Annotated in this window: 33 protein-coding genes, 1 tRNA gene and 2 pseudogenes (2 of these 36 only partly in view); 18 read left to right on the top strand and 18 right to left on the bottom strand. The window is 67.8% G+C overall.

Annotated elements, in window-relative coordinates:
- The 4 genes and pseudogenes from ACIHA7_RS23340 to ACIHA7_RS23325 all read right to left on the bottom strand — a co-directional run.
- A protein-coding gene (locus ACIHA7_RS23340) for an SDR family NAD(P)-dependent oxidoreductase (RefSeq protein ID WP_397293024.1) crosses the window boundary here: on the bottom strand, positions 1 to 3,111 show its beginning. 5,937 nt of this gene lie to the left of the window's left edge; only the first 3,111 of its 9,048 coding nucleotides appear in the window; its start codon is at positions 3,109 to 3,111; its stop codon lies beyond the left edge, outside the window.
- Between the two features lie 18 nt (positions 3,112 to 3,129).
- A pseudogene (locus tag ACIHA7_RS23335) lies at positions 3,130 to 8,616 on the bottom strand (type I polyketide synthase); the annotation flags it as partial.
- Between the two features lie 82 nt (positions 8,617 to 8,698).
- Entirely contained in the window at positions 8,699 to 17,023 is an 8,325-nt protein-coding gene (locus ACIHA7_RS23330; RefSeq protein ID WP_397293023.1) for a type I polyketide synthase, read from the bottom strand.
- 418 nt (positions 17,024 to 17,441) lie between these two features.
- Entirely contained in the window at positions 17,442 to 18,158 is a 717-nt protein-coding gene (locus tag ACIHA7_RS23325) for a TetR/AcrR family transcriptional regulator (RefSeq protein ID WP_397293022.1), read from the bottom strand.
- 85 nt (positions 18,159 to 18,243) lie between these two features.
- On the opposite strand from ACIHA7_RS23325, the gene ACIHA7_RS23320 reads away from it, so the two are divergent.
- Positions 18,244 to 19,035, top strand: coding sequence for a siderophore-interacting protein (locus ACIHA7_RS23320; protein WP_397293021.1), 792 nt, complete (start codon positions 18,244 to 18,246; stop codon positions 19,033 to 19,035).
- An 8-nt stretch (positions 19,036 to 19,043) separates the two neighbouring features.
- Here the strand turns inward: ACIHA7_RS23320 and ACIHA7_RS23315 are convergent, their stop codons facing one another.
- Together ACIHA7_RS23315 and ACIHA7_RS23310 are read right to left on the bottom strand one after the other, a co-directional pair.
- A complete protein-coding gene (locus ACIHA7_RS23315; protein ID WP_397293141.1) occupies positions 19,044 to 21,212 on the bottom strand; it encodes a BTAD domain-containing putative transcriptional regulator in 2,169 nt (722 codons plus the stop codon).
- A gap of 1,252 nt (positions 21,213 to 22,464) precedes the next feature.
- On the bottom strand, positions 22,465 to 23,274 hold the full coding sequence (locus tag ACIHA7_RS23310; RefSeq protein WP_397293020.1) for an acyl-CoA thioesterase: 810 nt from the start codon (positions 23,272 to 23,274) through the stop codon (positions 22,465 to 22,467).
- A 279-nt stretch (positions 23,275 to 23,553) separates the two neighbouring features.
- On the opposite strand from ACIHA7_RS23310, the gene ACIHA7_RS23305 reads away from it, so the two are divergent.
- The 7 genes from ACIHA7_RS23305 to ACIHA7_RS23275 all read left to right on the top strand — a co-directional run bounded on the left by ACIHA7_RS23305 (position 23,554) and on the right by ACIHA7_RS23275 (position 38,522).
- Positions 23,554 to 24,318, top strand: coding sequence for an SDR family oxidoreductase (locus ACIHA7_RS23305; protein WP_397293019.1), 765 nt, complete (start codon positions 23,554 to 23,556; stop codon positions 24,316 to 24,318).
- A 45-nt stretch (positions 24,319 to 24,363) separates the two neighbouring features.
- Positions 24,364 to 26,223 (top strand): asparagine synthase (glutamine-hydrolyzing), encoded by a 1,860-nt coding sequence (gene asnB, locus ACIHA7_RS23300; RefSeq protein WP_397293018.1) that lies wholly within the window; start codon positions 24,364 to 24,366, stop codon positions 26,221 to 26,223.
- A gap of 100 nt (positions 26,224 to 26,323) precedes the next feature.
- Positions 26,324 to 27,820 carry an acyltransferase domain-containing protein gene (locus ACIHA7_RS23295; protein WP_397293017.1) on the top strand — a complete coding sequence of 499 codons (1,497 nt, stop codon included), beginning with the start codon at positions 26,324 to 26,326 and terminating at the stop codon, positions 27,818 to 27,820.
- Complete coding sequence (locus tag ACIHA7_RS23290) at positions 27,813 to 33,665, top strand: SDR family oxidoreductase (protein ID WP_397293016.1); 5,853 nt, start codon at positions 27,813 to 27,815, stop codon at positions 33,663 to 33,665. Before ACIHA7_RS23295 ends, ACIHA7_RS23290 begins: the two co-directional genes overlap by 8 nt.
- Positions 33,658 to 35,004, top strand: a complete 1,347-nt coding sequence (locus ACIHA7_RS23285; protein WP_397293015.1) for a cytochrome P450 — start codon at positions 33,658 to 33,660, stop codon at positions 35,002 to 35,004. The genes ACIHA7_RS23290 and ACIHA7_RS23285 overlap by 8 nt, the downstream gene beginning before the upstream one ends.
- Complete coding sequence (locus ACIHA7_RS23280) at positions 35,001 to 37,277, top strand: KR domain-containing protein (protein ID WP_397293014.1); 2,277 nt, start codon at positions 35,001 to 35,003, stop codon at positions 37,275 to 37,277. Before ACIHA7_RS23285 ends, ACIHA7_RS23280 begins: the two co-directional genes overlap by 4 nt.
- Before the next feature lie 15 nt (positions 37,278 to 37,292).
- Entirely contained in the window at positions 37,293 to 38,522 is a 1,230-nt protein-coding gene (locus ACIHA7_RS23275) for a cytochrome P450 (RefSeq protein ID WP_397293013.1), read from the top strand.
- Here the strand turns inward: ACIHA7_RS23275 and ACIHA7_RS23270 are convergent.
- The gene (locus ACIHA7_RS23270) at positions 38,473 to 39,417 is read right to left on the bottom strand and encodes an oxygenase MpaB family protein (RefSeq protein ID WP_397293012.1); all 945 of its coding nucleotides are present in this window, start codon (positions 39,415 to 39,417) and stop codon (positions 38,473 to 38,475) included. The genes ACIHA7_RS23275 and ACIHA7_RS23270 overlap by 50 nt on opposite strands.
- A gap of 256 nt (positions 39,418 to 39,673) precedes the next feature.
- Between ACIHA7_RS23270 and ACIHA7_RS23265 the strand changes: the two genes are divergently transcribed.
- Positions 39,674 to 40,063 (top strand): DUF2834 domain-containing protein, encoded by a 390-nt coding sequence (locus tag ACIHA7_RS23265; RefSeq protein ID WP_397293011.1) that lies wholly within the window; start codon positions 39,674 to 39,676, stop codon positions 40,061 to 40,063.
- On the opposite strand, the gene ACIHA7_RS23260 is transcribed toward ACIHA7_RS23265, so the two are convergent.
- From ACIHA7_RS23260 to ACIHA7_RS23250, 3 genes are all read right to left on the bottom strand, one after another.
- On the bottom strand, positions 40,060 to 41,067 hold the full coding sequence (locus ACIHA7_RS23260; RefSeq protein WP_397293010.1) for an endonuclease/exonuclease/phosphatase family protein: 1,008 nt from the start codon (positions 41,065 to 41,067) through the stop codon (positions 40,060 to 40,062). The genes ACIHA7_RS23265 and ACIHA7_RS23260 overlap by 4 nt on opposite strands.
- Before the next feature lie 293 nt (positions 41,068 to 41,360).
- Positions 41,361 to 42,215 (bottom strand): class I SAM-dependent methyltransferase, encoded by an 855-nt coding sequence (locus tag ACIHA7_RS23255; protein WP_397293009.1) that lies wholly within the window; start codon positions 42,213 to 42,215, stop codon positions 41,361 to 41,363.
- 40 nt (positions 42,216 to 42,255) lie between these two features.
- Positions 42,256 to 43,908 (bottom strand): DHA2 family efflux MFS transporter permease subunit, encoded by a 1,653-nt coding sequence (locus tag ACIHA7_RS23250; protein ID WP_397293008.1) that lies wholly within the window; start codon positions 43,906 to 43,908, stop codon positions 42,256 to 42,258.
- A 145-nt stretch (positions 43,909 to 44,053) separates the two neighbouring features.
- Here ACIHA7_RS23250 and ACIHA7_RS23245 point away from each other — a divergent pair, with 145 nt between their 5' ends.
- The 4 genes and pseudogenes from ACIHA7_RS23245 to ACIHA7_RS23230 all read left to right on the top strand — a co-directional run bounded on the left by ACIHA7_RS23245 (position 44,054) and on the right by ACIHA7_RS23230 (position 45,952).
- A complete protein-coding gene (locus tag ACIHA7_RS23245) occupies positions 44,054 to 44,596 on the top strand; it encodes a MarR family winged helix-turn-helix transcriptional regulator (RefSeq protein ID WP_397293007.1) in 543 nt (180 codons plus the stop codon).
- Between the two features lie 207 nt (positions 44,597 to 44,803).
- Positions 44,804 to 44,914: pseudogene (locus ACIHA7_RS23240) on the top strand (hypothetical protein); the annotation flags it as partial.
- Between the two features lie 122 nt (positions 44,915 to 45,036).
- Complete coding sequence (locus tag ACIHA7_RS23235; protein WP_397293140.1) at positions 45,037 to 45,126, top strand: hypothetical protein; 90 nt, start codon at positions 45,037 to 45,039, stop codon at positions 45,124 to 45,126.
- Positions 45,127 to 45,286: 160 nt separating this feature from the next.
- Positions 45,287 to 45,952, top strand: a complete 666-nt coding sequence (locus tag ACIHA7_RS23230) for a class I SAM-dependent methyltransferase (RefSeq protein ID WP_397293139.1) — start codon at positions 45,287 to 45,289, stop codon at positions 45,950 to 45,952.
- A gap of 29 nt (positions 45,953 to 45,981) precedes the next feature.
- Here ACIHA7_RS23230 and ACIHA7_RS23225 read toward each other — a convergent pair whose 3' ends face one another.
- Positions 45,982 to 46,560 (bottom strand): TetR/AcrR family transcriptional regulator, encoded by a 579-nt coding sequence (locus ACIHA7_RS23225; RefSeq protein ID WP_397293006.1) that lies wholly within the window; start codon positions 46,558 to 46,560, stop codon positions 45,982 to 45,984.
- A gap of 89 nt (positions 46,561 to 46,649) precedes the next feature.
- On the opposite strand from ACIHA7_RS23225, the gene ACIHA7_RS23220 reads away from it, so the two are divergent.
- The gene (locus ACIHA7_RS23220) at positions 46,650 to 47,825 is read left to right on the top strand and encodes a cytochrome P450 (protein ID WP_397293005.1); all 1,176 of its coding nucleotides are present in this window, start codon (positions 46,650 to 46,652) and stop codon (positions 47,823 to 47,825) included.
- Between the two features lie 534 nt (positions 47,826 to 48,359).
- Here the strand turns inward: ACIHA7_RS23220 and ACIHA7_RS23215 are convergent.
- The 4 genes from ACIHA7_RS23215 to ACIHA7_RS23200 all read right to left on the bottom strand — a co-directional run bounded on the left by ACIHA7_RS23215 (position 48,360) and on the right by ACIHA7_RS23200 (position 51,889).
- Positions 48,360 to 50,126, bottom strand: coding sequence for a caspase domain-containing protein (locus tag ACIHA7_RS23215; protein WP_397293004.1), 1,767 nt, complete (start codon positions 50,124 to 50,126; stop codon positions 48,360 to 48,362).
- Between the two features lie 13 nt (positions 50,127 to 50,139).
- Positions 50,140 to 50,463, bottom strand: coding sequence for a hypothetical protein (locus ACIHA7_RS23210; RefSeq protein ID WP_397293137.1), 324 nt, complete (start codon positions 50,461 to 50,463; stop codon positions 50,140 to 50,142).
- A gap of 271 nt (positions 50,464 to 50,734) precedes the next feature.
- On the bottom strand, positions 50,735 to 51,553 hold the full coding sequence (locus ACIHA7_RS23205) for an IS3 family transposase (protein WP_397293003.1): 819 nt from the start codon (positions 51,551 to 51,553) through the stop codon (positions 50,735 to 50,737).
- Between the two features lie 48 nt (positions 51,554 to 51,601).
- Entirely contained in the window at positions 51,602 to 51,889 is a 288-nt protein-coding gene (locus tag ACIHA7_RS23200) for a transposase (RefSeq protein WP_397293002.1), read from the bottom strand.
- A gap of 553 nt (positions 51,890 to 52,442) precedes the next feature.
- Between ACIHA7_RS23200 and ACIHA7_RS23195 the strand changes: the two genes are divergently transcribed.
- Both ACIHA7_RS23195 and ACIHA7_RS23190 read left to right on the top strand, forming a co-directional pair.
- A complete protein-coding gene (locus tag ACIHA7_RS23195) occupies positions 52,443 to 52,916 on the top strand; it encodes a hypothetical protein (protein ID WP_397293000.1) in 474 nt (157 codons plus the stop codon).
- A gap of 535 nt (positions 52,917 to 53,451) precedes the next feature.
- The gene (locus ACIHA7_RS23190; protein WP_397292999.1) at positions 53,452 to 53,718 is read left to right on the top strand and encodes a hypothetical protein; all 267 of its coding nucleotides are present in this window, start codon (positions 53,452 to 53,454) and stop codon (positions 53,716 to 53,718) included.
- On the opposite strand, the gene ACIHA7_RS23185 is transcribed toward ACIHA7_RS23190, so the two are convergent.
- Both ACIHA7_RS23185 and ACIHA7_RS23180 read right to left on the bottom strand, forming a co-directional pair.
- Positions 53,697 to 53,784 (bottom strand) — tRNA-Leu (locus tag ACIHA7_RS23185). The genes ACIHA7_RS23190 and ACIHA7_RS23185 overlap by 22 nt on opposite strands.
- 121 nt (positions 53,785 to 53,905) lie before the next feature.
- On the bottom strand, positions 53,906 to 54,775 hold the full coding sequence (locus tag ACIHA7_RS23180) for an NAD(P)-dependent oxidoreductase (RefSeq protein ID WP_397292998.1): 870 nt from the start codon (positions 54,773 to 54,775) through the stop codon (positions 53,906 to 53,908).
- 145 nt (positions 54,776 to 54,920) lie between these two features.
- On the opposite strand from ACIHA7_RS23180, the gene ACIHA7_RS23175 reads away from it, so the two are divergent.
- The gene (locus ACIHA7_RS23175; protein WP_397292997.1) at positions 54,921 to 55,280 is read left to right on the top strand and encodes a winged helix-turn-helix transcriptional regulator; all 360 of its coding nucleotides are present in this window, start codon (positions 54,921 to 54,923) and stop codon (positions 55,278 to 55,280) included.
- Positions 55,281 to 55,538: 258 nt separating this feature from the next.
- Here the strand turns inward: ACIHA7_RS23175 and ACIHA7_RS23170 are convergent, their stop codons facing one another.
- Complete coding sequence (locus ACIHA7_RS23170; protein WP_397292996.1) at positions 55,539 to 56,423, bottom strand: arginase family protein; 885 nt, start codon at positions 56,421 to 56,423, stop codon at positions 55,539 to 55,541.
- A 252-nt stretch (positions 56,424 to 56,675) separates the two neighbouring features.
- On the opposite strand from ACIHA7_RS23170, the gene ACIHA7_RS23165 reads away from it, so the two are divergent.
- Positions 56,676 to 57,671 carry the 5' portion of an extracellular solute-binding protein gene (locus tag ACIHA7_RS23165; RefSeq protein ID WP_397292995.1) on the top strand. The gene runs 282 nt beyond the window's last position, so the window shows 996 of its 1,278 coding nt (coding positions 1–996); it begins with the start codon at positions 56,676 to 56,678; its stop codon lies beyond the right edge, outside the window.

Here is a 57,671-nt window from a genome sequence, read left to right as displayed (position 1 = left end):
CCAGTCGGTCATGTCGACAGGAGCGGCGGAGGTCGACGCGGTGAGGACGCCCTCGGCGTGCCGGGTCCAGGCCTCGTCGTCGCGGCGGGAGCGGATCACGACGCGGCGGCGGCCCGCGTCGTCCGCCTCGCCGAGCCGGATCTGCAGATCGACGACGGCGTCGTCGGGAATCGCCAGTGGCGTCGGGGTTTCCAGCCGGTCGATGGTGCCGCAGCCGACCTCCTCGCCCGCGCGCAGCGCGAGTTCGACCAGGACGGCGGTGCCGTCGGCGAGCCAGGAACGGCCCGCGGCGCGGACGCGACCGGTGAACAGCAGTTCGCCGGTGCCTGCGACCGGGACAACGGCGCCGAGCAGCGGGTGGTCGGTGGTGCGCAGCCCGAGGCCGCGGGCGTCGGTGGTCCGCGCGGTGCCGCCCAGCCAGTAGCGCTGGCGCTGGAAGGCGTAGGTGGGCAGGTCGACTCGGGTGGCGCCGGACAGGATCGCGGACCAGTCCACGGCCCTGCCCCTGGCATGCAGAGAGCCGAGAACCTGTGCCATGGTGTCGGCTTCGGACCTGCCCGCACGCAGGGCGGGCAGTGCCAACCCGGGCTCGCGGGTCACGCAGCCTGCGACGAGCGCGGTCAGGACCCCGTCCGGGCCGAGTTCGAGATAGTCGGTGACGCCCTCGTTTTCGAGGGTTCGCACGCCGTCGAGGAACCGCACGGCCTCGCGGATGTGCCGAGCCCAGTACTCGGGCGACCTCAGCTGCGCCGCGGTCGCCAAGGCGCCGGTCACGTTCGACACGATCGGAATCCGTGGTGCGGCGAACGTCATCGTCGCGGCTACCGCCGTGAACTCGGCGAGTATGTCGTCCATGTGCGGCGAGTGGAACGCGTGACTGACCGTGAGGCGCTTGGTCTTGCGGCCCTTGGCTTTCCAGTCGGCGGCGATCCGCTCTACCGCCAGGTCATCACCCGAGATCACTACCGAGTCGGGGCCGTTCACTCCGGCGATGGCGACTTGGTCGGCGAAACTCGCGAGCGCGACTTCGATTTCGGCCTCGCCGGCCTGGATCGCGACCATCGCGCCACCCTCGCGAGCCGACTGCATCAACCGGCCACGAGCCGCCACCAAACGGCAGGCGTCGGCCAGGTCCAGTACCCCGGACAGGTGTGCTGCGGTCACCTCTCCGATCGAATGACCCAACAGGTAATCCGGTGTGATACCCCACGATTCGAGCAACCGGAACAACGCCGTCTCAACCGCGAACAACGCCGCCTGCGCGTACGCCGTCTGATCCAGCAACGCTGAATCCGCCGAACCCTGCGGTGCGAACAACACCTCCTTCAAAGAACGCTCGAGCTCCCTCTCGAAATGCGCACACACCGCATCCAGAGCAGCAGCAAACACCGGTGAGCAGCCATAAAGCTCACGCCCCATATCAAGACGCTGCGCACCCTGCCCCGTCAACAACACCGCCAACCGGCCTGCCCGGGACCGATCGACCCGGCTCGCGTTGGTCAACCCCGCCAACAGCGCGTCCCGGTCCGCACCGATAACGACCGCGCTGTGCTCCAACACGCTCCGGCCGGTCGCGAGCGTCCACGCCACATCCGCGGGCGCGAGCTCGGGCCGCTCCGCCAGATGACGGCCGAGCCGCTCGAGCTGCTCGGCCAGCGCGGCCTCATCCCGTGCCGAGACCACCAACGGCACCACCGCGGGCTCGACCGATGCGGCCGACTCCGCCTGCGCGGGAGCCTCTTCCAGAATGACGTGTGCGTTGGTACCGCTGATACCGAAGGCGGAGATACCCGCCCGCCGGGGCCGAACTCCGGCGGGCCACGCCCGCGCCTCGGTGAGCAGTTCGACCGCGCCCGGCGCCCAATCCACGTGGGAGGTCGGCTTATCCACGTGCAACGTCCGCGGCATCCGGCCATTACGCATGGCCTGGACCATCTTGATGACGCTGCCAACGCCCGCCGCGGCCTGGGTGTGCCCGATATTGGATTTCAGCGAACCCAACCACAGCGGTTCCGTGCGGTCCTTGCCGTAGGCCCCGAGCAGCGCCCGCGCCTCGATCGGATCGCCGAGCCGGGTGCCGGTGCCGTGTGCCTCGACGATGTCCACCTCGGACGGCGGCAGGCCGGCCGAGGCGAGCGCGTCCCGGATCACCCGCTCCTGCGCGGGGCCGTTCGGCGCGGTCAGCCCGTTGGACGCGCCGTCGGCGTTCACCGCCGAGCCGCGCAGCACGGCGAGGATCCGATGCCCGTTGCGCTCGGCATCCGAAAGCCGTTCCAGCAGCAGCATGCCCGCGCCCTCGGACCACGAGGTGCCGTCGGCCGCGTCGGCGAAGGCCTTGACCCGGCCGTCCGCGGCGAGTCCGCGCTGACGGGAGAACTCGACGAAGGTCAGCGGGGTGGCCATCACGCTCGCGCCACCGGCGAACGCGAGATCGCATTCCCCGCGCCGCAGTGCCGCGGCGGCGAGGTGCATGGTCACCAGCGACGACGAGCACGCGGTGTCGAGCGCGACCGTCGGCCCCTCGAAGCCGAAGGTATAGGCGATCCGGCCCGCCGCGACGCTGCTGGACAGGCCGCTGGTGAGATAGCCCTCGACCTCGTCGGGGATGTCGTGCAGCACCCCGGTGCCGTAGCCGAGGTACATCAGCCCGGCGAACACGCCGGTCCGGCTGCCGCGCAGTGTCGCGGGCAGCACGCCCGCGTCTTCCATTGCCTCCCAGGTGGTTTCCAGCAGCAGCCGCTGCTGCGGGTCCGCGGTCAACGCCTCGCGCGGTGACATGCCGAAGAACGCAGGATCGAAATCCGCTGCGCGATCGAGGAAACCGCCGTGCCGGACGTAGGACTTGCCGGTGTGGTCCGGGTCGGCGTCGAAGAGATCGTCCAGGTCCCACTCCCGGTCGGTGGGGAACTCGGAGATCGCGTCGACGCCGTCGTCGACCACTCGCCACAGGTCCGCGGCGGAGGCGACACCGCCGGGGAACCGGCACGCCATGCCGACGATCGCGATCGGCTCACGCTCCTTCGCCGTCACTTCGTGCAGCCGCTTACGCGCCTCCCGTGCGTCCGCGATCGCCCGCCTCAGGTACTCCCGAAGTTCCTTCTCGTCAGCCACGCGTTCCTCTATCCATGATCAGTCGGTGCCGTCGACGAAGGCGAAGAGCTCCTCGTCGCTCGCGGACGCCAGGTCCTCGTTCTCCTCGGCGTCGCGTCCGCTGCCCTTTCCGGACAGTTCCAAAAGTTCCTGTAGCCGCGCGGTGATCTGCTCCAGCGCGTTCTCGTCCCCGTCGATCGTGGTCAGCATCGACTTCAGCGAGTCGAGGCCGGCCAGGATCGGCTCGGCGGCCGAAACCTCCTCGACCACAATCTGTTCCCCGAGGTAGCCGGCCAGCGCGCCGGCCGACGGATAGTCGAAGACCACCGTGCTCGGCAGCCGCACCCCGCTGACGGCGCCGAGCTGATTGCGCAGCTCGACCGCGGTCAGCGAGTCGAAACCGAGCTCCTGGAAGGGGCGGTCGGGTTCGACGCTCTTCGCGTCGCTGTGCCCGAGCACGGACGCGATCTGGGCGCAGACGAGTTCGACGAGCGTCCGGCTCCGGTCGTCCTCGGACAGCCCGGCCAGCCGGGTCGCGAGGTCGGGTCCGCTTGCCTCGCTGGTGGTTTCAGCGGTGCTGTGCTTCGTCCGGATCAGTCCGCGCAGCAGGACCGGAGGCTCCTCGCCCCTGTTGCGCAGTGTGGCCGTGTCGAGTCTGGTCAGCGCCAGCACCGCGGCACCCGAGGCGGGCGCGGCGTCGAAGAGCGTCATCGCGTCGCGGGCGTTCAGCGCGAGAACACCGCTGCGCGCCAACCGTTTACGGTCGACCTCGCTGAGCGTCCCGCTGATCGCGCTCGTCTCCTCCCACAGGCCCCAGGCCAGCGATACCGCGGGCAGCCCATGCGCGCGACGGTGTTGCGCGAGGGCGTCGAGGAAGGTGTTGCCCGCCGCGTAGTTGGCCTGGCCCGCCGTGCCGAGCAGCCCGGCGAGCGAAGAGTACAGCACGAAGGCCGACAGGTCCAGCTCGCGGGTGAGTTCGTGCAGGTGCCAGGCCGCGTCGACCTTCGGCCGCAGCACTCGGTCGAGCTGATCCTCGGTGAGTGCGGTGAGCACGCCGTCATCGAGCACACCGGCGGTGTGCACGACGGCGGTCAGCGGCCGCTCGGCCGGGATCGCCGCGAGCACGCCGGCGAGGGCGTCCCGGTCGGTGACATCGCAGGCGGCGATCGTCACGGTCGCGCCGAGTTCGGTGAGCTCGGCGCGCATTTCGGCGGCACCGGGCGCGTCCGAGCCGCGGCGGGACAGCAGCAGCAGGTCCCGCGCGCCGTGCTCGGTGACGAGGTGGCGGGCCAGTACCGCGCCGAGTGCGCCGGTGGCGCCGGTGATCAACACCGTGCCGCGATCCCAGCCCGTGGTGTGTTCCTCGGTCGCCGTGACGCGGGCGAACCTGGGCACCAGGAGGGCGTCGCCGCGCAGCGCGAGCTGCGGTTCGGCGCCGCTGGCCAGACCGGCGGGCAGGACGGTGTCGGCGGTATCGGCGTCTACCAGAATGATCCGGTCGGGGTGTTCGGCCTGCGCCGAGCGCAGCATGCCCCAGACGCCCGCGTGGCCGAGATCGGTGACGTCCTCCTCGCCGGCGGCGATCGCGCCGGTGGTCAGCACGACCAGCCTGGTGTCGGCGAAACGGTCCTCGGCGAGGAAGGCCGCGGTCAGGCGCAGCGTCTCGCGCAATGCCTCGTGTACCGCGGCGGGCACTTCCTCGATGTCGCTCGGATCGAACGGAAGCAGCAGCGCGGCAGGCGCTTTCACGCCCCGATCGAGCGCGGCGGCCAGCGCGCCGAGGTCGGCATAGGGGTACACGACGGCGCCGTTGCTGAGCAGGCGCTGGTCCGCGCCGAGCACGGCCCAGTCGCCGGTCTCGGCCGCGTCGAGGCCGTCCAGCGGCGTCCAGTCCACCCGGAACCGACCGTCGCGCAGGATGCCGTTCGCCTGGGACAGCGCGTCCCTGGCGAGTGGCCGCAGCGCGAGCGAATCCACCTCGGCGACAATGGTTCCCGCCTCATCGGCGGCGACCAGCGCGAGCGCGGAGTCGGTGACGGTGAGCCGGAACCGGAGCACGGTGGCGTTGCCTGCGCGCAGTCGCGCGCCGCTCCAGGCGAAGGGCAGTTTGGCGTCGCCGTCGTCGCCCAGTACGCCGGGCAGCAGCGGGTGCAGCGCGGCGTCCAGCAGCGCCGGGTGCACCAGGAACCGGTCGGTGTCGGTGTGGATCGTCTCGGGCAGTGCGACTTCGGCGAAGATGTCGTCGCCGCGGCGCCAGGCTCGACGCAATCCTTGGAACGCGGGGCCGTAGGCGTAGCCGCGCTCGGTCAGGCCAGGGTAGATGTCGTCGAGTTCGGCCTCGACGGCGTCGGCGGGCGGCCAGGTCAGGAACTCGGCCGGGTCCGCCGTGCTCGGCTCCGCTGCGGTGAGCAGGCCGCTCGCGTGCCTGCTCCACTCGGCGTCGGCGTCGTCCGAGCGCGAATGCACGGTGACCGGTCGAGCGCCGGTCTCGTCCGCGGCGCCGACCCGCACCTGCAGCTGGACGCCGCCGGTTTCGGGCAGGACAAGCGGTGCGGCCAGCGTGAGTTCATCGATCCGGGTGTAGCCGACCTCGGCGCCCGCCCGGAGCGCGAGCTCGAGCAATGCGGTGCCGGGGACCAACACCGAACCCCAGATGGCGTGATCGGCGAGCCACGGGTGGGTGTGCAGGGAGACGCGGCCGGTGCACAGCACACCGTCCTCGCCCGCGAGCCGCACGGCCGCGCCGAGCAGCGGATGACCGGCCTGGGTGAGGCCGAGGCCGACGGCGTCGGCGGGCCGATTCTGCTGTTCCAGCCAGTAGCGCTGACGCTGGAAGGCGTAGGTCGGCAGTTCGATCCGGGTGGCGCCGGGCAGCACCGCGGACCAGTCCACGACCTTGCCCCTGGCGTGCAGGGCACCGATGACCGTCGCCACGGTGTCGTCCTCGGCCCTGTTCGCCCGCAACATCGGCAGCGCCGACCCCGGCGCACCGGTCAGGCAACCCGGGACGAGCGCGCTCAGCACGCCGTCCGGGCCGAGTTCCAGATAGTCGGTGACGCCCTCGTTTTCGAGGGTCCGCACGCCGTCGAGGAAACGGACGCCCTCGCGGATGTGCCGAGCCCAGTACCCGGGCGAACGCAACTGCTCCTCGGTCGCCAGCACGCCGGTCACGTTGGACACGATCGGAATTCGCGGCGCACCGAGCCGCACCGACTTGGCGACCGCCTCGAATTCGGCGAGCACCTCGTCCATGTGCGGCGAGTGGAACGCGTGACTCACCGTGAGGCGTTTGGCCTTGCTCCCCCGGCTGCGCCACTCGTCCGCGATCCGCTCGACGACGGCCTCGTCACCGGAGATCACCACCGAACGCGGGCCGTTGATGCCCGCGATCGACACCCGGTCCACCACACCGGCCAGCGAGGCCTTGATCTCGTCCTCGCTCGCCTGGATCGCGACCATGGCGCCACCCTCGCGGGCCGCCTGCATCAACCGGCCGCGCGCCGCCACCAGACGGCAGGCGTCCGGCAGATCGAGCACACCGGCCAGATGCGCCGCGGTGACCTCACCGATGGAGTGACCCAGTAGGAAATCCGGTCGCACACCCCAGGATTCGACGAGCCGGAACAGTGCCGTCTCCACCGCGAACAACCCGGCCTGGGCGTACGCGGTCTGATCCAGCAGCGCCGAGTCCGCGGAACCCTCCGGCGCGAAAAGCACTGCCTGCAACGGACGTTCGAGCGAGCGGTCCAGCTGTGCGCACACCGCGTCCAACGCGGCCGCGAACACCGGCGACGAACCGTAGAGTTCCCGGCCCATGCCGAGTCGCTGGGCGCCCTGACCGGTCAGCAGGAACGCCAGCCTGCCCGTGCGCGACCGCTCGACCCAGGCCACGCCGCGACCGGGTTGCCCCGCCTCGACAGTGCCGAGTGCACGCCGGAAGTCAGCGCGATCCTGCCCGGTCACCACGACCCGGTGCGGCAGCACCGCGCGTCCGGTCGCGAGGGTCAACGCCACATCGGCGGTGTCCGGCTCGTGCTCGTCGACGAAGGCCCGCAACTTGCGCGCCTGATCGCGCAGCCCGTCGGCGGTCCGCGCGGACAGCACCCACGGCACGGTGGCCGGGGCGGCGCGCTCGACCGGGACAGGCGCGGGCTCCGGCGCCTGCTCCAAGATCACGTGCGCGTTCGTGCCGCCGAGCCCGAACGAGGACACCGCGGCCCGGCGCGGCGCACCGGTCTGCGGCCAGTCCCTCGGCTCGGTCAGCAGCTCGACCGCGCCGGACTCCCAATCCACGTGCGGCGACGGCGCGTCGACGTGCAGGGTGCGCGGCAGCTTGGCCCGGCGGATCGCCTGGACCATCTTGATCACGCCGCCGACGCCTGCGGCGGCTTGGGCGTGGCCGATATTGGATTTCATCGAACCGAGCCACAGCGGCAGGCCCTCGGCCCGGCCCTGGCCATAGGTCGACAGGATGGCCTGCGCCTCGATCGGGTCGCCGAGCTTGGTGCCGGTGCCGTGCGCCTCGACCGCGTCCACCTCGTTCGGTTGCAGGCCTGCGCTCGCCAGCGCCTGCCGGATCACGTTCTCCTGCGCGGGACCGTTCGGCGCGGTCAGGCCGTTCGAGGCGCCGTCCTGGTTGACCGCCGAACCGCGCAGCACGGCGTAGATCCGATGCCCGTTGCGCTCGGCCTCGGACAGCCGCTCCAGCAGCAGGATGCCGACGCCCTCGGCCCAGGCCGTGCCGTCCGCGGCGGCCGCGAACGACTTGCAGCGACCGTCCGGGGACAGCGCCCGCTGCCTGCTGAACTCCTTGAACGGCAACGAAGTCGAGATCACCGTCATGCCGCCTGCGAAGGCCAACTCGCATTCGCCGCGGCGCAGCGCGTTGGCGGCGAGGTGCATGGCGACCAGCGAGGACGAGCACGCGGTGTCCACCGCGACCGTCGGCCCCTCCAGGCCGAAGGTGTACGCCACCCGGCCCGCGGCCATGCTGCCCATGCTGCCGCTGGTCATGTAGGCCTCGAAGCCCTCCTTGGGCAGGTCGGGCCGTGCGCCGTAGTCGTGGTACATCTGACCGACGAACACGCCGGTCCGCGTGCCGCGCAGGCTCGCTGGCACGATCCCCGCGCTCTCCATCGCCTCCCAGGTGTTCTCCAGCAGCAGGCGCTGCTGCGGGTCGGCGGCGAGTGCCTCACGCGGCGACATGCCGAAGAACTCGGGGTCGAAGCCGGTCACGTCGTCGATGAACCCGCCGTGCCGGACATAGGACTTGCCCGGCTTGTCCGGGTCGGTGTCGAACAGGTCGGCCAGCTCTTCCCAGCCGCGGTCGGTGGGGAACTCGGAGATGGCGTCGACGCCGTCGTCCACCAATCGCCAGAGGTCGTCGGGCGTGCGCACCCCGCCGGGGAAGCGGCACGCCATGCCGACGATGGCGATCGGCTCTCGATCCCGATCCTCCAGCTCGCGCACGCGCTTGCGCGCGTCCCGCGCGTCGGCGATCGCCTTGCGTAGGTACTCCCGCAGTTCTTTCTCGTCAGCCACGTGCTTCCAACCTCCGGTGCTCAGTCAAGTTGCGATGCGAGCGCATAATCCGTTGCGGCACAGCGGTTCACCCGCGGCCGTCGTCGATGAAGGCGAACAGTTCCTCGTCGCTCGCCGACGCCAGATCTTCGTGTGATTCGGCGTCGCGGTCCGCGCCGCCGCCCGCGAGTTCCAGCAGTTCCTGGAGCCGGGCGACGATCTGTTCGTCCGGACCGGCGGCCTGGATCATCGCCTTCACCGAGTCGAGGCCGGTCAGGATCGGATCGGCCGCGGGGGCCTGCTCGGCCGCGACGCGCTCACTCAGGAAAGCGGTGAGCGCTTGGGCCGAGGGGTAATCCAGCACCACCGTGCTCGGCAAGCGCAGCCCGGTCAGTGCGCCGAGCTGGTTACGGAGTTCGACCGCGGCCAGCGAGTCGACGCCGAGTTCGGTGAACGCGCGATCGGGCTCGATGGCCGCGGGGTCGGTGTAGCCGAGCGCGGTCGCGACGGTCGCGCAGACCAGGTTCGAGATGGCCGCCGAACGGCTCTCCTCGGGCAGCTCCGCGATCTCACGGAGCCAGGTCCCGGTCGAATCGTCGGTCTTCGCGCCCGACCGGACGGTCCGCTGGCGGCGCTTGGGCACCAGATCGCGGAAGACGACCGGCGGTTCGTCGCCGTCGCGCAGCGCGGCCAGATTCAGCGCGGCGGGCACGACCAGCGGGCCGGTGCTGCCCAACGCCGAGTCGAACAACGCAAGGCCCTGTTCCGGGGTCAGCGGGGTGACGCCCAAGCGCGCCCAGCGGGCGATGTCGCCGTCGCGCAGCGTGCCGCCGAGACCGACCGTCCCGTCCCACAGACCCCACGCCTGCGCCGTCGCGGGCAGTCCCGCGGCGACGCGGTGCGCGGCGAGCGCGTCGAGATAGGTGTTGGCGGCGGCGTAGTTGGCCTGGCCCGCCATGCCGACGAGCCCGGAGACCGAGGAGAAGAGGATGAACGCGGCCAGGTCGCTGTCCTTGGTCAGCTCGTGCAGATGCCAGGCGGCGTCGACCTTGGGCCGGAACACGGTGTCGATGCCGTCGTCGGTCAGCGCCGACATCGTGGCGTCGGCAAGCACGGCCGCGGTGTGCACGACCGCGGTCAGCGGATGCTCGGCCGGGATGCCTGCCAGCAGTTCGGCGAGGGCGGCGCGGTCCACGACGTCGACGGCCGCGACCGTCACCTCGGCGCCGAGTCCGGTCAGCTCCGTGACCAGGTCGTCCACCCCGGGGGTCCGCGCGCCGCGGCGGCTGCACAGCAGCAGCCTGCGCACGCCGTGTCTGCCGACCAGATGGCGGGCGAAAAGCCCACCGAGCCCGCCGGTTCCGCCGACGATGAGGACCGTGCCCGTCGGGTCGAGCTCTGGCGCCGCGGCGAGTTCCGCCTCGGGTACCCGAGTCGCCCTCGGCACCCGTAGCTCACCGTTGCGCACGGCGATCTGCGGCTCGCCGCTGGTAAGCGCCGCGGACAACGCGTTGTCCGCGCTCGGGTCGTCGAGATCCACCAGCACGAAGCGGCCGGGGTGCTCGGTCTGCGCGGACCGGACGAGTCCCCAGATCGGGGCGGCGGCCAGCGCGGGCACGTCCTCGCCAGGAACGGCGGCGACCGCGCCGGAGGTCACGAAGACCAGCCGGGAGTCGGCGAAACGGTCGTCGGCGAGCCACGCGCGGGCCAGGCCGAGCGCGTGCCTGGTCGCGGCGTGCGCGGCCTCGATGCCGTGCGGTCCGCCGGGGATGTCGACCACGGCGTATTCGGCGCCCGCCGCGGCCGCGAGATCGCCGCCGACCACCCTGGTCCACCGGGGACTCGGCGCGGTCGGCGTGGCGAGCGTCGGCCAGTGCATGGCCAGCAGCGGTTGGCTGCTCCGCTGCGCGGTCTCGGCGAGCTGCTCCTTGGTCACCGCGCGCAGCGACAGCGATTCGATCGTCGCGACCGGTGCGCCGGTCCGATCGGTGATGGTGAGCGCGATCTGGTCCGTGCCGAGGGCGGCGATCCTGGCCCGCACCTCGGTCGCCCCGACCGCGTGCGCCACGGCGCCCGCCCAGCCGAACGGCAGCCTGATGTGGCCCTCCTCGGCCGGGGCGGTCAGCACGTGGGCGTGCAGGACCGCGTCCAACAGCGCGGGGTGGATGCCGAATCGCGTTGCGTCACTGTGTTGTTCCTCGGGCAGCCGGACCTCGACGAACAGGTCGGCACCCTGCCGCCACACCGCGCGCAGCCCCTGGAACGCGGGCCCGTACTCGTAGCCGAGCTCGGCGAGCCGGGCATAGGCGTTGTCCAGATCGACCGCGGCCGCCCCGGCGGGTGGCCAGTCGGCCGACCCCGCCGGAGTCCCCTCCGCCTGCGTGGTCAGCACGCCGGTGGCGTGCCGGGTCCAGGACCCGAACTCGTCTTCGTCGAGTCGGGAGTGCACGGTGAAAGCCCTACTGCCACCGGCGTCTACGTCGGTGAGCGCGACCTGAATCCAGACCGCGTCGGTGCCCGCGAGGAACAGCGGGGCGGTGAGGGTGAGGTCGTCCACCCGGTGCGCGCCGACCCGCTCCCCCGCGCTCAACGCCAAATCGAGGAACGCGGTGGCGGGCACCAGGACGTTGCCGTCGATCGCGTGGTCGGCGAGCCACGGCATCGCCTCGAGGGAGAGCCTGCCGGTGTACACCGCGCCGCCCGCCTCGGCGAGTTCGACGGTGGTGGCGAGCAGCGGATGCTCGGCGGCCGCGAGCCCGAGGCCGCGCGCGTCGGTCTTCGGCCGCGGTGCGAGCCAGAAACGCTCGCGGTGGAAGGCGTAGGTGGGCAGATCCACCTGCCCGGCGCCGGGCAGCACCGGTGCGAGATCGACCGGAAGGCCGCTGGCGTACGCGGTGGCGAGCCCGCCCACGAACGACTCGGTCTCCGAACGACCCGCCCGCAGTGGGGCGATGATCGCGGCGGCGGATTCGACCCCGCCGCGCACCATCGGCGCGAGTGTGGCGTCCGGGCCGACCTCGAGATAGTGGGTGACGCCCTGACTCTCGAGGGTGCGCATCGCGTCGAGGAAGCGCACGGTCCCGCTGACCTGACGGGCCCAGTAGTCCACCGAGCGCAGCTCGTCGACCGAGGCGAGCTTGCCGGTCAGCGTGGACACGATCGGCAGCGCCGGGGTGCGGAAGTCGACCTCCTCGGCGACCTCGCGGAACCGGGCGACGATCTCGTCCATGTGCGGCGAGTGGAACGCGTGGCTCACCCGCAGCCTGCGGGTCACCCGGCCCTGCGCGGCCCAGCCTGCCGCGATGAACTCGGCGATGCTCTCGTCGCCGGAGATGACCACCGACTCCGGGGCGTTGACCGCGGCGATCCGGATATCGAGCTCGTGCCCCAGCAACGAGCGACTCATCTCCAGTTCTGCCGCGGCGACCGCGATCATCGCCCCGCCGGAGCGGACCGCCTGCATCAGCCTGCCGCGCGCGGCGATCAGCTTGGCGGCGTCGGCGAGCGAGAACAACCCGCTCACATAGCCCGCGGTGAGCTCGCCGACCGAGTGGCCGACCAGCAGGTCCGGGGTGAGGCCGAACTGTTCGAGCAGCCGGAACAGCGCGACCTCGAACGCGAACAGCGCGGGCTGGGTGTACTCGGTGCGGTGCAGCGGCGCGGCGTCCTCGGTGCCGTCCTCGGCGAAGAGGATCTCGCGCAGCGGCCGCGCCAGCCAGCGATCCAGTTCCAGGCAGGTCTCGTCCAATGCGTCTGCGAACGCACCGAACTCGGCGTAGAGCTCGCGGCCCATGCCCGGGTGCTGAGCGCCCTGGCCCGCGAACAGGAATGCGGTCGAACCGACGCCTCGCGCGTTGCCCAACACCAGGTTCGGCGACTCTGCGCCTTGGATCAGCGCGTCCAAGCCGGCGAGCAGGTCGGCGTTGTCGCGGCCGGTGATCACCGCGCGCCGCTCGAAAGCGTGCCGGGAGTGCAGGGTTCGGGCGACATCGGCGGGGGCCGCGGTGGGGTGGTCGGCGAGGAACGCGCGCAACCGAGTGGCCTGGGCGTGCAGCGAGTCCTCGTCACGGGCCGAGAGCGACCACGGGATCGACGTGCTCGGCGGCTCGGCGGCCGCCGCCGCCGGTTCCTCGTCGAAGCGTTCCAGGATGACGTGCGCGTTGGTGCCGCTGATCCCGAACGAGGACACCGCGGCCCGTGCGGGCGCGCCGGTGGCGGGCCACGGCCGCGCCTCGGTGAGCAGTTCGACCGCGCCCGTGCTCCAGTCCACATGCGGCGTCGGCTCGTCGACGTGCAGCGTCTTCGGCAGCACGCCGTGCCGGATGGCCTCGACCATCTTGATGATCCCGCCGACACCGGCCGCCGCCTGCGCGTGGCCGATGTTCGACTTGAGCGAACCGAGGTACAGCGGGCGCTCGGCGGTGCGCGCGCGGCCATAGGTGGCCATGATCGCCTCGGCCTCGATCGGGTCGCCGAGGGTGGTGCCGGTGCCGTGTGCCTCGACCGCGTCCACGTCCGCGGCGGTCAGGCCGGCGTCGGCCAGCGCGGCGCGGATCACCCGCTGCTGGCTCGGCCCGTTCGGCGCGGTGAGCCCGTTGGACGCGCCGTCGGAGTTCACCGCGGAGCCGCGGACGACGGCGAGTACCCGATGCCCGTTGCGCCGGGCGTCGGAGAGCCGCTCGACCAGGAGCAGGCCGACCCCTTCGGCCCAGGAGGTACCGTCGGCCGCCGCCGCGAACGGCTTGCACCGACCGTCGGTGGCCAGACCGCGCTGCCGGGAGAACTCGACGAAGATGCCCGGCGTCGACATCACTGTCACGCCGCCGGCGAAGGCCATGGTCGACTCGCCCGCACGCAGCGACTGGATCGCCAGGTGCAAGGCGACCACCGAGGACGAGCACGCGGTGTCCACCGTGGTCGCCGGCCCGAGCAGGCCGAGCTGATAGGCGATACGACCGGACATGACGCTGGCCGTGCCGCCGGTGAGCAGATGCCCCTCGACGTGCTCGGGCGCGTCGTGCATCCGTGGGCCGTAGTCCGAAGCCATCGCGCCGATGAAGACGCCGGTTCGGCTGCCGCGCAACGTCTCCGGATCGAGGCCGGCGTCCTCCAGGGTCTGCCAGGCCGTCTCCAGCAGCAACCGCTGCTGCGGGTCCATGGCCAGCGCTTCGCGCGGGGAGATGCCGAAGAACGCCGCGTCGAAGGTGTCCGCCTCGTGCAGGAAACCGCCATGGGACACGTAGCTCTTGCCCGGACGCTCCGGATCGGGGTGGTAGATGTCGTCCCAGCCCCGGTTCACCGGGAAGCCGGAGATGGCGTCGCCGCCCTCGGCGACCAGACGCCACAGGTCCGCGGGCGATTCGACGCCGCCGGGGTAGCGGCAGGCCATCCCGACGATCGCGATCGGCTCGTCGCTGGTGTCCGCGATCGGGGCCGGGGTCTGCTCGATATCGGGCAGCTCGATGAGTTCGGCGTCCAGGTATCGGACCAGTGCCTCGGGCGTCGGCTGATCGAAGAGCAGGGAGGTCGGTAGTCGCAGACCGGTGGCGTCGTGCAGCCGGTTGCGCAGCTCGACCGAGCTGCGCGAGTCGAAACCGATGTCCTTGAAGGTCTTTCGGTCCATCACCTGGGCGGTGTCCGCGTACTCCAGTACCGCGGCGGCGTGGGTGCGCACCAGCTCGGTCAGGGCCTGGCGGCGCTCGGCGGGATCGGCGCCCGCGAGCCGCTGCGCGAAGTCGGAACCGTTCGCGGTGACCGCGCGGGTCCGCTCGCCGACCCAGAAACGCCTGCGCTGGAACGCGTAGGACGGCAGGTCGACGTGCGGCACCCCGGTGTCCGGGAACGCGCGCGTCCAGTCGACGGCCGCACCGTGCACATAGGCGGTGGCCACCGAGGACAGGAAACGCGCGGGATCGTCCTCGCCGCGGCGCAGCGAGCCGACCACAACGGCCTCGGCGCCGCGCGCCTCGGCGGTCTGCGCGACACCGATCGCCAGCATCGGGTGACCCGACACCTCGATGAACACCGCGCCGCGCGCGTCGTTCAGTAGGTTGTCGACGGTCTCCTCGAAATGCACTGTCCGGCGCAGGTTTCGGTACCAGTACTCGGCGTCGAGATCGGTACCGGCCATCACCTCTCCGGTCACCGTCGAATGGAACGGTATCGAGGTCGGCTGTGGCTCGATACCGTCCAGCACGGCGAGCAACTCCGCGCGGATCTGCTCGACCTGAGCCGAATGCGAGGCGTAGTCGACCGCGATCCGGCGGGTCTGCACCTCGTCTTCCGCAGCCGCGGCCAGGAATTCCTCCAGTGCGGCAACCTCACCCGCGATCACCACGGAGCCGGGACCGTTGAGCGCGGCCACCGACAACCGACCGGCCCACGGCGAGATCCGCTCGGCCACTTCGTCTTTGCGCAGCCACACCGACGCCATGCCACCCTGCCCGGCGAGCTCGGTGAGCAGCTTCGCGCGGAGCGCGACCACGCGTGCGGCGTCGCGCAGCGACAGCGCGCCCGCCACGCAGGCGGCGGCGATCTCCCCTTGCGAGTGGCCGACGACCGCGTCCGGCACCACCCCGTAGGAGCGCCACAGCCGAGCCAGCGAGACCATCACCGCGAACAACACCGGCTGCACCACATCAACGCGCTCCAGTGGAGCGGCGCCGTCCGTCGCGCGCAGCACCTCCTCGAGCTCCCAGTCCACGAATTCGCTGAGCGCCCTTGCACATTCGGTCATGGACTCGGCGAAGACCGGCGTGCTCGCCCACAGCCGCAGCGCCATTCCGGCCCACTGATGGCCCTGGCCCGGGAACAGCAGCACCACCCTGGGGCGGGCCAGCGCGCCGGCCGAGGGGCTGCGCACCACGCCGGGCACTACATCGCCGCCCGCCAGCGCGCTCAGCCCGGACAGCAACTCGGCCCGGTCGGTCCCGATGACGGCGGCGCGATGCTCGAAGGTGGCCCGGTCACCGATCAGGGACAGGCTCACCCTGGTCGGATCCGCTTCGGAACCCTCGAGCGCGGTCAGCAGCCGTTGGGCCTGCCCGCGCAACGCGGCCGGGGACCGGCCGGACAGGATCCACGGCAGCGCGGCGGGTTGTTCGACCGCGGACGGCGCCGCCGGTGCGGTGACGTTCGGCGCGTCCTGCACGACCAGATGGCAGTTGGTGCCGCCCATTCCGAACGAGCTGACCCCGGCGACCAGCGGGCGGTCCGGCCGGGGCCACGGCGTCAGCTCGGTCTGCACGACCAGGTTCAGCTCGGCCAGCGGGATGCGCGGGTTCGGCACGGCGAAGTTGCGGTTGGCGGGCAGCCTGCGGTGCCGCATGCTCAGCAACACCTTGAGCAGCCCGACGATGCCCGCGGCGCCTTCGAGGTGGCCGACGTTGGTCTTCGCCGAGCCGACCGGCAGCGGCGTGCCCGTGGCTCGGCGGGTGCCGAGCGCGGCGCCGAGGGCCGCCGCCTCGATCGGGTCGCCGACCGGGGTGCCGGTGCCGTGCAGTTCGACGTACTGCACGGCGTCGGGCTCGATGCCCGCGTTCTCGTGCGCCCTGCGCACCACCAGTTCCTGGGCCTGCGCGCTCGGCACGGTGAGGCCGTCGGTGGCGCCGTCGTTGTTCACCGCGCTGCCGAGCAGCACACCGTGGATCCGGTCGCCATCGGCGCGCGCGGCCTCGAGCGGTTTGAGGACGAGCACCACGGCGCCTTCGCCGCGGACGAACCCGTTGGCCCGTTCGTCGAAGGTGTAGCACTCGCCGTCGGGCGAGAGGCCGCCGAAGCGTTCCTCGGTCAGCGCGCTCTCCGCGAGGATGTTCAGGTTGACGCCGGCCGCGATGGCCAGGGTGGATTCGCCGGAGCGCAGGCTCTCGCACGCGAGGTGCACGGCGACCAGGGAGGAGGACTGTCCGGTGTCGACGGTGAGGCTCGGTCCGCGCAGCCCGAGCTGGTAGGAGACCCGGTTGGCGATGACGCCCCGGTTCACCCCCGTCATGGTGTGTTCGGTGATCGCCGCCGCACCGTGCTGGTTGACCAGGCCGGCATAGTCGTCGCGCAGCGAACCGACGAAGACGCCGGTGGCTTCCGCGCGCAGTCGGTCCGCGACGATCCGCGCGTCTTCGAGTGCGGCCCAGGCCAGTTCGAGGACGATGCGCTGCTGCGGGTCCATCGAGACGGCTTCGCGCGGGGAGATGCCGAAGAACTCGGCGTCGAAGTGACCGATCTCGTCGAGGAAACCGCCGCGCCGCACGCCCGGCTCGGTCGACGTTCCCGCCCACCGGCCCTTCGGCGCCTCGTCCAACGCACTGGCGCCATCGCGCAGCAACGCCCAGAAGGCGTCGGGGCTCGCGGCCTTCGGCAGCCTGCAGGACATCCCGACCACCGCGATCCGATCGCAATCCATCGACTGTCGATTCATGAATGAACTCCCACTGAGGATAATGAGTTCTACCGTTATGCCTCGCATATTCCGAGCAAGAAAAAGCCTAGGCAAGGCCAGTCATGGCGCAGTAATCGCGATTTGCTGGCAACGGTTAGAACCTATTACCCGACAGTGGTCGGCCGATGGGGCGAAAGACGGTCTACCCATGTTTCAGGGGCGAAAACGGGGCCTGGGCTCGGACTATCCGGCTAGCCCGAGCCCAGGTACCCGAGTGCTCGTGAGCTACTCGAGCACGATGTGAGCGGTTTCGTCGACCGCGTAGCCCCGAGCGTACACAGCACTCGAAACGTCGTCAATAGAGCATTTAACAGTAGTTATAGGCACTAACAGAACGTCTTAGTTCCGCCAGCCACACCAATCGACCTGGCCACAGGGCCGCCAAGCAGCGGTCGGCCTACTGCGGTTCGTACTCGAGACCGAGCTGCCCGAACACCTCACGCAGGCAGTCCTCGAAGACCGGCTCGACGTCGGCGAAGGCGAACACCAGCTGGTTCAGCACCTCCATGCACAACAGCCCGTACAGCCTGATCCAGATGGACAGGAAGACGTAGATCGCCTCGGCGGGCAGCCGCCTGCCCACCTTGGGCGCGTAGTCGAACAGCTGCTCGCGCAGCGACGGCGCCAGCTCGTCGATATCGGGTACCGGAAACCGCCGCTCCTCCCACAGCTCGACGAACTGCTCGAGGAAGCTCTGCTCGAGTTCGTGCTCGGCCCGCTGCCGCGGCGAGTCGGGGGCGCTGCCCGAGGGCGGGGCCGGACTCGCGAACATCCAGCCGAATTCGGCGCGATGCGCGATGGCCCAGCCGCGCATGGCCCGGCTCATCGCGAGCAGCCTGCGCGAGAGCGACTCGTCCATGTTGTCGTCGCGCGCCCCCTCGATGGTAGCGACCAGTTCCTGGTAGAAGTCCGCGGTGACCGCTTCGACCAGCGCCTCATGACTGGGGTAATACCGGTACAGCGCAGGCCCGCTCATGCCCATCTCCCTGGCCACCGCGTTGACCGTGACCGCGGCGGAACCCTCCTCGATCAGGAGTTTCCTGGCGGTCGTGCGGATCTCCTCGAGGGTGGCCTGGCGGAACCGCTCCCTGCGGCTCATGGTCTGTGGGGGCATTGCTTGTTCCTGACCTCGAAGCGGTTGACACGATGGTATTCGTCTGGTTAGTTAGATACTATAATTCAAGTTAGGGTCCCTTGATGTGCGGGAGAACGACATGCGGGAAAACCTGGCAAACCCCCGGCGCGGCTCCGCACGGAAACCCCTGGAATATCTCTTCGCCAAGTACAAGGCCCAAGGGACCATCACCCACGTCGAGTCCGTCACCCCGACGATGAAGTCCATCCGGATCCACAGCGAAGAACTCGGCAAACTGCCCTACACCCCGGGCCAGCACGTCCGGATCGAGATCAACGATCCGCTGTCCATCTACGGCATCTTCCGTCCCGTCGAGACGCTGCGCAGCTACACCATCTGGGACTACGCGCCGACGGCGAAGACATTCGAGCTGCGTGCGCACCTGTACGACGGCGAAGGCATCGGCCTGACCTGGGCCCGCGATGCGAAGCCCGGCGATGAGGTGACGTACTGGGGCCCGCAGGGCGACTTCGTCACCGGGGACGCCCCCTACCATCTGTTCATCGGCGAAGAAACCGCGACGGTCGCGTTCGGCGCCATGATCCGCGGGCTCGACGCACGGGAGCGGGTGTACGGGCTGTTGGAAAGCGAGTCGGCGGCGGACGAACTGCCCGTCCCCGGCGAACATCGGTTGCATCGGGTGTACCGCGAGGGCGCCCCCGCGCTCTCCTCCCCCACCCTGCTGAGCGCACTGACCACGCTGAACCTACCCGACACGCCCGGTGCGGCATACATCGCCGGCGAGGCCCGAACCTGCCAGGCGGTCCGGGACCACCTGGTCCGGGAACGCGACTGGCCACGCGACGCGATCACGGTGAAGCCGTTCTGGACTCCGGGAAAGCGGGGCTTGCATTGAGATACCTCCTATCTCGCACCGGCTCGCACGCCGGCCACGAGCGAATCGCCTCGTCGGCCCGGCACCCGCTCATCGAGGTAGCGGATCTTGGCGGCGGGCTCCTGGCCCGCCGCCAACGGCCGATCCAAGGCGATCGTGCTGAACTGGCGCATTCCGCCACCCCAGCCCGGCCGCCTGCCGAGCAGATCGTCACGCGCGGTGAGGATTACCAGCACCGGCACCTCACCGAGGTCGGCCCCGAGGCCCTCCACGAAATCCAGCAGATCGTCGTCGGCCCGATGCAGGTCCTCGATGACCAGTACCAGTGGACAATCCCGGGCGAGAGTGCGCAAGAAAACGCGCAGACCATCGAACATCTCCACGGTACTGAGCGGGCGCGGCGAATCGACGAGCGGTCGTAACGCATGCGTCAGCCTGCGCGTGGCCTCACCCGAACCAAGCAGCCTGCGCAGGAATCCGGCGAGCTTGTCACCCGCCATCGTGGCCGAATCGGCAGGCGTGATGCCGCAGCAGGTCGACACGATCGCCAAGGGCACCGCGCCACCGTTCACCGCGGGCAGGCGCGGCGCATCGCAGACCACGAACCGGGTGTCGACATCCTGTTCGCGCACCCGTCGCTCGAACTCGCGCAACAACCTCGTTTTGCCGACCCCCGCCTCGCCGAGCACCGTGATCAGATGCGGCACAGCCCGATGCCGCACCCGCTCGAGCGTGCCGTGCAAGACGTCCAATTCCAGTTCCCGATCCGGCGCGCCGATCGAGCTGGTCGCCCGCGACCGCTCCCGGACACAGGTGACCTGCCAGATCCACGACCCGTCACCGACCTGGTCGTAGCCGACCTGCGCCGCCGTCGCGTCCCTGGTGACACCGCACACCCGGATCGCACCGGAAGGCGCACCGGCCAACAGCCATTGACATCGTTCCAGCACCGCCCCGTTGGGCGACTGCGGAACATCTATCTCCCCGGATCGGTACCGGATGGAGGCCTCGCCGGTGGACACGGCGACCCGCACGACGGGCACGTCACCCAGCCGATCGAGGATCGCGTCCGCCACCCGGACCGCGCGCTCCGCGTGATCCTGATTCTGGGCGACGGGCCCGAAGACGGCCAGCGAGACGGAGCCCATCGAGGTGACGACGGCGCCGCCGAAATCCTGCACGAGTCCCCGAATGTCGAGCGCCACTTCGTCGCGCATCCGATCGATGTCCTCGGGTTCACCCGCGTCCCGGTCGAATCCGAGCTCGGTCTGCACGAGCAGCAGGCTGACCTGCTCCCGGCACACCGCCGAAAGTTCCCGAACGACAGGCGGTTTCGGCACCGGCCGAACCGGCCGCTGCTCGGCGTGCGGCACCTCGACCGGCGGGACCGGCTCGTCCGACTGCGCCCGGTCGTCCGGTCGCGGCCACTGCACGACGATCGGCTCGTCGGATGCGGGCATACCGGCCAGATGCAGCGAGGCGTCCTGGTTCAGGATCGCGTGCTGCAGCAGTTGCAGTTCCCGGCCGGGCTCCACGCCGAGATCCGAGACCAGGGTGGCCCGCACCCGGCTGTAAGTGTTCAACGCGGCGGCCTGCCGACCACAGCGGTACAGCGCGAGCATCAGCTGGCCACACAGTCGCTCGCGCAACGGTTCCGCCTCGACCATGCTCTCCAGCGCACCGAGCATCGTCTGATGTCGACCGCAGGCCAGTTCCGCGGCGAAGTAGTCCTCCATCGCGTCGATCCTGGCGTTCTCCAGCGCGGTCAACTCCGGCCAATCCGTGCCGATCTCCACCAGATCGGCCAACGCCGATCCGCGCCACAGCGAGAGTGCCTCACTGAGAATCACCGAGGCCGCCTTCGGCGAGCCCGCTGCCAGCTCGGTCCGGCCCTCCTGTACCCGTTTACGGAAACGAGATAGGTCTATCTGATCGTCGTCGACCCGCACCATGTATCCCGGTGGCTTGGTGACAAGGGTGCCCGCACCGACGTGCACGGCATTCACCGACAGCGCGCCGCGCAGTCCCGATACCGCGTTCTGCAGAATCTTGCGGGCGGTGGCGGGCGGCTCGGATCCGGCCCACAGTGCGTCCAGCAGCTTGCTGGTCGGTACGACCCGGTTGGCGTGCAGCAGCAGGAAAGCAAGCGTCGCACGTTGTTTGGCGCCACCGATGGCAACTTGCTGGTCGCGGTGCACGACCTCCAACGGACCGAGTATTCGAAATAGCATGGCGAACCCCCACACGTGGAATCAACTCTCCCGTAACAGGATTCACCGGTAACGGCGCCCTGCCGGATGTCCCGACCGGCGGCCTCCGTTCCGCAAGGCCAGGACCGGGTGAGCCAGTCAGCGTTTGCTGATCAATCAGCCTTTCCGTTAATACCGCTCAGTCTCATTAGTACCGGTCAGTATCGTTTAGTGCTCTCTAGAACGATGTTACACAGTTCCAAATCGTCGTCAACCCGAACGACGAACACTTCGCGGAGATCGGCGGTAGAATCCGAAAGTTGTTCTGGCGCACCGGTTTATACAGATTTCCAGCACTGATGGACTCCCCTCGTTGGCGTACTCGCAGCGGCAAGCGACGACGTCGCGGATCGCCGTCCGGGCAGGACCGCATGGCGATCTCGGCACCCGGCGGGTGGTGCGATCACCGCCACACCCACCGGGGTTTTGGTGTCGGCACCCAGAGCAAGGACTGTTGCTCAGCAATAGCTTTCGGGCACGGACCGCAAGCCCGGCAGAGGCCGGGTTCGTTGTAGTGGGCATCGGGCGTCACCGGGCGCGACGAGCTCGCATTCGGCCACGATCCAGCTGGTGGCCTCGGCCTCACAACATTCGATCACCCAGATAACTTCATGGCAGAAATTATCAGCCAAATCAATCACCCGTCAACAGATTTCACAGCTCGCGGATGCCCCCGGTATTGGTGTGTTCCATTTGGCTCGACATTGCGGTAGCGACAATTCGGACGAACTCCTCCGCATCATGGAGCGCCGTGCCGTGTCGAGCCGAAACCATTGCTGAACTGCGGAATCAGATCTCCAGCAGCAGCGTCGCGGGGCCGATACCACCCGCCGCGTACACCATTTTACGGGTCATCCTGCGCCCCCGGATAATTCATCGTACACGATACAATGTCACAAAAGTGCTGTCGGGCCAAAGATTAGGGCCCTACCGAACACTTGCTTGACCCCCCATATGGGGGGAACTTTATGACGTTCAAACGAATTCAACAAGAAATCCGCGTAAGGAGCAAGGTTCTCCCTCGCCCAGCGGGAAATTCGCCGCCGTGTCGGGCCGAGGTCGCGGTGTGTCGCGCGGTTTCGCGGTGTGTCGCGCGGGTTCGACGCGGGACGCACCGCGGGCGACAGCGGCCGATCGTCACCGGACGGAGGCAGGCCGGCACCCCACAGCAGCAGGGGCCCGGCCGCGTGCTGTGAACGAACTACTTTCCGCCGTCGAGGATCCGGCGCAGCTGACGAGACGAGGCCACCAGTCCGCCCGCGCGATCCCACAGGCTTGCCTCGTCCACACACCACCCATCACCGCTGGTGATGTTGCGCTGCACCGCCAGCACGAAGTCGTCGATGGGATTGCGCACCAGATCGCCGTGCAGGTGGATGGACAGCTCGGTTGACACGATCGCGAGCGGTTCGGACAGCGTGGGATAGAGCCCAGGCGGCATGGCGTCCATGGCCACGATGGCCACCAGCGAATCCGCCGCGACCTCGGGCCGCATGCGCAGCCACGCACCCATTTCCGCGGTCGACGACCCGGTCATCGGGAAGGCGCCACAGGCCTGCCGCAGCTCGAACTGCTGCCCGAACGGAACCAGCTCCGGCGGAAAATGGATCTCCGGGCAATCCTCGGGCGCGGGTACCGAGGGCGCGGTGATCCGCTGCTGCCCGGCCCCACCCGTGCGGTGCGCGAACACGATGGTCGAGATGAAGATGGTGTCCTCGCCCTGCGTCCCGCGCACCGTGACGAACTCGGCGGTCCGGCCGGCTCGCTCCACCGTGGCGACCAGCAAAATCGGTGCGTCCCAAGGGTTTCGCAGGAATTGGGTATGCGTGGCCTGTGGCACCGCCGCCGTGTCGACGAGGTCCGCACCGGCCTGGGCGGCGAGCGCGTTGAGCAGTCCGCCGAGCGGGCCGGACCACGACCACCACGTGCGCGGCACGTGCACAATCCATTCGCCCGGGCTCTTCCTGGTGGCACCGCTGGACTCCAGCAACGCATGCTTTTCTAATGTCACAGTAATTTCCGTCCCCTAGCGCCTCGATATCGACGCGCTCAGTAGATCCTATTATCCGGATAAAATCCAGACCGCCTGCAAACGCAATTCAGCCCCCGCTGACCCCGCCTACCGGTCGGCCGATAGCCGCAGCAAACTACCTGGTAATGGGCTCGATGAGCGTCTCATTAACCGACAGTTCGCGACGAATGTGTGCGGCCGTCTAGGTTCGGGACAGGCCCCCGGTAATGGCTATTCGAATCCGGTTTGTTCGGGTCAACTACCAATTAGGAGAAGAGCATGGATCTGCAGCTCGCAGGCAAGACCGCAGTGGTCACGGCCGCCGGCGGTGGCATCGGCGGCGCCATCACTCAGACACTGATCGCCGAGGGGGCAACCGTGCTCGGTGCCGACCTCGCCGTCACCTCGAAGCTCAAGGAAACCGGCGCGATCACCGTCCAGGCCGATCTGACCACCGAGGAGGGCGTCGAGCAGCTGCGCCAGGCGGTCGTCGCCGAATTCGACGGCGTCGATCTGCTGGTCAACGTCGTCGGCGGGCTGGCGGGCCTGCAGCTGGGCAACTTCGCCGATATCGACGACGCGACCTGGCAGAAAGCCTTCCAGCTCAACCTTTTCGCGAATCTGAACGTCACCCGCGCGCTGCGGCCCACCCTGCGCGCGGCGATCGTCAACGTCTCGACCGCGGTCGCCCGCTTCCCCTCGACCGGCCCGTACTGGTACGCCGCCTCGAAGGCCGCACTGGCCGCGTGGAGCAAGAGCCTGGCCAATGAGCTCGGCCCGCAAGGCATTCGGGTCAACGCGGTCTCCCCCGGCCTGATCCGCACGCCGCTGTGGGACGAGTACGGCCCGCGGCTCAGCGCGACCTTCCACATGGAGGCCAAGGACTTCATGCCCAACCTGCCGATGCTCGCGCAGGTTCCGCTCAACCGCTGGGCCGAGCCGGAAGAGGTGGCCGCTCTGGTCGCGTTCCTCGGTTCTCCCGTCGCGGGCTTCATCACCGGCGCGGACTACATCATCGACGGCGGCGCCGAAAAGGTCATGTGATCGCAGCGGCAGCCGCCGCTGACGCCACATCAGAAAGGGATGGCCATGTGTGGAATCGTCGGATGGGTCGACTTCGACCGGGATCTGCGGACGCAAACCCATATCGCACAACGGATGACGGACACCATGGCCCTCCGGGGACCCGATGACGAGGGCCTCTGGGTGCGCGAACACGTCGCGCTCGGCCATCGGCGGCTGGCGGTGATCGATATCGCCGGCGGCAGGCAGCCGATGCGCACCCCGGAGACGACGAACGACGGCGAGCCCTTCCTCGTCATCAGCTACAGCGGCGAGGTCTACAACTTCGCCGAACTGCGCGAGGAGCTGCGCGGACTCGGCCACTGGTTCGCCACCCGCAGCGACACCGAGGTGGTGCAGCGCGCCTATCTGCAGTGGGGCACGGACTTCACGCATCGGCTCAATGGCATGTTCGCCTTTGCCATCTGGGACAGCCGAGTGGACGAATTGATCCTGGTGCGCGACCGGCTCGGCATCAAACCGCTCTACTACTACCCGCTGCCGGACGGGGTGCTGTTCGGCTCGGAGCCGAAGGCCATCCTGGCCAACCCGGCCGCCCGCGCCGAGATGGACGCCGACGGCCTCCGGGACGCGCTCGCGGTGGCCAGGGTGCCGGGACGCACGCCGCTGCGCAACCTCTTCGAGCTGCGACCCGGTCATATCCTGCGGGTCCGGCGCGGGCAGCTGCGCGAGGAACGGTACTGGCAGCTGGAGACCCGGCCGCACACCGACGATCTGGCGACCACCGTCGGTCACGTCCGCGAACTGCTCGAGGACATTGTGACCAAGCAGATGGTCTCGGATGTGCCGCTGTGCACCCTGCTCTCCGGTGGGCTGGACTCGAGTGTGCTCACCGCACTGGCCCAGCGCACGGCGAGCGCACACGGCGAAGGCCGGGTGCGCAGTTACTCGGTCGATTTCGTCGGCCATACCGAGAACTTCAAGCCGGAGCTGTTGCGCGAGGCGCCGGACACCCCGTTCGCATTGGAGCTGGCGCGTCACGTCGGCACCGACCACCGGGAGATCCTGCTCGACACCGCGACGCTGGTCGAGCCCGCGATCCGGGACGCGGTGCTGCGGGCCTGGGATCTGCCCTACGGCATCGGCGATCAGGATCCCTCGATCTACCAGTTGTTCCGCGGGGTCCGCGAGGCCTCGACGGTGGCGCTGTCCGGTGAGGGCGCCGACGAGATCTTCGGCGGCTACCTGTGGTTCCCGGCGGAGCAGCCGACGTTCCCCTGGCACACACCGAGTCCGGTGCCCGCGGCCAAACTCGGCGCGGCCTTCCTCGACCGTGACCTCGCGGCGGCGATCGACCTGGACACCTACGTCAACGATCAGTACGCCGACGCCGTCCGTCAGGTGGTGCACCTGCCCGACGCCGACGCACTGGAGCGGCGCACCCGGATATCCAGCCACCTGCACCTGACCCGATTCCTGGCGATGATGCTGGACCGCAAGGACCGGATGAGCATGGCGACCGGGCTGGAGGTCCGGGTGCCGTTCTGCGATCACCGCCTGGTCGAGTATGTGTACAACGCGCCGTGGTCGCTCAAGACGTTCGACGGCCGGGAGAAGAGTCTGCTCCGCGCCGCCACGAAAGACCTTCTTCCCCAGTCTATTTCGCAGCGGAAGAAGGCGCCCTACCCGACCACCCAGGACATCGGCTACGACGTCGCGATCAACCAGGAACTCGGCAAGATCATGGCCGAGCCCGCCTCACCGATCCTGCCGCTGCTGGATGTCGAAGTGGTACGGGCACATCTGGACAAACCGATCACCGAGCCGTACTCGATGATCGCCCGCTCGGCCTACACCGAGCCACCGGTGCGGTTGAACGCATGGCTGGCCATGCACCAGGTGAACCTGGTCGGGATCAGCGCCTGAGCGCTGCCCGCCTCTCTACCCGTCAGCCGATGGGTAGCAACAGATTTCGTTTCGCAGTACGTATCCGGACCGGTGTTCGGAGAATAGGGAGAACGTAGCGGTGGACAACCGTATTTCGACAAACGTTGCACTCTTTCCCGGACAGGGTGGATTCGACGGGGTGGCGCTGGCCAATGCCGCCGAGCGCCACCCCGAGGTGAGTGCCGTGCTGGCCGAGGTCGACACAGTGCCCATGGCCGAGGTGGGCCGCTCGCTCTCCTCGGCCGTCCTGCGCGCGGAGCCGCCGACGCTCGGCCAACTGCTGGCCGACGAGCCGTGGGTTTCCCAGCTCGCGATCTACGCGACCTCGGTCGCCGTGTATCGCGTGCTGCACGCGGCAGGCCTGCGGCCGAGCATCCACATGGGGCACAGCCTCGGCGAGATCGCCGCGCTGGTCAGCGCGGGCGTGTACTCCGTCGCCGACGGGGCGCGGATCATCTGGCACCGGGTGCGGGCGGTCGGCGAACTGGATCTGCCCGACAGCTACATGGCCGCCGTCGGCGCGGACCCGCGCAAGACCCGGGCGCTGGTCGAGCTGGTGGAGAACGCGGATCTCGCGGTCGCCGTGGAGAATCACGCGCGGCAGACCGTGGTGTCCGGCCCGCAGGACGCGATGGACGCCCTGCGCGGCCTCACCACCGCGATCGGGATCTCCTTCGTCCGGCTCGATTCACCCGCCCCGTTCCACAGCCCGCTGCTGCGGCAGGCGGGCCCCGGCTTGGCCGCGCGAATCCGCGACATCCCGGCGAATCCGCCACAGACAGAGGTGTATTCGCCGATCCTGAATCGGTCCTACACCGCCGACGACGACATCGCCGAGCTGTTGGCGAGCCATCTCGTCGCACCGGTGCGTTTCGGGGAGGGTATCCGCACGCTTTACGCGCGGGGGGTGCGCGGCTTCGTCGAGTGCGGTGCGCTCGGCACGCTGTGTAAGTTCACCGCGAAGACCCTCGAGACCGATCCGCACACCGCCGTGCCCGCGCTGCCCGCAGGCGCGACCGAAGTGGCGCTGCTGCGGCTGCGCGCGGCGGGCCTGCTCGGCGTGGGCGCCGCCAACTCGGACTTCGACACCTTCTGGGATCTGCACGGCACCGAGATCATCGCGCACGTCCGACGCACGTTCGAGAACGGGCATATCGCCGCTCTGCCGGACCGCGATCCGGTCGATGTGCCGGAACCTGTTGCACCACAACCAGTTGCGGCTACCAATGGCGCGCACACCACCAATGGCGCGCACGCTGGGAACGGCGCGCACGCCGGCAACGGCGCGCGCGCCGACAACAGCGAACCCGCACGGGAGGAAGTGGCGGGCACGCTGCGCACCATGTACGCCGAGGCGCTGGAATACCCGATCGAGGTGTTCACCGACGAAGTCGAGCTGGAGGCCGAGCTCGGCATCGACTCGGTCAAGCAGATCGAGCTGCTGAACCGGGTGTCCGAGGAGTACGGCCTGCAACCGAGGACCGACGGTTTCCGGCTGGCCGACTACGACACGATGGGCAAGGTCATCGGGTACACGATGACCAGACTGTCGGACCGGGAATCCGTCGATGTCTGAGCTACGCGGCAAGCTGGCATTGGTCACCGGTGGGGCGCACGGCGTCGGCAAGGCCATCACCACCGCGCTGCTGGAGCGCGGCGCGGACGTGATCGTGAACTACTTCCACTCGCATGAGGCGGCCAAGGAGACCGCGCGCGAACTCGGTCCGCTCGGCCGGGTCGAGTTGCTCCGCGGCTCGGTGGCGCGCTCCGATCAGGTCACCCGAATGTTCGCCGAGATCGAGCAGCGATTCGGCAGGCTGGACATCCTGGTGAACAACGCGGCCTCCGGCGCCCTGGTACCGGACGACGAGGTCACCGACGAACAGCTCGATCTGGGATGGGACACGAATGTCAAAGGCGCACTGCGCTGTTCGCAGCACGCCGCGGAGTTGATGCGGCGGCAGGGCCGGGGCGCGATCGTCAACATCTCCGCGCTGGGTGGTTCGCAGTTCGTGATGGCGAACTACCTCGCGTGCGCCCCGGCCAAGGCGGCGATGGAGACGATGACCCGATACCTGGCCGCGCGTTATGCCGCGGCGGGCATCCGGGTCAACACCGCCTCGGCCGCGATGTTGGTCAGCGACGTCGCCGACGCCTTCCCGCAGGCCGCGGCGATGCAGCGGGCGATCGGCGCGGCGACCCCACTCGGCAGGCTCGGCACCCCAGCGGAATTCGCGGATCTGGTGGCATTCCTGGCCAGCGAGCAAGCGCGGTGGATCACCGGACAGACCGTGCTCGCCGACGGCGGCCTTTCACTCGGCGTGCCGCTGTTGTCAGCGCCGGGCGAACTCGCTTCGGCGACAACGGTTCCGGGGCAAGCCGCCGCGACCATGGATACCGAACCGGTACCGAGCGCTTCGGGCGCCGGCGCACGGCCCGTGGCCGAGGCTTCGGTCTGCGAACCACACGATTGCGCCGCGGGCGTCGATACCCGGTTCGAGGCCGAAACCCCGGTCACCGAACCGGAAGACGACGAGATCGCGATCGTCGGCATCGGCATGGCCGTGGCCGGCGCGAACAGTCCAGAAGAGTTCTGGCAGTTGCGTAATACCGGCGCCGACCTGTTCGTCCCCGTGCCGGTGGACCGCTGGGAACGGGATTCGTTCCACTCCACCGACGACAGCGCGGAGGACAAGGCGTATCAGGACCGGTGCGTGTTCATCACCGAATTCGCGCCCACCGAGGGCGGATTCGATCCCGCCGATCCCGCGGGCAACCACGAGTTCACCACCTCCTGGTTGCGGCACAGCGTGATTCAGGCCATGCGCGGCGTCGGCACTCGGCCGACCGATCGATTCCGCGCCGTCATCGGCTACACCCCCGACGGCAATCAGCACCTGGAAGAGGCGGGGGTGCTCGCGGCCGCCGTGGACCGGGCGGACAGCATTCTCGCCGAACTGGCGCCCGCGGCACGGGATTTCCTGCGTGCGGAGGTCGCAGGCACCCTCGGCGCACGGTATCGGCGCGGCGCAGGCGACAACGTGGCCCGCTTCCTGCCGCATCGGGTGGGCAGGCTGGCCATCGATGGCGTGCTGCCCGCGGCGACCACGGTGCAGATGGTGGACACCGCGTGCTCGTCCTCGCTCTATGCCGTGGACATCGGGGCCAAGGCCCTGCTCGACGGCGCGGTAGACCTCGCGGTCTGCGGCGGTGCCTTCGCGCTCGGCCCGCGCGGCACGGTGTTGTTCTCCAAACTGCGTGGCCTGTCCAAGAAGGGCGAGGTGCGCTCGCTGGACCGTGACGCGGACGGGGTCATCTTCGCCGACGGCGCGGCCGTGGTCGTGCTCAAGCGACTGAGCCGGGCCCGCGCCGACGGCGACGACGTGCTCGGCGTGCTGCGCAGCACCGGCACCTCCTCCGACGGCAAGGGCAAGGCGATCTACGCGCCGAACCCGAAGGGCCAAGCCAGGGCGATCTCCCGGGCCCGCGAGACCGATCCGCCGATCCCGGTGGACTGGATCATCGCGCACGCCACCGGCACTCCGGCCGGCGACACGGCCGAGCTGAAGACCCTGCACGAAAGCTATGGCGCCGAGGCGATTCCGGTCACCTCGAACAAGTCGCTGATCGGGCACACCGGCTGGGCGGCGGGCGTGGTGTCGCTGATCGAGGCCACCCTCGGCCTGCGCCACGGCGTCGTGCCGCCCCAATTCCGTTTCACCGCACCGCCGGTCGACTTCCCCGCCGACCGATCCCGGCTGACCATCCCGACCGAGGCGCTGGCGCTGCCCGCGCGGCAGGATCGCCCGCGCACGGTCGCGGTGACCGGCTTCGGTTTCGGTGGCACCAACGCCCATCTGCTGCTGTCCGAGCAGCATCCGGCCGCGGTCCCGACGAAGACCGCGTCGCAGCGGCGCGACGGCCGGATCGCGATCGTCGGCTGGGCGGCTCACCTGCCCGGCTTGGCCGATCGGACCGCGATCGAGGCCTGGCTGCGCGGCACCGGCCCCGGCCCGGCCGACAGCTTCGGCGAGAAGTACCCGACGCCGACCTTCGACAAGGTGCGGCTGCCACCGCCGACCGTGCGGACCGTGGACCGCTGCCAGCTGATGATCCTGGAGTGCGGGCACCAACTGCGCGAGCAGCTCGGCGACTCCTGGCAGGACCACGCGGACCGGACCGGTGTGTTCGTCGGCAATCTCGGCCCCACCAGGGCGGGCATGCTGTACGCCAACCGCTGCTACCTGGACGACATCTCGGGCGCGCTCTACCGCAACCCCCGGTTGGCCGAGTCCGAGCTGCTGCCCAAATTGCTCGACGGCCTGTCCGAACACGCGCAGCGACTGGTCCCACCGTCCAACGAGGATTCGTTCTCCGGGATCATGCCGAACATCATCTCGGCCAGGCTGGCGAACTATTTCGACCTGCACGGGCCGAACCTGACCCTGGACGCGGGCCTGGCCTCCACGCTGTCCGCTTTCGATGTGGCCTGCCAGTATCTGCGCGCCGGCGATATCGATGTCGCGCTCGCGGGCGGTATCAACGGCAACGATCTGGCCGAATTGCGGCCGCTGCTCGCCGAGCTGCTGCCGGACACGGCCCCCGCCGACGGCGCGTTCTTGTTCGCGCTGGCCACCGAGGAGGTGGCGGTGGCATCGGGGATGCCGATCCTCGCGATCGTGGACGAGATCGGTGTCGTGGACGAGTCGGCGAAATCCGCTGCGGCAGAGGTCGAATGCGGCGTGCCCGCGCCGGCGACCGCGCGCTACCTCGGCGCCGCGGGCGGGCTGGAGGTCCTTCGCCTGCTGCTCACCGGGGGCGGCTCGGCGGATGTGGTGTGCCACGGCGAGCCGGATACCCCGGCGACCCGGATCGGCCTCACCATCCCCGCTACCGAGGCCCCGCCGCTGCCCGAGCGATTCAGCTCGCCGGATGCCTATGGCCCCGGTGCCGCATGCAAGGTGCGACGTCATGTCCCCGAGTTGGTTCCGGTGCCGGCCGACGCGATCCGCCCGGCCCTGCCGTTCCTGCCCGCCGGAGTCGTCCTGCTCACCGACGATCCGGAGCTCGTCGCCGCGCTCGGCCCACTCCCCGACGACGCGATCGTGCTGTGCGCCACGCCGGACACGACCTCGGACACGGTGGACGCCGCACTCGCCGGTCGGGCGCCGAAAGATGTTCGGGTACTTGTCGATCTGGCCGCGTCGGCACCCGTGGCGAACTGCCTGACCGAGGGCGCGCCCGCGGTGGAGGCGTTGCACGATCTGTTGTTCCTGGTGCTGCGCCGGGCCGAACACGCCTCGGTGTTCGCACTGCTGCTCGGCGGTCTGCACCGCGAGGTGCCGCACCCCTTCAGCGGACTGTTCACCGGGCTGATGAAGGCCGCCCAGCTGGAAGCACCGGACACGGAGCGGTTCGCGCTGGTCACCACGACGCAGGACGTGACAGCAGGGGCACTGCTCGTCGAGGCGGAGACCCGCCGAAACCGGGTGTTGCCGGTGGTCTTCGACCGTTCGGGCACCCGCTGCGCCTACACCCTCGTCGAACGCAATCTCGACCTCGCCGAAACCGGCCCGCGGTTGTCCGCGTCCTCCGTGGTCGTCGCGGTCGGCGGCGCCAGGGGCATCACCGCGGAGTTGGTCAAGGCGCTGGCCGCCGACTTCGGCCCGAAACTGTATCTGCTTGGCAGCAACCCGCTCGACGACTATCCGGCGGAGACGTTCATCGCGACCGACGCCGAGTTCGCCGCGGGCCGCAAGCACTGGCTGCGCGACCAGTTGACGACCCGGCCGGGCACGCCGGTCGCGACGCTGAACCGCGAGTTCAACCGCATGCTCGACGCGCGAGCGGCCCGCGGCAACATAGACGCGATGGCGAGCCTCTGCGGCGCCGCTCGGGTCCGATACTTGACCTGCGATGTCACCGACGAGGTTTCGGTGCGCCGGGCCATCGGCGAGATCCTGGCCACCGAGTCGAGCATCGATCTGCTGATCAACGCGGCGGGCAAGAACAGCTCGGCGTTGTTGCCCCGCAAGGACTTCGCGGCGTTCCGCAGCGTGCGTGACCTGAAGCTGCGCTCGCACCGCAACCTGAAGAAGGCCCTCGCCGACACTCCCGTCGGCCTGTGGTGCAGCTTCGGTTCGCTGCTCGGCTTCTTCGGCCAGCGTGGCGAGAGCGACTACGCGGCGGGCAACGATTTCCTCGCCACGGCAAGTGAATTCGCGGCACGGGTGCAGGGCCGAGACGAGGTGACCATCGGGTGGACGCTGTGGAGCGGCACCGGGATGGGCGCGGGCGATCTCATCAGCAAGTACTACGAACGCGCCGACTCCTACTCGAATATGGCGGTCGCCGAGGGCATTCACCATTTCGTCCGCGAACTGCACGCGGCCGAACGGGTGCCGCACATCGTGCATCTCGGTGCCGCTGAGCGGCGCACGGTGACGTCCTTCTACCCCGAGTTCTTTACCGGCACCACCCGAACCGGCGATCACCACCTGCGCCACACCGTGTCGCGCACCGAGGGCACCGCGGTCTACGAGTGTCCGATGACCGAGCAGGCCGACGGCTACCTGTACGGCCACACGGTGCGCGGGCACGCCACGCTGCCAGGCCTTTTCGTCACCGAGATCGCGGCGGAGGCCGCCTTGTCGCTGCGGCCCGAACTCGTCGTGATCGGCTTCGAGGACCTGGTGTTCGAGCGCTTCGTCCAGGTACGCCCGGATCTCGATGTCCCGCCGAAACGCATTCACGCCAGCGTCGGCACCGCGACCGCGGACCTGGTCACCATCGACGTGCGCATCACCTCGGACATCGTCGCGCCGACCGGGTTGGTCATCGCGAAGGACAAGCCGCACTTCACCTGTCGAGTGCTGCTCGCCCCCGCGGCGAACGCCGCGCTGCGCTGGCAGGACTGGACCACCGATCCGGCCGAACGCGCCGTACCGGACCCCTATCATCTGCCCGGCTCGCCGGTGCGCCTGTCCGGACCGTTCGTCTGCACCACCGACACCCGCACCCATCCGCGCGGCGCGCGGGCCCGGTTCCGGCCGGATCTGACCGACGCGGACCCGGTGTGGTCGAAGTTCCTCATGCCGAGCCTGCTGCTCGACGGCATGGCCAGGATGGGCGCGCTACACCCGACCAAAGCCGGGCTGCTGCCGGTGGCGGTGCCCACCTCGGTGCGCCGCATCGATCTGTACCAGCAGGCGAACGATGTCGAACTGGCCCAAGCGGGCCCGCTCGAGCTATACGCGACCCCCGCCGAGTTCACGTTGGACGGTCCGGCCGCGAACCGGTTCGTGGCCGCCCGACCGGACGGCGGCGTGGTCGCGCAGATCAAGGACATCGGGGCGAAGGTACTCGGTTATGTCGACCCCGCCGACGGAACGTTCCACACTTCGGGAGAAACGCATGGTTGACCGGCAAGCCCCAGGGCCAGAGGGTGACCACCTGATGGGCGCGCTGAGCAAATTCAAGAGCAATTCGCTCGGCCTGATCACCGATCTGCAAGGCAAGTACGGCGGCATCGTCCGGGTGAAGCTGGGGCCGTATCTCGTGCACCAGCTCACCGAGCCGAGCGCGATCAAGCATGTGCTGCAAGACAATCCGGACAACTACCGGCGCGGCCGCTTCTACCAGGGCTTCAACCTGTTCATGGGCCGCGGGATGCTGACCACCGACGGCGCGGAGTGGCGCAAGCGCAAGCAGCTCAGCCAGCCGTTCTTTCAGCGCGCCAGGATCGAGGCGGCCGCGCCGATCATCACCGACTGCGTCGAGGATCTGTTGGCGCGCTGGTCCGGCCCCGCCGAGCGGGGTGAGGTCATCGATATCACCGACGACCTGATGTGGCTGTCCATGGGTGTGCTCAGCCGCGCGCTGTTCGGTATCGACCTGCGCGAACGCGCCGAGGAACTGGTGCCCGCGGTGCGCTTCTCGCTCAAGGCGATGATCATCACCGGCAAGGTGGAGCAGATGCTGCCGCAGTGGGTGCCCACCCGCTATCAACGCGACCTCAAGCGCTATCAGGCCGTTCTGAACAATGTCATCGACGACGTCATCACCGCGCAGCAGGGCACCGACGACGACAACTTGGTCAACGCGTTGCTCGCGGCGCGCGACCCCGACACCGGCGAACCGTGGGACCGCAGGGCGATCCGGGCCGAGCTGAAGACCCACTTCATGGCCGGGCACGAGACCACCGGCTGCGGCCTGGCGTGGACGCTGTACTCGATCGCCCAGCACGTCGATGTCCGGCGCAAGCTGACCGACGAACTGGACACCGTGCTCGACGGCCGCACGCCGACCGTCGAAGACCTGGCGAACCTGCCGTATCTGCGGCAGGTCGTGGACGAGTCGCTGCGGCTCAACCCGCCGATCTGGCTGTTCCCCAGGGAGGCCATCGCGGACGACGAGATCGGCGGCTACCACGTGCCCGCGGGCACGAGCGTGCTGATCCCGCCGTACGCGGCCCACCACAATCCGGAGGTCTGGGACTCGCCGGAGGCGTTCGACCCCGAGCGGTTCTGCCCGGCCGCCGCCGGTCCGACGCGGTACTCCTACCTCCCCTTCGGGGGCGGTGGACGCCGGTGCATCGGCAGTCATCTGGCCACCCTGGAGTTGCAGCTGACCGTCGCGATGGTCGCGCAGCGCTACCGGCTGAGCCTGGCCTCGGGTGAGCACGTGCTGCCCACCGGGCTGGTGTCGCTGCGTCCGCAGGCCGGCGTGCGGATGCGTCTGGAACCGGTCGTCCGGACGTGACGCACGATCTCGGTGACGCGGCGACGGTCCGGCGCTTCCGCTGGGTGAATGTGCCTGCCCCGGTGCTTGATTCGCCGCCCCGTCTCGCCGGGCGCAGGGTCGCCGTCTGCAACGGCACCGACGCGGCGGCCGCGGCGGTCGCGGTCGCCCTCGCCCGGCACGGCGCCGTGTCCTGGCGGCCGGGCGAGCCCGGCGCGCCGGACGCGATCGTCGACCTGACGCTGCCCGACCGATTCGACCCCGGCGATCCGAACGCGGCGGACAAGGCCGTGACGCGCACGCTCGCGCTGTTGCGGCACTGCTACCCGGACTGGGCCGAGGAGGTCGACGCCCGCAGGCTCGCCTACCTCGCGGTGACCTACCTGGACGGCGAGTCCGGCTACCGCGGCGACCCGATCCACCAGCCGCTCGGCGGGCTCTGGGCCGGCCTGGCCAAGACCCTCCCCCGGGAGATCCCGAACGTCAACGCGCGCGTGATCGACGTGGCGCGACCGGAGCTCGCGGAACTTCCCGATCTCGTCGCCGCCGAACTGTATGCGCGCGGCCCCGCCGAGATCGGCTATCGCGACGGTGTCCGGCGGATGCTGGTGCCGCGGCCCGAGCCGGTCGCGGCACCGACGGTCACCCTCACCGCCGACGATGTCGTGCTCGTCTGTGGTGGTGGCATCGGGATCGGCTTCGAACTGGCGCGTGCGCTCGCCCGCGAGCACGGCTGCCGGATCGTGGTGACCGGACGGGCGCAACCCCCGGTCGGCACCGAGGACTGGCTGGGCTTGGACGACGCCGGATTCGAGGCGTATCGGCGGGAACACATCCGCGCCGCGGCGGGCACCGGGCGGATTCGCGAGGTCCGCGGGCGGCTCGGCAAACTGGCGAACCTGCGTGCGTTGCAAACGAATCTGCGTTCGGTCGCCGAATCCGGCCTGCCACTGCGCTATTCGCGTTGCGACCATGCCGATCCAGCCGATCTCGACCGGCTGCTGGACGAGATCGGGCCGCAGCTGGCGGGCGTGGTCTACCTGGCCGGGGTCGACCGGCCCGCACGGCTGCCGAAGAAGTCCGACAGCGACTTCCTGGCGGGCATCTCGGTCAAGATCACCGGTTTCCTGCGGCTGGTCACCGCTTTACGCGATCGCAAGCCGAGATTCCTCTGCGCCTCCGGCTCGCTGACCGGTCGGCTCGGCGGCATGGTCGGCGAGCTGGACTACGCGGCGGCCAACGAGGCGCTGGCACGAATCGGCTTGTGGGCCAAGGCAACCAGCGGGCTGGATGTCCTCACGGTCTGCTGGCCACTCTGGCGCGGCCTGAGCGTATCGGCCAATATGGACGCCGCGCTGAAGTACATGCCCGCCATGGACCCGGCCGAGGGCTTGGCGCGCTGGAACGCGGAGCTGCTCGCCCCGCACGCGGGCGAGGCCGCCTTCCTCGGACCCATCGGCCCGGGGGTAAGCCTCGCCCAGGCCGGTCAATTCACGGTCGAGCCCGGGCTGCCCGGCTTCGCCGAGGTGTATCCGAAGATCTTCCACCGCGGCGAACCGTTGCGGTGGCGGCCAGGGTCCGAGCTGAGCGCCGAGATCGGCTTCACCGCCGACACCACGCCGATCGCCGCGGACTTCCTCGTCCACGGCGATCCCGCGCTGCCGGTGACGATCCTGTTGGAGAACGTGCTGCGAAGCTGTGCCTGGCTGGTGCCGGAGCAGCCACGCGAACTCACCGGGGTAACGGTGGACCCGGCGGGACTGCGTCTCGTCGCAGGCACGCTCGCGCTCGAGCGCCGCGCAGCGGTCGACGCGGACGGCCGATCGATCGCGGTCTCGGTGCACGCGGGTGATACCACGGTCGCCCGGCTGACCGTGCGCTACGGCGATCCGCGCGAACCACCGCCGCCCGCGATCCCGGCCTCGGCGGGCGAACCGATCCCCGCGCCGCCTGGCCCGCTGCGCTGGCGCGGCTCGATAGTCCGCCTGGCACAGTGGCGACGGCATCCCGGCGGCACGCTCACCGCCTCGGTCCACCACACCGAGCCCGCCGATCTGTGGACGGCCGAACCCGCTCCCGAACCGCCGCTGCCGATTTCGGCACTGGAGAACATCCTGCGGATGACACCGCCGGACCCCGATGGTGTCCTCCGCATCGACCGGCTCGTGCTCGGTCAACGGCCGGGGCGGGCGGATCTCGTCCTCGGCGACCCATCCGCAGGCGCCTGGTGCGCGATCGACCGCCGCAGCGGGCGCGTCGCGCTGACTCTGCGCCGCTCGAATCACCGACCGTAAACCGAGGAGACAGCCATGGCCGAGCTGACCATGCACGAGATCTACAACGAGGAGTACCTGGACGACCCGTACCCGCTGTTCCAGCGGATACGCGAGGTCGACCCGGTGTACTGGGACGAGCGGATGGGCGAGGCCGGCGGTTGGATGATCACCGGTTACGAGCCCGCGATGACCGCGTTGATGGACCCGAGACTGACGGCGAAGCGGCCGAATTGGGATCCGAGCAGGCTGCCCGAGGACAGCGAGCCGGCGAACGTCGACGCCATGACCTCGCTCAACAAGCAGGTCGTGGTGTCCGAGCTGCCCGGCCACACCCGGATTCGCAAGCTGTTCAACCGGCCGTTCCTGCCGAAGCCGGTCGAGCGGATGCGCGAAGAGATCATGAAGACCGCGGATCGGTTGCTCGACCGCGCGCTCGTCGGTGGCAGCGGTCAGATGGACGCGATGGGGGACTTCGGATTCGCCATGCCCGCAACGAGTCTCGGCGGAGTGCTCGGGATTCCGAAGAAGCTGAACTACCTGCCGTGGATGTTCAGCCTCGGCATGCTCATCGACGACGGACCGGTCGCCCAGGAGATCCAGCCGAAACTGCTGCGCGGGGTGCACGACTACCTGGAGTTCTTCCGCGGCCAGATCGAGGAGCGCCGCGACGGCGCGGGCTACGACGACATGATGCAGATCCTCGCCGACGCCTACACCACCGGCGAGTTCAGCGACGAACGGGAACTGCACGCGAATCTGGCGTTTCTGCTCACCGCGGGCCAGATCAGCACCGCGCATCAGATCGGCAACACGATCATGCATCTGCTGCGGGCACCCGAGCTGTACGAGCGGCTGCGCGCCGAACCCGAACTGGTGCCCGCGTTCTCGCCGGAACTGATGCGTTTCGATGCCTCGATCCAGCTGACCAAGCGCCGCGTCATCGAGCCGATGGAACTCGGCGGGCACGAATTGGCCGCCGGCGCTGAGATCTTCATCTGGATCGGTGCCGCACACCGGGATCCGGACCGGTTCATCGATCCCGACCGGCTCGACCTGGACCGCGAGGACGTCACCCATCTCACCTTCGGCCGCGGTATCCACTACTGCCTCGGCGCTCAACTCGGCAAACTCGCGCACGACATCTCGGTGCAGGCCTTCCTCGAGCGGGTCCCTTGCCCTCGACTCGCGGTCGAGGGCAAGGTCAAACGCTCGATCATGCCGACATTTCGCGGTCCTTATCAGCTGCCGGTGGCGTTCGGTTAGCACGGCTGATGGACAGCCCGCCGGTGGTCTTGAGTTTGCGCAAGGTCGGGCTGTCCTTTCGGCCGATTCGCCGCCGCTGAATCGGCGTGCGCGGATCCGGCAGCAGCCGCTGGACGAAGAAATAGGATCGCAGGCCTATTTTGACCGCGAGTTCGCCGAGCGGATGCGGTTCGTCCAATTGCATCACGCGCCGGACATTGACCGGAACAACGCTCAGCATGATGGTCCGGCCGATCGGCTGCCAGCGGCCGGGAAACCAGCGGTCGCAGAATTGCTGAATGAACGCCTCGCTCACCCGGTGACCGTTATCCGTGCGTTCCCAGTCGCGGGCATCGTAGTCATCCGCGAAATCGGCGAGCGATTCGAAATCCGCCGGAAAGTCCACCACCGGAACGTCGCCCTCGGATGTGAGCTGCGCACAGATATCGCGGGCCCAGAGGTGAAAGGCGATTTGCAGCCGCTCGTCGAAGCCGGGCAGGCCGACATACCGCTGCAACCGGTGCGGCACGACCGCAAGCAGGCACATCCCCTGCACGTAGTCGTCATTGTGCGCGAAAGCGCCTGGTAGACGCCTCGCGACGCCGGCATGGATCCGGTTCAACCGGCGCACGGACTCGCGCACCTCCTCGCTGCCCGGCGGATAGAGGTACCAGGTCCAGAAGAAATACATGCTGTCCTCGAACCGCCGCTGTGGCCGATCGATCGACTTCCGCCCGAATGCCAGCGCGTCCCCGCCGTGCGGCGGCATCGTCACGTCCATGAAGTTCAACGCATAACCGATGTTCAAAAACATTTCACCGAGTCGATACTCTCCGAAAAGCCGGACAATTTCATGGTACTCGGTGTGCGGATCCAGCTTCGCCATCTCCTTGTCCAGCCATTTATACCCACGCATCACAACACCCTCAGATCGACAACCAATACAGAAACAGACTAATGGCAATGTCGATGGAAATGCGATCGACTCTTACGCAAAAACTATGGTCTGGACAAATATCGGAATCTGCGATTCCGCGTCGTACCGTCACCGACTCCCGACTAGAAATCGCCCGCTGATTCCGCGCATCGTCAGAACTCAGGGTTGCCCGAGACCGACCGGTCTACTACGGTCCGTATGGACCGATCGGTTCACCGGCGAAGGAGATTGCTCCATGTCCGACCGCACCACGGGCCAGTCCTGGCGACGCCCCACCCTCATCGCGACGCTCATCGCCGCGTTCATCACGCAGAATTCGATAGCGGTGCCCTATGTGCAGCGCAATGGGCCGAAGTCCGTCCTCGACTTCTTCGTCGGCGACATCTACAAGACGGTGCCAGGCCGGTTCGCGATGGTGGACCTCGGCTTCGTGGTGCTCGGCTTCCACGCGTGGGCGTTCGCGGAGGCGCGGCGGCTCGGCATCCTGCGCTGGTGGGCCGCCTCGTTCGTGCTGACGTTCTCGGTGGGCATCGCCACCGCGATCCCATTCTTCCTGCTGGTCCGCGACTTCACAGTCGACAAAGCCGCAGAGCGCGAAGGCGCGGTCCTACCGGCCACGGCCTAGTCGGCGAGCTCGTAAACCGCGAGTATGCCTTTGTGGTCGCTGCACCACCGCGGTGGCGACGCGGCGAAGTTGTCCTGAGTCTTTTCCGGCTGCCGGGTACCACGCACGATGGACCCGCGCGGACCGACCAGGCCGACGGAGGTCAGCGTCAGCGCGGCCCCGTTGGCGAAGACGAAGTCTACGCGGTCGCGTTCGTCGGCCTCCGGCGCCCAGGCGAGTTCGGCGACGTCCACCTCGGCGTTGTCCGACGGCCAGGTGAGTCCGGGGTGGGTGGCCGGGTCGGGGTACATCGATCGGTAGGCATCGATGAAACCCGCTTGGTGCAGACGCCGAGTGGACTCCCACGGCAGTACGACACCGTTGTGGTCGAACATGGGCGCGGTGGCAGTCGTCCAATCCAGCACGGACGGCTCGTTCAGGTCGCCACCCATGATGACCGAAGCCCCTTGCCCGAGTTCGGTTTTCGCGTCCGCGAGAAACGCGCTGATGACGTCGGGCCGGCCGGAGGCTGCGTTCACGCGCTGGATCACGGCCGGGTCCGTTACCGGGCCGCCCGGCATCTTGTCGAAGTTGTACTCGGCGAACTCATCCGGCGCCGGAACCCCGGGACCGTAGCCGCGAGGCAGATTGGCGGCGTACCAGCGAAACTCCAGATGCGACGAGTAGGCGGTGAGCCGTCTGCCGTCAATGTTCAACCGCGCCTTGACCATCCACTGCAGGTCGGCGCTGTCCTCGATCGGAAACACCGTCAAAATGCCCGTGTCATGCGAGCTGACCGCATTGAAGTCGTACCCACGCCGCGCCAATTCGGCCGCGACATCCGTGGTGGCGCTGGTCGCCTCCGACAGCAGCGCGATCGAAGCCCGGGTCTCGATGATGAGATCGGCGATCAGCTGGGTGCCACGCGCGACCTTGCTACCGCTGTGCCAGGTATTGAAAGCGAGCACCCGAATCTCGCGTGCCCCGCCATCCCCCGCCGCAGACTCGTCATCGTTTCGCGTCATCACCCCATCATGGCCGCCACCGGCGCACCGGCAACCACCGGCATCGCCACAGGAACTTCCCTGGTTCGCCGCCATCGCACGGCGCAGGGTGGGTGCCTGGTCTGGTGATTCGTGGCGGCCGCCGCGAAACGTGGTCACGATAGAATGTCATTTGCAGCATTTGCCTTGCAGAGGCTTTCGGCTCGAACCCGCATCGCCGAGCACGTCGCCGAGACCGTGCTCGCCCGGACCATCTCAGGGGCGCCACCAGGCAGCGCAGGAAGTCCCGCCGATGAAGTCCGGTTGCGGTCGCCTCACTCCACGGCGTCGAACGTGCGCCCCCGATGCGCGGCGCGCAACACGTGACCACCGACCTGGTCTACAGCCGTGTTTCCCGGAGCGAATCGATCGATCATCTGCTGCCAATCGAGGTCTTCGATCTCGCCGAAGCCGAAATCGGTTAACTTGTCGTCGATTTCATCGCCGGTGAACAGAGAGAGCCACGGCTCCCCGATACCAGTCATGATTTCGGACAGCATCTCCACCAGCGCGCGCCGCTGTGGCGGCAGCGCCGACGGCGGTTCGCTGTAGTCGAGCACGAGCTGGGCGGGAGCGCGGAGATCTGCGATGAACCGCAGGGTGGTGTCGATAGCATTCGCTGTGAGGTATTGCACGACGCCCAGCCAGATGAAGAAGGTCGGCACGGTGTCGTCGAACCCGCTGTCTCGCAGCTGGTTTGCCAGTGCGTCGGTCTCGAAGTCGACCGCGACGAAGCGTAGCGAGGGTCCCGCGACGATACCGGCGTCGACAACGCGTTGCCGTTTCCATGTTTGGGTGTCGGGGTGGTCGACTTCGTAGACCACGATGTGCGGGTATGGATTCCGTAATCCGAAGGTGTCCAGTCCTGCGCCGAGGACGACCACTTGTTCGATCTCACTCGCCCGGCTCGCCAGCGCGTCTTCGGCGAAGCGGTGCCGCATGGCGAGGAACAACCTCGCCTCGTCGGGGATGTCGTTGCCGTCGTACCCGTTGCCCAGAGCGTTTTCCGCCGCTTCGGCGAGGGGGACCGCGAGGGCGTCGGTGAACACCCTCGGCTCATCCGAACTCTGGTGCAGGGCACGACCACGTGCTGCGCTCAGCGCGGTCCGGCTCGGCTGACCCAATTGCATAGAAAACCTTTCGAGGAACGAACAGATGGTTGATCGAGAGTTAATCAGGTTGTCCCGCAGTAGTTTTCACGGCGCGCCTGGCTCGTTCTGTCTCCGTGTCCGCGGTCTCGGCCGCACGGCCGGACGGAATCAGCAGCGTCGCCACGACGCCGAGCAGCACGAAACCGGCGGCCAGGTAGCCGCTGATCGTGACCGCGTCGGTCATCGCAGCCCTGGCAGCGTCGGCGACAACGGCGGTCTGCGGGTTCGCGCCCAGCGGGCCGATCGTGGCTCCGGCACTGTCGGTCACCGCGCGAGCGAATCGGCCGACGGCATCGGCAGGCAGCTCCGATTCGGAGAGTCGTTCGCGCAGGCCGGAATCGAGTGTCGTGAAGAAGACAGAGGTCAGGACGGCGATACCCAGCGCCGACCCCAGTTGCCGGAATGCGCTCTGCACCCCAGCCCCCTGCCCGGCGCGCTCGGCGGGCACCTGCGCCAGCACGACATTGGTCACCTGAGCCGTCGCGAAACCGACGCCGACGCCGTACCCGATGAGTGGCACGATGATCTGCCACCACGGCGTCTCGGTGGCGGCGGCCACCGCCAGTGCAGCCAGGCCGAGGCCCTCCAGAACCAGGCCGATGCGTAGCATCGCCAACGGCGAAAGGCGCGCAGTGAGCGGATAACTGGCACCGCTGGCGAGGAATCCGCCGCCCGCGATGGCCAATACGGTCAGACCGGTCTGGACCGGGCTGTACCCGAGAGCGAACTGCAGCCACAGCGGCAACACGGCGACCAGCCCGAACTCCCCCAGCGCGATGACGGCACTGGCGAGGTTGCCATTGCGGAACGACGCCACCGAGAACAACCGCACGTCGACCAGGGCCTGCTCCGGGTGATCACTCGACGCCTGTCGCATCTGCCGTAAGACGAACGCGCCCAAGACAATACCGGCCGCGATCAACGCCGACAACGCCGGTGACGGACCACTCCCCCAGCTCCACCCCGCCACCCGCAACGGCGCGATGCTGGCACCCCAGCCGTACGTGCGCCCCTCCACCAGGCCGAAGGCCGCCAGTCCCAAGCCGACCACCGACAGTGCCACGCCGACGCCGTCCACCCGGGCAACCTGCCGTTTCGACGGCGCCAGGAACAACAGCACTCCCACGCACACCAGCACGGTCAGCGGGATATTGATCCCGAACGCCCATCGCCACGACGCGTGCTCGGCCAGCCAACTCCCCAGCAGCGGCCCGACCGCGGTACCGATACCGATGGTGGAGCCCCATACCGTGAACGCCTGATTGCGGCTCTTACCGGTGAAGGTCTGATTCAACAATGACAGCGAGGTCGGCAGGATCAACGCCGCCGACGCCCCCTGTAGGAACCGAGCCAGGACCAGCACCGCGCCGCTACCGGCCAACCCGGCCAGCAGACTGGTCAAACCGAAACACACCACGCCGATCAGGAAGACCCTGCGCGCCCCGACCGAGTCGGCAACCCGGCCGGCCACCAACAACAGTGCTGCGAACAAGACCGCGTAGGACTCCTGCACCCACTGCCCCTGCAGCGAGGTCACGCCGAGATCTTCGATGATCGACGGAAGTACGACGTTCACGATCGTGGTATCCACCACGATCAGCGCCACGCCCAGCGCGATGGCCACCAACCCCAGCCAGCGCCGAGCGGCCGCGCGATTCTCGAGGACGGTCATGGCTCACACACCTCTTCTATCGGTCGACACCACCGCACGCGCATCAGAATGTTTCACCGTGAAACAACCTTGGCCGATGCTAAGGTCGTTTCACGATGAAAGCAAATGGTCGCCTCATGCTGTGCGCGAAGCGAAGGAGACGGCGGTGACCGAAGACCGCGAGCAGTTGCAGCAGCAGTTGATCGACAGCCTGCGCCGGCATGCGGTGGACTACGAGGACCTGCGCCGCGCCTTCGCCACCTGGCTGTCGCTGCACTCCACCGACGCGAACGCGCTCGCCGAGATCGCCAATCAAGAACTGCTCGGGCAACCGCTGACCCCCGCCGCCCTCGGCCGGCGAATCCACCTATCCCCTGGCGCGACCTCCAACCTGCTCAACCGACTGGAGAGCGGCGGCTATGTCCGTCGCAGCCGGGAAGGGCGCGACGGCCGAAAGGTTCTGCTGCACACCGGCGGACAGGCGTTGGCCGTCGCACACGAGTTCTTCGACCCACTGTCGGCCCGTCTTGTCGACGTGATGAACCGCTATTCGGTCGAGCAACTGCAGCAGGTCAGCAACTTCCTGCACGAGGTACACCTGACCTTGCGCGACCTGCTGTCCGCCCCACCGCAGGCTCGTACCACCGCGGAAGTTCCGCGCAGTGACCCGAAATTCGCTGGCAGTCAGCAAGACTCAGCACACCCGTAGCTCGGGCATGTTCGCGCCGCGTTTCCGATCGCGAAGCAGCCCACGCCCGGAGCCATCCGCACCGACCGACCCTCGGGTGATGGCACAGCTGCCTTGAGAACCGGTCGGCGCCATGGTCGACAACACCTACGCCGCCGACCAGAACCCGCTCCATCACGCCGACCCGGCCATCCACTCGGCCACTCCATCCGCTCGCTAACCGTACGAGTGCAGGCCCAAAACGACTCCGCCGCCGCGATCGCCGCCCATCTGGCGCCCCATCCGCGCATCACCCGTGTGAACTATCCCGGTCTGGCCACCGGGGAGGCCAAACGCATCGTCGACACCCAGATGCGTGGCGGTGGCGGCATCCTCAGCATCGTCCTGGACGCCACCGCCGACCAACGGCCGCCGCAGTCGACCGGCTACGCATCTTCTCCCTCGCCCCCAACCTCGGAGGCGTGGAAAGCCTTGTCACCCAAGCCATCACCACCACTCACCACGGCCTCGACCCCGACGAGCGCACCCGCCGCGTATCACCGACGGCATGATCCCCATCGAAGACACCGACGACCCCCTCGCGGACCTCACCTGAGCCCTCGGCACCGAATACCCAACCCCGGTCGGCCGACACCCCCGCGCTCGGCCGGACCGGCATCGGATGTGGTTATCGTTTTATCGCTGGTCACAGACGACAATCGGAGCGCACACATGGTGAACAAACTGCGGGGACTAGCCCAGGCTCAAGGCCAACACTGGGAATCTACCTACCGCGCTCACCCCGGCATGTACGGCGACGAACCCTCGGCTCCGGCCGTATATACGGCCGGGCTGCTTCAGGCTGCGGGCGCGCGCAATGTGCTCGAACTCGGTGCCGGTCACGGCCGAGACTCCCTCTACTTCGCCCGCGAAGGTTTCCACGTCACCGCGACCGACGCCAGTTCGGTCGGGTTGCATCAACTCGACGAGCGCGCCCGCGAAGAAGACCTCACCTCACACGTCACCACGATCGTGCACGACGTTCGCGACCGGCTGCCGTTGCCCGATGCATCCATGGATAGTGTCTTCGCGCACATGCTGCTGTGCATGGCCTTGTCCACCAAGGAAATACACGCCCTCGTCCAGGAGATCCGCCGGGTTCTGCGACCGGGTGGCAGCTTCGTCTACACCGTCCGCCACACCGGCGACGCCCACTATCGCGCAGGCACCGCCCACGGCGACGACATCTACGAACATGGCGGCTTCGCCGTCCACTTCTTCGACCGCACGCTGGTCGGCGACCTCGCCGACGGCTGGACATTGAACGAGGTCCACTCCTTCGAGGAAGGCGAGCTGCCACGCCGGTTGTGGCGTGTCACCCAGACGCGGCCTCGCTGAACCTCGGCATGCTTTGTCCGCCGAGGGCCTCAGTGCTCGCGGGCCGCTTGGATCACGCCATCGACGGCCCGCTGGATGCGTTCGGCGGCCCGGTCGGGATCGGGGCGGCCCGCGTCGAGCCAGGCGATGACCGCTTCGAGAGTCACAGTCGGCAGCAGGCGCGCCGCCCAGTTGCGCCAAGACGGGTCGATGTCGGGGATCTGTTCGGCGAGTTGATGTTCGGCGATCTCGATCGACCTCGCGCGCAGGGTGTCGATCTGCTCACGGAACTCAGGTTCCCGGGCCGCGTGCCGAAACAGCAGCCGGAAGCCATCGGGATCGGCAGCGGCGGCACGCAATAGCGCGGGAATGCTCCCGTCGTCGAAGTCGCCGGTGCCGACGTGTTCGGCGAGGCGGGCATGGGTGCGGTCCAGAACCGCTTGGTAGAGATCGGCTTTCGAGGCGAAGTGGCGATACAGGATCACATGGGTGACCCCCGCCTCGGCAGCCACCGCATCCAGCCCGGTCGCCGCGAAACCGCCACGCGCGAACGCCCGCGTGGCCGCGGCCATGATCTGCTCACGCCGCTGCGCACGCGGCATCCGCTCGGTCTTCGCCCGCTCGGCCATCAACACCTCCTTCGTTGTTCACAGCATAATGTACAAATAGACTTGTATAAGATGACTTAAACATCAACTAGTGCATGCCGAGGTTCGCCATGAACGCACCCGTCCAACTGCCGTTCGAGCAGACACAACTACTCCAGGTCGCACCCCAATTACGAGAACTGTTGTCGCAGGGAGTGATTCACCGCGTACGCACTGCGGTCGGTGATGACGCGTGGCTGATCACCGGCTACGATCTCGTGCGCGACCTGTTGACCGACGAACGCCTCGGACGATCGCACCCGCACCCGGACACCGCCGCCAGGATCGGCGAATCGGCGCTGTTCGGCGGCCCGCTGGGCGAGTTCACCACCGAGCAAGCCGATCACGCCCGCATGCGCGTACTGCTGCAACCCCACTTCTCACCCAAGCACCTCCATCAGCTGCGGCCCCGCGTCGAGACCCTCACCGTGGGACTGCTCGATGAGCTCGCCGAGCACGGCCCGCCCGCCGATCTGCACGCCATGCTCGCCGAACCACTGCCGATCCTCGTGATCTGCGAACTCCTCGGCGTGCCCTATGCGGACCGTGACCAGTTCCGCGCCTGGACCCAGGCGGCGGGAAACATCACCGACCGCACCCGATCCGAGCAGGGCCTGGCCGAACTGTTCAGTTACGGAATGGGATTGGTCGCACGCAAACGACGCGAACCAGGCGATGACGTGATCTCGCGGCTGTGTGCGACCGAAGGCGTTTCCGACGTCGAAGCCGCCGGGTTGTCGATGGCGTTGCTGTTCGCCGGTCATGAAACCACCGTCGTGCAGATCGGCCTCGGCGCCCTACTGCTGCTCACCGCACCCGGCCAATGGCAAGCCCTGCACGACAATCCGCGCTTGCTGCGCACCGCAATCGAAGAAATCCTGCGAGCACCCGGCAAAGGCGGAGGCGGCATCCCCCGCTACGCACGCACCGACTTCGAAATCCACGGCGTCACCATCCAGACCGGAGACCTCCTGCTACTCGACAACGGCGCAGCCAACCACGACCCGACCGCCTTCCCCGACCCCGACCGACTCGACATCACCCGCAGAGCACCCGCCCACCTGAGCTTCGGCCACGGGCGGCGCTACTGCATCGGCGCACCACTGGCCCGCATCGAACTACACACCGTCTTCGCCGGCCTCATTCCAAGATTCCCGAACATGCGACTGGCCACCGACATCGAACAACTCCGCACCCGCCGCGACGTACTGACCGGCGGACTGGTCGAGCTCCCTGTGACCTGGTGACAAACGCGGCGATCACGGACGTATCGGCGATGCCGTCCAACGAGCTCGAGGTCTACCGACAACAGGCCGCAAGATGACCCACAACCACGAAACACGGGTGGTGGTGACTGAAGTTCAGCCACCACCACCCGTGTGCGTAAATATCGTGTCCGGAGGGGGACACACGCGCTAAACACACGAATCGACCTGCGAAGATGATTGCCAGACCGATCGTTATGGACTCAGCAGGGTCAAACGTGGCCCATTGGATCACAACCCGCCTAGGCCCGTTGCCCGCCCAACGGCCCAAGAGCGCATTTCTTAACTACAGTGCGCGCCGCCCCGAACCACGGTTCATCCAAGGCGGCGTCTGTGCTCAGGTGCGAGGGCCTTTTAAGCAGGGTGTATCGGCCGAAGGTCGTAAGAATCAAACGTCGGTTCGTCCCAGTGCGCGGCTCGTCGGTGCTCCGCCACCGTTCGGCCCGAACGACTGATTGAACATGCGAAGCAAGACTTGACCGCGCGACACTCAGATGACTCGTTCATGCCGTACTGTTAGAAGTGCAGTTCGATGCGCGGGCCGACAAAATAGCCGAGCGACTCGTCCGAACGCTCTCGAAGCTCGGCCTCGTCCAGTTGAGCGAAGGCGGCCATCGCATTCAACGCGGGGATCCATCGTTCTGTAAGAAGTTTTCCGAAGTCGGTCCCGAATTGCTGGCGTTTCTCTTCGTGAGTCAACGAAGGAGTTAAGAAGCACATTGCGATCATCTGCAGGGAAGACGTATGGGTGCTTGAGAAGAACAACCAGAATGGGAATTCTTTGTCGAGCGAATGAATGAACGCGCGAACCTCCTCGATTTCGAACAGCTCTTGGGGTGTATCGTTATATCCGTCAATTCGGAGGTCCAGCGTACCCTGCGCAGCGCGGGCTACGTCAGGCGTCTCCGTGAGCCGCTGTAGCGTACGCAATGTTGGTGCGATATCGCCCAATTCGACGTCCCGAAGATCGACCACGATATGCAGTGCGTCGAAAAACAGGTTCTTCTCCGAGGGTCCCTGGGCTCCGACCGTAAGCAGGTCTGCAGCCAGCTCGGCATCGTGATATCGCGCGTATGGTGATTTCGATTCCATCAGTTCGACGTTCAACTGACGTGCCAGGGTCTCGAACTGGGTAGTACTGATGGGTCCGCGCAGTTCGGCCAAGTTTCCGACAAGGTCGAACTGCCATGCCCAGACATTTCGGCGGTACTTCCAGGGTCGACCGGTGACGTTGCCTTCAGCAAAGGTCAATTCGGAGATCCACCCTTTGGCGGGCGGCGCGATATTGCAGATGACGATGATGTGACGTGCCCCGTTGGGTCTGGTTACCTCAGAGACGTACAGGACCTCCTGCGGGCCACAGTTGACTGTCAGAAGCCTGTGACTTCCATTTGCTTTAGCGGTGGAGGGAAGCGCGCTTACGTTCCAGCGTTCCTTCTGCGTAGTCAGGGGATCCGGGATGCACCGCCTGACGTATCCGCCGACAAGGCTGCGGATCATCGGATAGGCGGCATGCTTTGACAACTCGTCGAAACGACTTGGAGCAGGCGCAAGATTCTTGATGAACCCGAGATTGCCAGTATCGTCGGTGCATCTGCGTCGCGGTTCCGGCGCGCTCTGAGCACGCAGAACTCGTCTCAGATGGTCATAAATATTATCGAGGGTCAGACGTTCCGGACCGCCTGGAACGCCCCCCTTAAACAGATCGAGCAGTGCTCCGGTGAACGTCGTGTAACGCGCGCCCTCCGGGGCATGCGCGGGCATGTTCTCTGCCGTGGACGTCAGAGTATAGGTTCCACCCACTTCCAACTGCGGGATGGCTTGTTCTGCAGCACCGCCGCTCATGGCCTCGATAGCACGTCCAGAGAAGCAGCAGTCCAGGATCAACACTCGATGGGTCGCGCGTGATTTCGCCACGATCTGGCAAACGCCCGCAACATCGAGCGCACGCCAAAAGAGGGGCGGCCTCGGTGTCTCAGGCAAGCTCAGAAACAGGCGACCGCCCTCATCCAGCAAGCCGTGGCCAGCGTAGTAGACCAGCAACAGGTCCTCGGCGCTAGAGGCCGCAATGTGCAGCGGCGTCATGACCGAGTCAAGGGTGTCCGGGTTGAGGAGGGTCTCGCAATTCGCTGATGGAAAACCCAGACCGCGATCGCTTTTCACTACCTCTGCCAGGTCGTGGAGATTGTTGGTCACTGCAGGTAAATCCGTTAACTCAGCTTCGCTGTAGGCACTCGTGCCGATCAACACCGCCTGGGAACGCCGACCGTCAGGCAATCGCATAATCCCCTCCATGTCATGGCCGCGGCGCACCGAGCATGGTGGCGACCTGATCGGCTGCCGGGCCCTCACTGGTGATCTCGACCTGGGTGCCGTTCGATGCGGTGATCTTTACGATCAACGTGGACCGACGTTGCTGCAGCCACACGGAGACGGATCGCACCAGCACCGTTACCGCTCCGCCACCGCCGAGGGCAACGACCAGGACCTCGTCGAGAGCCCCCATTTCGCCAGGCGAAATTGCCTGTGCCCGCGTGTGAACACCGCCGCGGAGCAGCGGCTCCCGAGAGAGCCAGTCTCGCAGCGACACGAGTTCGGGGTGCGTGTCGTCACCCCCCACCTGAAGTTGAACTTCCACAGCGGCTCTCCCCTCTCGACAGTGCTGGGCAGACTATCATGCTCAGTCACCGAGCTAGCCACCAACTACGCTGCCTCCCAGCAAATTTCGATACCGCACACACCAACCCCTCCTGAGCGCGTCGATACGGTGCTACACCACAGGGAGCCCGGACAGCACAGCGGTCGCGCGCGGCTGGCGACCCTATCCAGAGTTCGACTCAGTTCACGACGGGTGAGGTTGCCCCAGTTGCCCGGACAGTTTTCCTGACCGTTCACGCTGCCGCGTGAGCGGTGGTGTGAGCTCGTTCGTACTCCACTGGGCTGAGCATCGCAATCCTCGAATGCCGTCTGACGGGGTTGTAGAAGGCTTCGATGTATTCGAAGATCGCGTTGGCCAGTTCCTGGCGAGTAGCCCACACCCTAGTATCGAGTAGCTCCAGTTGCATTGTGCCGAAGTAACTTTCGACCATACTGTTGTCGAAGCAGTCACCGATCGAACCCATCGATCCCAGCAGCCCGGCCTGACGGATGCGCTGACCGAACGCCCAACTGGTGTATTGAGATCCGTGATCGGAATGCGCGACCGTCTGCCCGGGCCGCCACCGTGCCATGTCGAGTGCGTCGCAGACGAGCTCGGCGCGCAGATGATCAGCGATCGACCAGCCCACGATGCGGCGGGAGAACGCGTCCAGCACGACCGCGCAATACACCCACCCCTCACCGGTGCGATGCTGGGTCACATCCATGCACCACAACTTGTCCGGACCGTCGACGACGAACCGCCTGTTGACCAGATCGGGGTGCGGGCTGGCGGCCGAATCCCTGACAGTGCAGCCCTTTCGGCGGCGGAACACCCCTTGCAAGCCTGCCTCACGCATCAGTCGGGCCACACGATTGCGGCCCACCCGCAAGCCCAGCCCGAGCCGCAACTCGGCGTGGACCCCTGGGGCGCCGTAAGTGCCGCGGGAGGCCAGGTAAATATCGGTGATCGTCGCTGTGAGCTCGGCGTTCGACCGTGCTCGCGCGGACCGGCCGCGGTTTCTCCACTCGTAGTATCCAGAGGTCGAGACCCCCAGCACGCGGCAGGCCACCGTGACCGGAACACCGGGTGTGGGCCAGCTGCGCGACCGCCGGGAACACTATTCTGGGAGGACGTTCTCCGCCGCGAAATACGCTGCGGCCTTGCGCAATACCTCGTTCTCCAACTGCAGCGCACGGTTTCTGCGCCGTAGCTCGGTCAGCTCTTTTCGCTCGGCGCTGGTCAGGCCCTCGCGTTTGCCGTCGTCGGCATCGGCGATCGCCAGCCAGTGACGCAAACAGGATTCAGAGATCCCCAAATCTGCGGCGACCTTGCCGATCGACCTGCCGGAGGTCCGAGCGAGCTCGATCGCGCGCTGACGGAACTCCGGTGGGTGTGCAGGTGGCATCCGGACTCCTTCCGGAGGCGAGTATCTCCTCGCCTCACCGTCGGTGTCCGGGAAACTGGGGCAACCTCAGAACCTCGTTCCGCGCGCCTCCTTGATACGTTCGCGTATCGCTAGAAAGAAAGGAAAGGTGATGGGTATGATCAAGAGCCGTGCGATCAACAACCGTTCGTTCGTCGCCGTCTCCTCCGCGATAACCCTAGTCAGCTCAGCCGCCTTGTGCGGAGTTGTCGCAAGCTCGGCCACGCCAGACCCGACCCCCTTTCGATGAGATTGTTCGCACCATGGTTATGCCGCGGCGCGGAATGGCTGGAAATGGATGACCATTTCGCGTTCGCCTGAAATTCAGAAGGTCCCCGGTTCGATCCGGCCCTGGACATCGACTATCTCACCGAAACCCACGGTATTGGGGATTTTTGCGTTCACACCTTAACTAAGCACCGCGCTCTCGTTGGCCCTGATTGACCGCCGAATACCGAGTCTTATCGCACAGTACTCCGTGTAAGTTTCGCGTCTAGCACTGCGGGTTTAGGCATGCCGAGTACCGTTCTGGTCCATGACCGTTGCAGCCTTTGTGGTCTCACTCGTAGCACTGGCAGTGGCTATCGCAAGCGCAGGGTTCACCTGGCGGAACGTGCGAGTGAACCTTGACCGCCGCCGGGACGAGCTAAAGCCGCAATGGGGTCGCAGGGAGATCGCGACCCGTGATCCCACCTTTCGGATCTACGAGCTGGTGCTGGTGCTAGAGGTCGGTGACCTGGACTCGATCACCGTTGAGTTCGCACAGGATTGGCCCGCGTTTGTACCAGGCGCACTGGGAGTTATCTCGTCGAAGTGTGCAGAGTTCGGCTCGATGACGGACGGCGATGAAGCCTGGTGGCAAGTTGATGTAGGTCCGCTGGGCGAGCATCCAGCGTCGAGCTTCCGCCTCAAGCTCACTAGTCGATCAGGCAAACACACGTGGACACAAACGTTCTCGATCCCGGAGCCGCATCGTCTCATTCCGCTGCCGCCAGCAGAGGGTGAATGAGTCTGTGGCCTCTTCTTCCTGCTTCTTCGTACCGGCCATCCTGCGCTGAGGGAGGGGTTAATCAAGGGTGCCGTAGGCACCATACTTCGGAGACTGGGTGCCATCGGAGCATGCATCTTCGGCAGTCGCGCGAAGGCTGAAAGGACGGGTGAGGAGTTGCCCCTCCATGCCGCTACAAGAACCCCACCTCCCCCAGTCAGCGAACGCTCATGCGAATCGCGGTTCCCGCTGGCATTCCGGTGCACAGAAAGCCGCTCTCGGTCGGGACTCGGTGTGACGGGTCGCGATCGCTCCACCCGTGACAGTTCCGATCAAGGCAGGCGTCGAAAGATCGACGTGGCCTGTCCAGATGAGCCGCCTGTACTGAATCCGGCGGCCCCAGACCATCGCGACCCTCCTGGAAACCCAGGAGACCGATGACACAGACGCCGTTCGCGCACTGCTCCGCCGCCGAATTACCGACGCGGACACGAAGTTACAGCGCCACCTGGCAGCCATCGAAGCAGGCGTAGCCCCAGCCGCTTTCGTGACCTCGATGAACGCAGCACAGGCGGAGAAGGCGGCTGCACGAGCCGAACTCGACGCCATCCCAAAGCCGATCCGACTGACCGAAACCGAGATGAACAAGCTGATTGAATCAGCAGGAGACATCCGCGCCGTACTGGCTGATGGGGCTACGGAGGACAAACAACTTCTCTACGAAGCCCTGAACATCCAGGTCCGGTACCAGCACCGACAACAGCTCGCTGTTGTCAGTGCCAGCCTCCCTGGGTTTAGCACTGGTGTCCGGAGGGGGACTTGAACCCCCACGCCCGTTAAAGGGCACTAGCACCTCAAGCTAGCGCGTCTGCCATTCCGCCACCCGGACCGGTGGTGCTCAGCAAGATTATAGGATGTGGCGGCGTGGACCAAATCGCGGGCTGACCATGCGTTTTACCGGGGTGTTGGCGGAGGGTGGGCTCCCGGGGGTGGGATGGGAGCCCGGTCCTTCAGCGGAGCTCTTCGATGGTTCTGGCGAAGTCCTCGGCTCCGTGGCCGTCGGCGATCTGGCGGTCGATGAGGTTTTTGATGGGGGCGATGAAGTCGACGGTGACGCCTGCGTCGCGGGTGGCGCGGGTGATGGCGTCGAGGGCGGCTTTGTGGAAGGCGAGGGATTGGGTGGGGGTGGTGTAGTCGCCGCTGTCGATGATGTCGCCGTAGGCGGGGAAGGACTGGGCCATGGCGGTCACCCATGGCACGGCTCGTTCGGCGAAGGAGCTGGCGGAGACGCCTACGGAGCGCAGCATGGCGGCGCCGTGCATGAAGCCGCTGAACATGGCGTACATGTTGGCGAGCAGGGCGAAATCGTAGGTGGAGGCCAGTCCGGCGTCGTCGCCGAAATATTCTGCGGCGGCGAACAATTCGAGGGTAGCGCGGTGCTGGTCGAAGAGGGCCTGAGAACCGCTGTAGAGGATGGCGGCACCGGGCTGCCCGATCATGGGCGGGACCGCCATGATGCCGCCGTCGAGGTAGTCGATGCCGTGTGCGGCTGCCCAGGTGGCGAGTTCCCTGGCTTCCTCGGGGGCGGTGCTGGTCAGGTTGATGACCTGTTTGCCGGTCAACCGGTCGACGACCGGGTCGAGGGTGACGTGCACGGAGGCGTGATCGAGGAGGACGACGATGATCGGGCCGCCGGCCTGGACGGCTTCGGCGACCGAGGCGGCGCCGGTGGCGCCGGCGGCGGTGAGGTCGGCGTCCTTGCCGGGGGTGCGGTTCCAGACGGTGGTCGGGTGGCCGGCCTTCAGCAGGGTTGCGGCCAGCGCCTGGCCCATCGCGCCGAGTCCGAGGACGGTCACGGGGGTGTTCGTGGTTTCCGCCATTGCGGGGTCAACTCCTTGGCAAGTGTGTGAACAGGTGGTCAGCGCGCTGGAACCAAGGCTGCTCTTTGCCCGCCGCGGCGACAAGTACCTACTATTTAGTCCGGTACTTACCCATGGGTGTGTGAACAGGTAGCGAGGTCGGACGATGGGCGAAAAGAGATCCGGGCCATACTTCTGCGGCATCGACGCGGCGATGGACGTGATCGGCGGCAAGTGGAAGGCGCTGATCCTGTGGGAGCTGGAGACGCATGGGATCCGCCGCTTCGGCGAGCTGCGCCGGGGGCTGCCCGGCGTCTCGGAGAAGATGCTGATCCAGCAGCTGCGCGAGCTGGAGGAGGACGGGATCGTATCGCGCGAGGTCTATCGCGAGGTGCCGCCGCGGGTGGAATACCAGCTCACCGCGTTGGGTAGCGCGCTCAACCGCGCATTGGAGCCGCTCGGCGCCTGGGGGCGGGACCGCATCGACCGGATCGGTGCGGACCGGGTCCATCCAGTGAATGCCTAGTAACGCCGCGGGTCGGGCTCAACTGTTGTGGCAGAGGGGCTTTCACCGGTGCTCGGCGGCGTTGGGATGTGCGGCAATGTCCGCACATGCTGATCGGTCGCGGGTACCGGGTGCTCGGTCGTTGGCATCAGCCATAGCGCGAGGATGACGAGCAGCAGGGCCGCCGACCCACCGAGGATCGGTCGCCAGTAAACGAGCACGTGCGGATGATCGGTGCCGCAGCTCGATTCGTTACCCGCAAACGCGAATGTGCTTGCCTCAAGCCATGTCCGGGGTTTCGGCCAGGGCGTCCGCGAGATAGCTCACGATACGTTGGGCCTGCCGACCATCCGCGTCGAGTTCGGGGTTGAAGATCGTCAATGTCATTCCGACACAACCGGGTTGGATGGCTGCGCCGGTGATGGCGACGAGGTCCGGCCAGTCCAGGCCGCCGGGTTGCGGGTAGTCCACGGCCGGCATCGCCGCGGTGGTCAGCACGTCCAGGTCGACGTGCAACCACCATGGATAGCCGCGGCGACGGAACCGACCGACGGCGACTTCCGTGGGAACAGCGGATTTTCCACGCAGCTCTCGGTCGGTGAGCAGCGCGATGGTGGAGACGAGCGACGGCACGTCGGCGGCGTGCAACTCTGCCGCGTCGCGGGGGCCGAGGGCCACGACCCGGGTGGGGTCGAGGGTGGGCAGCTGAACCGCCAGCTCGGCAGGCAGGTCGGCGGGCGCCAGCATCAGGCCGAGTTCACAGTCGGCCGCTTCGCCGGTGGTGCTGTGGTCCGGCGGCCACGCGTCCTCGTGTCCGTCGACGAAGACCAGTGCGACGTCACCGAGTGCGTCCTCGGCACCGCGCAGGGCACCGAGCAGGACGGGGCAGTCGCCGCCGAGTACCAGCGGGAACTCCCCCGCCGCAACAGTTTCGAGCACCGCGGTGCGGAGGGAAGTCGTCGTGACGGTGAGGGATTCCTGGGACAGCAGGGCACTCGCCGGGTCTCGCGTCGGCCGGGGCGTACCGACCTCGATGTCACCGAGGTCGCGGACGTCGGGACGGCGGGTTCGTAATGCGCCGAGCAGTCCGGCTTCTCGCAACTCGGCAGGCGCGTTCGCCACGCCGCCGGTGGTACCCGCGGAGTTGAACGGTGCCCCGATCACGGTCAGCAGTGTCGGCCCTCCTCCCGCGCGGCGACTCGGCCACTACCGACGATAGACCCCGGCCCGCTTACCGGAGGCAAACTTCCGCCGGGAGTTACCGCTGCGATGCGCGTCACATTCGCCTATTGAATGTGACCCAGCTTGGTGCTAAACATTGTGGCACGCAACGCAATACACGTTGCACTATATGCAACGAGTGATGAATGGACCGAAGATTTGATGCTGCACCGTGAATTCCGGTCGGGCGGGGCCGTGCGACGCGCACTGACGCTCGGAGCCGCACTGTTCCTGCTCGCCGGGTGCGCGCCGGTGCAGTCCGGCCCGGCGGGCTCGGGTGGTGACGAGAAGACCGGCACCGTCCGGGTCTGGCTTTTCGACGAGGCGAACCGCGCGCCGAAGGAAGCGGTGGTCAACGAGGCGATCGCCGAGTTCGAGTCGGCGCGGCCGGGGGTCGAGGTCGACGTACAATGGGTGCCGGTGGCCGCGCGCGCCGAGAAGTTCACCGGCGCCTTCAACGACCCGGCCAGCGCGCCCGATCTCGCCGAGTTCGGCAATACCGATCTCGCCGGATACGCCGTCACCGGAGCCTTCGCCGATCTCAGTGCGGATCTCGCGGCGTGGCCGGAGGGCAAGGACATCGACCCGTCGGTCCTGGAGACCGCGAAATCCGGCGGAAAGGTCTACGGGCTGCCGTGGTACACCGGCATTCGCGCGCTGTACTACCGCACCGACATCTTCGCGGAACTGGGCTTGCGTCCGCCGACGACACTGGCCGAGCTCACCGACACCGCACGCCGTGTCCGCGCGAAACGCCCTGACCTGTACGGCATTTCGGTCGGCGGCAAGTACACCTACGCCATGCTGCCGTTCCTCTGGGCGCACGGCGGCGAGATCGCCGAGAACGACGGCACGATGTGGAACGCCACCCTCAACGCCGACCGGGCGAAGGAGGGCATCACCCGCTACGCGGAGCTGATCAAGGACGACATCTGCCCGCCCGCGCAGTGCGCCGACTTCACCGGAACCCAGAGCGTGCAGGCCTTCGCGGGCGGCAAGGCCGCGATGACGATCGGCGGCGACTTCAGTCGCAAGGCCATGGATCAGGGTGCGTCCAAGGACAAGTACGCGGTGATCCCGCTGCCCGGCACCGAACCGGGCTCGGTCGCACCGGCCTTCGCGGGCGGCAACCTGCTCGGCGTCTTCCGCGCGAGCATGCGGCGCGGCCTCGCCACCGAGTTCGTCCAATTG

This window comes from Nocardia sp. NPDC052316, from assembly GCF_044547795.1.
Taxonomy (GTDB): domain Bacteria; phylum Actinomycetota; class Actinomycetes; order Mycobacteriales; family Mycobacteriaceae; genus Nocardia.
This window is presented reverse-complemented; position numbering and strand designations above follow the sequence as displayed.

Bases quoted from the DNA above. Each gene is read 5' to 3' on its own strand.
- ACIHA7_RS23330 (WP_397293023.1), bottom strand. From the start codon at position 17,023: ATGAATCGACAGTCGATGGATTGCGATCGGATCGCGGTGGTCGGGATG.
- ACIHA7_RS23325 (WP_397293022.1), bottom strand. From the start codon at position 18,158: ATGCCCCCACAGACCATGAGCCGCAGGGAGCGGTTCCGCCAGGCCACC.
- ACIHA7_RS23305 (WP_397293019.1), top strand. From the start codon at position 23,554: ATGGATCTGCAGCTCGCAGGCAAGACCGCAGTGGTCACGGCCGCCGGC.
- asnB (WP_397293018.1), top strand. From the start codon at position 24,364: ATGTGTGGAATCGTCGGATGGGTCGACTTCGACCGGGATCTGCGGACG.
- ACIHA7_RS23290 (WP_397293016.1), top strand. From the start codon at position 27,813: ATGTCTGAGCTACGCGGCAAGCTGGCATTGGTCACCGGTGGGGCGCAC.
- ACIHA7_RS23285 (WP_397293015.1), top strand. From the start codon at position 33,658: ATGGTTGACCGGCAAGCCCCAGGGCCAGAGGGTGACCACCTGATGGGC.
- ACIHA7_RS23275 (WP_397293013.1), top strand. From the start codon at position 37,293: ATGGCCGAGCTGACCATGCACGAGATCTACAACGAGGAGTACCTGGAC.
- ACIHA7_RS23270 (WP_397293012.1), bottom strand. From the start codon at position 39,417: ATGCGTGGGTATAAATGGCTGGACAAGGAGATGGCGAAGCTGGATCCG.
- ACIHA7_RS23265 (WP_397293011.1), top strand. From the start codon at position 39,674: ATGTCCGACCGCACCACGGGCCAGTCCTGGCGACGCCCCACCCTCATC.
- ACIHA7_RS23260 (WP_397293010.1), bottom strand. From the start codon at position 41,067: ATGACGCGAAACGATGACGAGTCTGCGGCGGGGGATGGCGGGGCACGC.
- ACIHA7_RS23255 (WP_397293009.1), bottom strand. From the start codon at position 42,215: ATGCAATTGGGTCAGCCGAGCCGGACCGCGCTGAGCGCAGCACGTGGT.
- ACIHA7_RS23250 (WP_397293008.1), bottom strand. From the start codon at position 43,908: ATGACCGTCCTCGAGAATCGCGCGGCCGCTCGGCGCTGGCTGGGGTTG.
- ACIHA7_RS23230 (WP_397293139.1), top strand. From the start codon at position 45,287: ATGGTGAACAAACTGCGGGGACTAGCCCAGGCTCAAGGCCAACACTGG.
- ACIHA7_RS23225 (WP_397293006.1), bottom strand. From the start codon at position 46,560: ATGGCCGAGCGGGCGAAGACCGAGCGGATGCCGCGTGCGCAGCGGCGT.
- ACIHA7_RS23220 (WP_397293005.1), top strand. From the start codon at position 46,650: ATGAACGCACCCGTCCAACTGCCGTTCGAGCAGACACAACTACTCCAG.
- ACIHA7_RS23215 (WP_397293004.1), bottom strand. From the start codon at position 50,126: ATGCGATTGCCTGACGGTCGGCGTTCCCAGGCGGTGTTGATCGGCACG.
- ACIHA7_RS23200 (WP_397293002.1), bottom strand. From the start codon at position 51,889: ATGCCACCTGCACACCCACCGGAGTTCCGTCAGCGCGCGATCGAGCTC.
- ACIHA7_RS23195 (WP_397293000.1), top strand. From the start codon at position 52,443: ATGACCGTTGCAGCCTTTGTGGTCTCACTCGTAGCACTGGCAGTGGCT.
- ACIHA7_RS23190 (WP_397292999.1), top strand. From the start codon at position 53,452: ATGAACGCAGCACAGGCGGAGAAGGCGGCTGCACGAGCCGAACTCGAC.
- ACIHA7_RS23180 (WP_397292998.1), bottom strand. From the start codon at position 54,775: ATGGCGGAAACCACGAACACCCCCGTGACCGTCCTCGGACTCGGCGCG.
- ACIHA7_RS23175 (WP_397292997.1), top strand. From the start codon at position 54,921: ATGGGCGAAAAGAGATCCGGGCCATACTTCTGCGGCATCGACGCGGCG.